At 57.4% G+C, this 57389-nt stretch carries 48 protein-coding genes, 1 other RNA gene and 2 pseudogenes (2 of these 51 only partly in view); 30 read left to right on the top strand and 21 right to left on the bottom strand.

Features of this window, described 5'->3' with window-relative positions; all coding sequences use genetic code 11:
* Nucleotides 1-102 (bottom strand): annotated as a pseudogene (locus AB4N43_RS12990) (methyl-accepting chemotaxis protein); its annotated part reaches 495 nt to the left of the window's first position; the annotation flags it as partial.
* A gap of 309 nt (nt 103-411) precedes the next feature.
* Nucleotides 412-1392: pseudogene (locus AB4N43_RS12985) on the bottom strand (methyl-accepting chemotaxis protein); the annotation flags it as partial.
* 292 nt (nt 1393-1684) lie between these two features.
* Here AB4N43_RS12985 and pmrG point away from each other — a divergent pair.
* On the top strand, nt 1685-2356 hold the full coding sequence (pmrG, locus tag AB4N43_RS12980; protein WP_027924414.1) for a lipopolysaccharide core heptose(II)-phosphate phosphatase PmrG: 672 nt from the start codon (nt 1685-1687) through the stop codon (nt 2354-2356).
* 25 nt (nt 2357-2381) lie between these two features.
* Entirely contained in the window at nt 2382-3245 is an 864-nt protein-coding gene (locus AB4N43_RS12975) for a phosphatase PAP2 family protein (protein WP_460154121.1), read from the top strand.
* On the opposite strand, the gene AB4N43_RS12970 is transcribed toward AB4N43_RS12975, so the two are convergent.
* Both AB4N43_RS12970 and AB4N43_RS12965 read right to left on the bottom strand, forming a co-directional pair.
* Entirely contained in the window at nt 3196-4635 is a 1440-nt protein-coding gene (locus AB4N43_RS12970) for an ArnT family glycosyltransferase (RefSeq protein WP_059181657.1), read from the bottom strand. The genes AB4N43_RS12975 and AB4N43_RS12970 overlap by 50 nt on opposite strands.
* A 341-nt stretch (nt 4636-4976) precedes the next feature.
* Nucleotides 4977-6383, bottom strand: coding sequence for a DUF2252 domain-containing protein (locus tag AB4N43_RS12965; RefSeq protein WP_027924417.1), 1407 nt, complete (start codon nt 6381-6383; stop codon nt 4977-4979).
* A gap of 144 nt (nt 6384-6527) precedes the next feature.
* On the opposite strand from AB4N43_RS12965, the gene AB4N43_RS12960 reads away from it, so the two are divergent.
* Entirely contained in the window at nt 6528-6833 is a 306-nt protein-coding gene (locus AB4N43_RS12960; protein ID WP_460154120.1) for a hypothetical protein, read from the top strand.
* Between the two features lie 548 nt (nt 6834-7381).
* Nucleotides 7382-8335, top strand: coding sequence for an antitoxin Xre/MbcA/ParS toxin-binding domain-containing protein (locus AB4N43_RS12955; protein ID WP_027924419.1), 954 nt, complete (start codon nt 7382-7384; stop codon nt 8333-8335).
* Nucleotides 8336-8404: 69 nt separating this feature from the next.
* Here AB4N43_RS12955 and AB4N43_RS12950 read toward each other — a convergent pair whose 3' ends face one another.
* Nucleotides 8405-9322: a hypothetical protein gene (locus AB4N43_RS12950; protein WP_027924420.1), complete on the bottom strand. Its 918-nt coding sequence runs from the start codon at nt 9320-9322 to the stop codon at nt 8405-8407.
* A gap of 438 nt (nt 9323-9760) precedes the next feature.
* Between AB4N43_RS12950 and AB4N43_RS12945 the strand changes: the two genes are divergently transcribed.
* The 9 genes from AB4N43_RS12945 to AB4N43_RS12905 all read left to right on the top strand — a co-directional run bounded on the left by AB4N43_RS12945 (nt 9761) and on the right by AB4N43_RS12905 (nt 23465).
* On the top strand, nt 9761-10693 hold the full coding sequence (locus AB4N43_RS12945) for an NAD-dependent epimerase/dehydratase family protein (protein ID WP_027924421.1): 933 nt from the start codon (nt 9761-9763) through the stop codon (nt 10691-10693).
* Nucleotides 10694-10756: 63 nt separating this feature from the next.
* The gene (locus AB4N43_RS12940) at nt 10757-13570 is read left to right on the top strand and encodes an endo alpha-1,4 polygalactosaminidase (protein ID WP_460154119.1); all 2814 of its coding nucleotides are present in this window, start codon (nt 10757-10759) and stop codon (nt 13568-13570) included.
* Nucleotides 13548-17138, top strand: coding sequence for a tetratricopeptide repeat protein (locus tag AB4N43_RS12935; protein ID WP_460154118.1), 3591 nt, complete (start codon nt 13548-13550; stop codon nt 17136-17138). The genes AB4N43_RS12940 and AB4N43_RS12935 overlap by 23 nt, the downstream gene beginning before the upstream one ends.
* 28 nt (nt 17139-17166) lie before the next feature.
* Nucleotides 17167-17685 (top strand): hypothetical protein, encoded by a 519-nt coding sequence (locus AB4N43_RS12930; protein ID WP_027924424.1) that lies wholly within the window; start codon nt 17167-17169, stop codon nt 17683-17685.
* A 5-nt stretch (nt 17686-17690) separates the two neighbouring features.
* Nucleotides 17691-19058: a PelD GGDEF domain-containing protein gene (locus AB4N43_RS12925; protein WP_228758944.1), complete on the top strand. Its 1368-nt coding sequence runs from the start codon at nt 17691-17693 to the stop codon at nt 19056-19058.
* Complete coding sequence (locus tag AB4N43_RS12920) at nt 19036-20025, top strand: tetratricopeptide repeat protein (protein WP_059181651.1); 990 nt, start codon at nt 19036-19038, stop codon at nt 20023-20025. The genes AB4N43_RS12925 and AB4N43_RS12920 overlap by 23 nt, the downstream gene beginning before the upstream one ends.
* Nucleotides 20022-21536, top strand: coding sequence for a GT4 family glycosyltransferase PelF (pelF, locus tag AB4N43_RS12915; RefSeq protein WP_027924427.1), 1515 nt, complete (start codon nt 20022-20024; stop codon nt 21534-21536). The genes AB4N43_RS12920 and pelF overlap by 4 nt, the downstream gene beginning before the upstream one ends.
* Nucleotides 21537-22907, top strand: a complete 1371-nt coding sequence (pelG, locus tag AB4N43_RS12910) for an exopolysaccharide Pel transporter PelG (RefSeq protein ID WP_027924428.1) — start codon at nt 21537-21539, stop codon at nt 22905-22907. It begins immediately after the preceding gene.
* A 135-nt stretch (nt 22908-23042) separates the two neighbouring features.
* Nucleotides 23043-23465: an organic hydroperoxide resistance protein gene (locus tag AB4N43_RS12905; protein ID WP_059181649.1), complete on the top strand. Its 423-nt coding sequence runs from the start codon at nt 23043-23045 to the stop codon at nt 23463-23465.
* Nucleotides 23466-23622: 157 nt separating this feature from the next.
* On the opposite strand, the gene AB4N43_RS12900 is transcribed toward AB4N43_RS12905, so the two are convergent.
* Nucleotides 23623-23826, bottom strand: coding sequence for a hypothetical protein (locus AB4N43_RS12900; RefSeq protein WP_032833564.1), 204 nt, complete (start codon nt 23824-23826; stop codon nt 23623-23625).
* Between the two features lie 599 nt (nt 23827-24425).
* On the opposite strand from AB4N43_RS12900, the gene AB4N43_RS12895 reads away from it, so the two are divergent.
* Nucleotides 24426-25010 carry a ComF family protein gene (locus AB4N43_RS12895; protein WP_460154117.1) on the top strand — a complete coding sequence of 195 codons (585 nt, stop codon included), beginning with the start codon at nt 24426-24428 and terminating at the stop codon, nt 25008-25010.
* On the top strand, nt 25011-25706 hold the full coding sequence (locus AB4N43_RS12890) for a hypothetical protein (RefSeq protein ID WP_460154116.1): 696 nt from the start codon (nt 25011-25013) through the stop codon (nt 25704-25706).
* A gap of 406 nt (nt 25707-26112) precedes the next feature.
* Here the strand turns inward: AB4N43_RS12890 and AB4N43_RS12885 are convergent, their stop codons facing one another.
* The 11 genes from AB4N43_RS12885 to AB4N43_RS12835 all read right to left on the bottom strand — a co-directional run bounded on the left by AB4N43_RS12885 (nt 26113) and on the right by AB4N43_RS12835 (nt 38474).
* A complete protein-coding gene (locus AB4N43_RS12885) occupies nt 26113-27237 on the bottom strand; it encodes a hypothetical protein (RefSeq protein ID WP_460154115.1) in 1125 nt (374 codons plus the stop codon).
* Nucleotides 27238-27239: 2 nt separating this feature from the next.
* Nucleotides 27240-28244 carry a nucleoid-associated protein gene (locus AB4N43_RS12880; protein ID WP_460154114.1) on the bottom strand — a complete coding sequence of 335 codons (1005 nt, stop codon included), beginning with the start codon at nt 28242-28244 and terminating at the stop codon, nt 27240-27242.
* Nucleotides 28245-28747: 503 nt separating this feature from the next.
* Nucleotides 28748-29197 carry a hypothetical protein gene (locus AB4N43_RS12875; RefSeq protein ID WP_050590209.1) on the bottom strand — a complete coding sequence of 150 codons (450 nt, stop codon included), beginning with the start codon at nt 29195-29197 and terminating at the stop codon, nt 28748-28750.
* A gap of 205 nt (nt 29198-29402) precedes the next feature.
* Nucleotides 29403-29800: a transfer-messenger RNA gene (gene ssrA, locus AB4N43_RS12870) on the bottom strand.
* 114 nt (nt 29801-29914) lie between these two features.
* Entirely contained in the window at nt 29915-30166 is a 252-nt protein-coding gene (locus tag AB4N43_RS12865) for a hypothetical protein (protein WP_027924436.1), read from the bottom strand.
* A gap of 234 nt (nt 30167-30400) precedes the next feature.
* Complete coding sequence (locus tag AB4N43_RS12860) at nt 30401-30676, bottom strand: hypothetical protein (protein WP_460154113.1); 276 nt, start codon at nt 30674-30676, stop codon at nt 30401-30403.
* Between the two features lie 197 nt (nt 30677-30873).
* Nucleotides 30874-33684, bottom strand: a complete 2811-nt coding sequence (locus AB4N43_RS12855) for an FAD-binding and (Fe-S)-binding domain-containing protein (protein WP_410922636.1) — start codon at nt 33682-33684, stop codon at nt 30874-30876.
* The gene (locus AB4N43_RS12850; protein ID WP_194940823.1) at nt 33681-34352 is read right to left on the bottom strand and encodes a LutC/YkgG family protein; all 672 of its coding nucleotides are present in this window, start codon (nt 34350-34352) and stop codon (nt 33681-33683) included. The genes AB4N43_RS12855 and AB4N43_RS12850 overlap by 4 nt, the downstream gene beginning before the upstream one ends.
* On the bottom strand, nt 34352-35806 hold the full coding sequence (locus tag AB4N43_RS12845) for a LutB/LldF family L-lactate oxidation iron-sulfur protein (protein WP_460154112.1): 1455 nt from the start codon (nt 35804-35806) through the stop codon (nt 34352-34354). The genes AB4N43_RS12850 and AB4N43_RS12845 overlap by 1 nt, the downstream gene beginning before the upstream one ends.
* Nucleotides 35803-36627 (bottom strand): (Fe-S)-binding protein, encoded by an 825-nt coding sequence (locus AB4N43_RS12840; RefSeq protein WP_460154111.1) that lies wholly within the window; start codon nt 36625-36627, stop codon nt 35803-35805. The genes AB4N43_RS12845 and AB4N43_RS12840 overlap by 4 nt, the downstream gene beginning before the upstream one ends.
* Nucleotides 36628-36779: 152 nt before the next feature.
* Entirely contained in the window at nt 36780-38474 is a 1695-nt protein-coding gene (locus AB4N43_RS12835) for a lactate permease LctP family transporter (protein ID WP_027924442.1), read from the bottom strand.
* Nucleotides 38475-38737: 263 nt separating this feature from the next.
* On the opposite strand from AB4N43_RS12835, the gene AB4N43_RS12830 reads away from it, so the two are divergent.
* On the top strand, nt 38738-39505 hold the full coding sequence (locus AB4N43_RS12830) for a GntR family transcriptional regulator (protein WP_027924443.1): 768 nt from the start codon (nt 38738-38740) through the stop codon (nt 39503-39505).
* A gap of 51 nt (nt 39506-39556) precedes the next feature.
* Here the strand turns inward: AB4N43_RS12830 and smpB are convergent, their stop codons facing one another.
* A complete protein-coding gene (gene smpB / locus AB4N43_RS12825; protein ID WP_027924444.1) occupies nt 39557-40039 on the bottom strand; it encodes an SsrA-binding protein SmpB in 483 nt (160 codons plus the stop codon).
* Between the two features lie 118 nt (nt 40040-40157).
* Between smpB and AB4N43_RS12820 the strand changes: the two genes are divergently transcribed.
* The 3 genes from AB4N43_RS12820 to AB4N43_RS12810 are packed head-to-tail and all read left to right on the top strand — an operon-like array spanning nt 40158 to nt 42310.
* Nucleotides 40158-41561 (top strand): sodium-dependent transporter, encoded by a 1404-nt coding sequence (locus tag AB4N43_RS12820; protein ID WP_027924445.1) that lies wholly within the window; start codon nt 40158-40160, stop codon nt 41559-41561.
* 7 nt (nt 41562-41568) lie between these two features.
* Complete coding sequence (locus tag AB4N43_RS12815; RefSeq protein ID WP_027924446.1) at nt 41569-42003, top strand: type II toxin-antitoxin system RatA family toxin; 435 nt, start codon at nt 41569-41571, stop codon at nt 42001-42003.
* Nucleotides 41996-42310, top strand: a complete 315-nt coding sequence (locus AB4N43_RS12810; RefSeq protein ID WP_027924447.1) for an RnfH family protein — start codon at nt 41996-41998, stop codon at nt 42308-42310. The genes AB4N43_RS12815 and AB4N43_RS12810 overlap by 8 nt, the downstream gene beginning before the upstream one ends.
* A 60-nt stretch (nt 42311-42370) precedes the next feature.
* Here the strand turns inward: AB4N43_RS12810 and AB4N43_RS12805 are convergent, their stop codons facing one another.
* A complete protein-coding gene (locus AB4N43_RS12805; protein WP_027924448.1) occupies nt 42371-42898 on the bottom strand; it encodes an outer membrane protein assembly factor BamE in 528 nt (175 codons plus the stop codon).
* 97 nt (nt 42899-42995) lie between these two features.
* Here AB4N43_RS12805 and fur point away from each other — a divergent pair, with 97 nt between their 5' ends.
* Nucleotides 42996-43400: a ferric iron uptake transcriptional regulator gene (gene fur / locus AB4N43_RS12800; protein ID WP_003197684.1), complete on the top strand. Its 405-nt coding sequence runs from the start codon at nt 42996-42998 to the stop codon at nt 43398-43400.
* Between the two features lie 75 nt (nt 43401-43475).
* On the opposite strand, the gene recN is transcribed toward fur, so the two are convergent.
* Nucleotides 43476-45149: a DNA repair protein RecN gene (gene recN, locus AB4N43_RS12795; protein ID WP_460154110.1), complete on the bottom strand. Its 1674-nt coding sequence runs from the start codon at nt 45147-45149 to the stop codon at nt 43476-43478.
* Between the two features lie 240 nt (nt 45150-45389).
* On the opposite strand from recN, the gene grpE reads away from it, so the two are divergent.
* The 8 genes from grpE (at nt 45390) to AB4N43_RS12755 (ending at nt 55855) form a co-directional block, all read left to right on the top strand.
* A complete protein-coding gene (gene grpE / locus AB4N43_RS12790) occupies nt 45390-45956 on the top strand; it encodes a nucleotide exchange factor GrpE (protein ID WP_194940821.1) in 567 nt (188 codons plus the stop codon).
* 102 nt (nt 45957-46058) lie between these two features.
* The gene (gene dnaK / locus AB4N43_RS12785; protein WP_027924451.1) at nt 46059-47975 is read left to right on the top strand and encodes a molecular chaperone DnaK; all 1917 of its coding nucleotides are present in this window, start codon (nt 46059-46061) and stop codon (nt 47973-47975) included.
* A gap of 297 nt (nt 47976-48272) precedes the next feature.
* Nucleotides 48273-49397 (top strand): molecular chaperone DnaJ, encoded by a 1125-nt coding sequence (gene dnaJ, locus AB4N43_RS12780; protein WP_027924452.1) that lies wholly within the window; start codon nt 48273-48275, stop codon nt 49395-49397.
* Nucleotides 49398-49406: 9 nt separating this feature from the next.
* Complete coding sequence (gene dapB, locus AB4N43_RS12775; protein ID WP_194940820.1) at nt 49407-50213, top strand: 4-hydroxy-tetrahydrodipicolinate reductase; 807 nt, start codon at nt 49407-49409, stop codon at nt 50211-50213.
* Nucleotides 50214-50472: 259 nt separating this feature from the next.
* Nucleotides 50473-51609 carry a glutamine-hydrolyzing carbamoyl-phosphate synthase small subunit gene (gene carA / locus AB4N43_RS12770; RefSeq protein ID WP_027924454.1) on the top strand — a complete coding sequence of 379 codons (1137 nt, stop codon included), beginning with the start codon at nt 50473-50475 and terminating at the stop codon, nt 51607-51609.
* A gap of 118 nt (nt 51610-51727) precedes the next feature.
* Nucleotides 51728-54949: a carbamoyl-phosphate synthase large subunit gene (gene carB / locus AB4N43_RS12765; protein ID WP_027924455.1), complete on the top strand. Its 3222-nt coding sequence runs from the start codon at nt 51728-51730 to the stop codon at nt 54947-54949.
* Nucleotides 54946-55422 carry a transcription elongation factor GreA gene (greA, locus tag AB4N43_RS12760; RefSeq protein ID WP_027924456.1) on the top strand — a complete coding sequence of 159 codons (477 nt, stop codon included), beginning with the start codon at nt 54946-54948 and terminating at the stop codon, nt 55420-55422. The genes carB and greA overlap by 4 nt, the downstream gene beginning before the upstream one ends.
* Nucleotides 55423-55450: 28 nt before the next feature.
* Entirely contained in the window at nt 55451-55855 is a 405-nt protein-coding gene (locus tag AB4N43_RS12755) for a hypothetical protein (RefSeq protein ID WP_027924457.1), read from the top strand.
* Nucleotides 55856-55864: 9 nt separating this feature from the next.
* On the opposite strand, the gene AB4N43_RS12750 is transcribed toward AB4N43_RS12755, so the two are convergent.
* Nucleotides 55865-56173 carry a YhbY family RNA-binding protein gene (locus AB4N43_RS12750; RefSeq protein ID WP_007942889.1) on the bottom strand — a complete coding sequence of 103 codons (309 nt, stop codon included), beginning with the start codon at nt 56171-56173 and terminating at the stop codon, nt 55865-55867.
* Between the two features lie 101 nt (nt 56174-56274).
* On the opposite strand from AB4N43_RS12750, the gene rlmE reads away from it, so the two are divergent.
* On the top strand, nt 56275-56904 hold the full coding sequence (gene rlmE, locus AB4N43_RS12745; protein ID WP_059181637.1) for a 23S rRNA (uridine(2552)-2'-O)-methyltransferase RlmE: 630 nt from the start codon (nt 56275-56277) through the stop codon (nt 56902-56904).
* A gap of 202 nt (nt 56905-57106) precedes the next feature.
* Nucleotides 57107-57389, top strand: partial view of an ATP-dependent zinc metalloprotease FtsH gene (gene ftsH, locus AB4N43_RS12740; protein WP_032833566.1) — the 5' portion only. 1628 nt of this gene lie beyond the right edge of the window; the window shows 283 of its 1911 coding nt (coding positions 1-283); the start codon lies at nt 57107-57109; its stop codon lies off the right edge, out of view.

Raw genomic sequence — 57389 nt, 5'->3', positions numbered from 1 at the left:
CACGTCCATCACGCTGCCAATCTTGTCGCTTTCCTGTTGCAACACACTCATGGCTTCGGTGGAACGCACCACTTCGCTGGCCAGACGCTCGATCTGGGCGATGGCTTCGTTGACCACTTTGTCGCCTTCGCGGGCTTCACCGTCTGCCGCGGCGGCGGCTTGCGACGCTTCTTCGGCATTGCGCGCGACTTCCTGCACCGTGGCGGTCATCTCGTGCATGGCGGTGGCGACCTGATCGGTCTCGATTTTCTGGCTGTTCACCCCGGCGCTGGTTTGTTCGGTCACGGCCGACAGTTCTTCGGCGGCGCTGGCAATTTGCGTGACGCCGTCGCGGATGCCGCTGATCAGGTCGCGCAGGGTCACGCCCATGCGCGCGATGCCTTGCTGCAACACGCCAAGTTCATCACGGCGCGTGACTTTGACGTCCTGAGACAGGTCGCCGCTGGCGATGCGTTCAACCACGGCCAGGGTGTCGCGGATCGGGCCGGTGATTTGACGGGTGATGATCACGGCGGCAATCACGCCGACCAGCAACGCGAGCAAGGTGCTGATCAATTGCAGGGTACGTGCCTGGGTGCTTTCGGCGTCGCGGCGGTCGAGCTGGATCTGATACAGCTGATCGCTCAGGGTCAGGATGGCGGCCCCCTGATCGGTCATTTCCTTGCGCGCCTGCACCGCATCGGCGTTGGCCGCTTTATACGACTGCAAGGCGCTGCGGTAGGCAACCAGCGCGGTTTCCAGCTGACGCAAGGCGTCTTGCTGAGTCTCGGCAAACTGCGCATTCAGTGGTTTGAGGCTGGCGATCGCGGCGTCCAGTTGGCCGACGGCTTTTTGCTCGGTCTCGGCATTGGTGGTGGCGGTGTAACCGCGCACTTCGTAGCGGGCCAGGATGAACGCTTCCTTGGCGGCGGTGATGGCCTGGAATTGCTCGAAGCGTTGATCGCTCAGCGGCATTTGCTGCACGCGACTGCTGATGGCTTCGATCAGTGTGCTGGCGGTTTCAGCATTGGCGCCCATGGTGTCGCGGGCACTGTTGCCAGTGCGGTAGGCGCTGCGCATTTTGTTCAGCGAGGTCTGGTACGCCGCAATGACGGTGCCTTGCTCTTTGAGCAACTTGAGGTTTTCCGGGCTCTTGAATTTCGACAGCAACGCTTGTTGCTGAGCCGAGAAGGCGTCGAGGGTGGTCTGGACGTTCTGCGCGGCGGTTTCGTCGCCGTTGGTCAGCATGTATTGCAGGCGAACGACGCGCAGCTTGGTCAGGCCGGCATTGAGCTGGGTGATGTCGCTCATCCAGTTGCTGCGGTCAATCAGGCTGCCCAGGCTTGTCCAGCCGGTCAGGGCCAGGACGCAGGTCAATGCCAGGACCAGGCCGAATCCCAGGCCCAGTTTCATGTTCACGCTGATATTGCCGAACCAGCTATTCATCAATTCCTCCAGGAACGTTGTGCTTCTTGATCGTCGGTTGGCTGGAAGATTGTTGTTTTTGGGAGCCAGCAAGGTAGGTAGCAGGTCTGTATCGGCCGCATCCACGAGAGCTGAAAGGATTTTTCAGGGCGCAACCTGTAACAAGACTTTGCGCAGCTTTTAAGCTTTTTTTCACATACGTTTCACCCGCTGCCGACGCTTGCCTCTCTAGTCTCAGCGGATTTAATGAGCGCGGTACGTGCCGGCGAGGCGGCTTGGTGTGGAATTGAGACTGAATCTACTCGGGATAAAACGCTCGATCGATTTGAGCCGCTATGCCCGCTATCGCAATGCGGCGGTGGTGCTGGCGTCGGCGCTGTTGGTGATTCCGTTGACGATCTGGCTGTTGCAGCCTGCCGCCGTGCCGGACCTGGCCCATGACAATGTTGCGGGTGCCAAGGCACTGATGGACGGTTGGGCCAAGGGTGACATGATCGTGCTGGTGCGCCATGTCGAACGCTGTGATCACTCCCCGGCCCCTTGCCTGGCAGGCGATGATGGCATCACCGAGCGTTCCCGTAGCGTTGCGGTCAGTGTCGGCGAGCAGTTCCAGCGCCTCGGAATGAGCAAGGCGGACGTTTACAACAGTCCGATCCTGCGCACTGCGCAGACCGCCAATTTCATGTTCAGCAAGGCAGGCGTCGGTGAAGACTGGCTAATCAGTTGCAAGGGCACTATGTTGCGTGATGCCCTGGCGCACAAAGTGGCGGGCCGCAATTTGGTGCTGGTGACCCACAGTGAATGCATGGCGCAACTTGAAAAAGACCTCAAGTTGCCGACGTCGACCCTGGGTTACGGCGCCTCATTGTTTATCTCCGCTTCAACACCGCAAACGACACACATGTTGGGTTTCATTGAAGCCTCCGATTGGCACACGGTAACCACCGAATGACTTTTTCTCTGGATCAGGACACACAATGCTGAATTTTTCCCGCCACCGCTTTTACTGGGTGAACTTTGGTATTGCGCTCGCCTGCGCGGCCGTGGTTTTCCTGATGTTCGACATGACAAAAATCGACATCTGGTTCAGCAACCTTCTTTTTGACCCGGCCACCCAGACCTTCCCGCTCGACAAGGTTCACTTCTTCGAGAAGCTCACGCACAAGTGGGCGCGGATCATTCCGAACTGGACCGGTGAAATCGCCTTGATCGGCATGTTGCTTTCGTTTGTCTGGCCACTGGTCAACCCGCAAAAACGTCCGCGTATCGGTCAATTCCTGGAGCGGATCAAAGCCGCCCCGGTGCTGCGGTTTACCGCCGACCATCGCCGTGACTTTATCTTTGTGGTGGTGGCATTTGCCGTGTGCACCGGCGTGATCCATTTCCTCAAGGCACACACCAGCGTGTACTGCCCGATTGAAACGACCCTCTACGGCGGCAAGATTGCCCACATGGAGTGGTACAACAACTTCCAGCTGTTCCGGGAAGCCGGTGACGGTCGCTGCTGGCCGGGTGGGCATGCGTCGGGCGGTTTCACCATGCTTGCGCTGTATTTCGTTGCGCGCCGCTACCAATGGCGTTTTTCCAAAGCGGTGTTGTGGTTTTCGTTGGTGCTGGGTTTCGTTTACGGCACTACGCGGGTTCTGCAAGGCTGGCACTACATGTCCCACACCTTCTGGGCCGGGATCTTTGTCTGGCTGGCGTGCTTGCTGACAGCCCTGGCGTTTTACGGTCGGGCCAGGCTGGATGTGCCGGTGCTGCAAAAGGCCGAGCGCTCCAATGTTTATGTGGCTAAAGGCTCACAAAGTAGTAAGCCTGTCGCCCCACCGTCATTGTCTTGAGCACTTTCAACGGCGCGGCCGGTTCGGTATCACCGGACATGACCGCGACGTTGGACGCTGATGCCGCCAGAAACTCATGCAGTTGCGCGTCAGTGTCCAGGCCTTTGAGCAGGCGCTGGCTGTAGAACACACTGGCGCCACCCACCCGCTCATTGGCCTGGAACAAGGCGACGAGTTGTCCATTGGCCTGCATCGTCTGAATCTGTGCGATCAGCGGCACAAAGGACAACGTGCGATCCGCCAGCGGCATCGCCCATTGTGCGGCGCCAAGGTAGCCGCCAATCACCACGGCGAACACGCCGATCACCCCGCCCCGTCGATACCGTGCGATGCAGCCCAACAGGGAGGCGGCGGTTTCACGCGTCTTCAGTTTTGCGTAGAGCACGCTCGCGTATTCCGCCGCAATCACCGCTGCCGCCGGTGTCATCGACATCAGGTACACGGTGCGTTTGCTTGAGGCCAGCGTCAGCATGGCGAACTGTGCCAGCAGCCACAGCGTGAAAAACAACAAGTAACGATTGGCCATCAGGCTTTTACGGAAATGCCACAGCCCCAGGTACACCAGAATGTTCCATGGCAAAAACGCTTGCGGCAGCTTGGCCAGGTAGTAGTAGAACGGTTCGTAATGGCCGGCCTCGACGAACGAGCCGCTGAAGCGTCCGACACTGTTGGTCAACAGCACATCCGTCACGGCCTGCGCACCACTTTGCCGGTAAAGCAGGGCGAGCCAGATCAGCAACGGCGCCAGTCCCAACAGCGTCAACAGTGCGGGGCGCAGCCAAGCCGACAGGTTCAGGCGCTTGTCGATCAACGTGTCGGCCAACAGGTACGCGAAGATCACCACACCCGGCATCGCCAGGCCCAACACGCCTTTGCTCAAGGTCGCGATGGCAATCCCTGCGCAAAACAGCATCGCGTTGCCGAGCGTCGACTGTCGATGCCCTTGAAAGAACGCGAGCAATGCCATGGTCACACCCAATGCCAGCAAGGCGTCTTCGCCGACGCCACGCACGTTGCTCCAGTAACTGGCCATGGTGGCGAGCAGGATACCCGCCGTCCACGCGATTTCTTTCGGGCGGCCAAACCGGCGCAGCATCGCGTAAAGCATCATCACGCAGAACAACCCGGCAAAAGCCGACGCCAGTCGTACGGCCCACGGTGTGCCGCCGAACACGCGAATTGCTGCGGCATCGAGCCACAAACTTAATGGCGGTTTTTCAAGAAACGGCTCGCCAAACAAGCGGGGTGTCACCCAGTCGTTATCCAGGTGCATTTCCATCGCGATCCCGGCGACCCGAGCCTCGGTGGAACCTTGCAGTTGGTAATTGCCCAGCGCGAAGAAGAACAACAAAGCGGCAAGCAGAAACAGTGAAGCGGCGGGGCGGGACATGGACGTCGATGACCGGACAGAGAGCTGAGAGGCCGATCATAGGAAATGAGAGCTGAACGAAATGTGAACGGCGCGTAGTAATCGAGTAATAGAAAACCCAACCCATTGGCAGTGCCGATCAGTTAAGCCTGATCGCAATCCTACAAAAATGACGTTGCGGCAGAAATTGCTTTACTGATCGGCATTAGCCTAATGGCGACCCTTTCTTTCAGGCAAAAAAAAGCCCGCGGGAGGGCGGGCAAACCGTAGTTTCTTGAATGAGCGAGGGCAATGTACCGATTGTTGAGGCGCGATGGGGTGAAGAAAAGTTCATGTAGATGAACGCCCGCGCGCCAGTGTGTCTACGGCAAGTGATCCGCCGCAAAGTCCGCCTCTGAACGCGCGCGCAACTGGCCTTTGCGGCAGGCTTGCTGGAATCGTTCATAGTCGCGGTCATTCTGGTCGGTGTACTTTTTTGCATACTTGACCAGGGCTTCCGCCAGCGCATCGCTCTTGCCGATGTAGCCGCTGATCTGCGAGGCGTGCCCGGATGATTTGGCATGCGCGCGGGCGAGGGCGCGACCACACAAACGTCCGTAGGCCGCAAAGGCTTCGGCATCGAAGTTTTCCAGTTCGGCTGAAATCTTCATGTCGCGCAACTGGCGCACATAAAAGTGTCGACCGCTGGGGCCGGTGGCCCAGCCGAGGAACAGGTCACTGGCCGACTGCATCAAGCGCTGACCATTGACCACGCGCTGCCCCTCATGGCGGACACGTGATTTGACCTTCACGTAATCAGCGAGCACCGAACGCCGCGCTTCCTTGAATTGAAGGAACAACGGGAACTCCTGTTCATCCGTCAGCAACGCCACCAGGCAACGGGTGCCGACACTGCCCACGCCCACCACTTTGAAGGCCATGTCGTGAACGTGAAACCGTGACAGCAACTCACGCCGGTCAGCTTGAAGTGTGGCTCGGTAATCGCTCATGAACGTTTTGTACAACGGGCGCCAGTCCGAGAGGCGCAGCCAGTCATCGTCGGCATCCAGCAGCGTGGTGTCTTTATGCAGGTGGAAAATTTCCGGCAGGTCATCGCGAATCACCAAATGACCTTTCGCGTCACGCTCGCTGATCTTTGGCAGCAGCTCGGCATGCGTCCGCCGCTCGGCTTTTGCGATGGCGCGCTCCACATGCTCCAGCGTGCTTTTGCTCGCCTGCTTGAGCAAATCATCGTAATTGATGGACTCGTACCAGTTTTCCAGAGAGCTTTGTTGGGCACACTCGAGCATGGTGTCCTGATAGGCGCGCACAACCTGGAGACAGACGTTTTCTTCCACCGTCTCACCATGGCGCAAATCACGGGCCGCCACCATGAAACTCGCCACCAGGCGCTTCACGTCCCACTCCCAAGGGCCGGGGTGGACCTCGTCGAAATCATTGACGCTGAACAACAAATTGCGCTCAGGTGTGGCGAAACCGCCGAAGTTCATCAGGTGGCAATCGCCGCAGATCGTCGACACCAGCCCCATGTTGGACGTGGTCGCCAGGTCGTGAGCTTGCAGCAAAGCGTTGCCACGATAGAAGGTGAACGGCGACACGAGCATGCGCCCATACCGCAACTCGACCAGCGACTTCACCCGGCCTTCGCTGGACCGCTTGATCAGCGGGATGGGGTCACGGGTCACTTTTCCCATGGACGCTTGAGCACTGCGCGAGCAGTTTTTGCGAGCATCCTTGCCTTGCTTCAAACGGTTTTCGAGGGTGGTCATGGGGGCTCTTTTTGGGTCGGTGTCATGAGGTGGGATCGAGCTGAGTGTAGAAGGGGTTCGCAGGCTCATCCAAAGTGATTGAGCAGCGACTAATCTGTCCTTCATGCCTTTGTTCCCACTCGCAACCCGGCAACAAGGAGGCTTGTGCTCTCACTGCTTATATCGCTGCTGCTGGCCTTCCTGATCGGCTGGGTGTCCCAGCGCATAGGCATGTGCCTGGTCAATGCCACGGGGTTGTTGCTCAGGCGTCGACCGACGTTGTTTGTGTCTTTGATCACATGCGGTTTGTTCGGTCTGTTACTGGCGCCGCTCTATGCAGTGTTTGGTGTCAGTCAGCCGCTATTCATTCCTGAAGTCGGCTATCTGTCACTGGTAGGCGGCGGGCTGTTGTTTGGTCTCGCCACGCCCCTGCTGTCAAACAGGGATGGGTGGCAGCCGTACGCGGGTTGACAGACCGGCAAACCAGAAACCGGTGCATCCGAAGATGCCCCACGCACAACCGCCATGAAAAAAATGCACACGCGTAAGCATGCCGTTTTATCAGGAAGAGTGAAAGTTACTGGTTTTCAGCCTGTCAAAGCCGATCGCTGTTTTGTAGCGACATCTGAAGGCTATCGACGCAGAACCGCTTCCGCCAGTTCATGGAAGTCGATACGAGTTGCGGGAAGTTTCCTAGGACTTGGACTACATATTTTTTCAGGGGAGCGAATGTTTCTTGGAATACGGTTTGGAAGTGTCAGAGGAATCAAACTACATTCACCAACCTATATTCCTACAGGGTGTGTCGGTTGACTGCTAGGAAGCGGATACCTCAATGTTTGTTCATTGCCTCGGCAGGTCGACAACTCTCAATGATCATCAAATGGGCATTGACGATTGCGGTTTAACTGCTTAAAGTCTGCGTCAACAACTAACCCATATCTCCGGCGTGGCGTGACCATCTGGAGAATGGGGAAAAAGCCGACGAAAGTCGGTTTTTTCGTATCTGGAGCATGGAAATGCAACAAAATCTGCAGATCGGACCTCTGCGAACGCGTATCTATATTGACGGCTATAACTTGTATTACGGTTGTCTGCGAAACACTCCTTATAAGTGGCTCGACATTGTGGCTCTTTTTGAACGCTGCATACTTCCATCGATTCTTTTGAGGTGCGAACTGGGGGATACACTTATATCGAGTCTTTCATCTGCTCCATCAATAAAATATTTCACAGCAAAAATCGTGGAGCGCGTGGCACGTGGTAGCGACTCTGTTTCATCTCAGGCGCGCTATCACACTGCATTAAGGAAGCTGTATACCGATGATGTTCAAATTATCGAGGGCTACTTTTCTGTGAGTAAAACCATCGTAAAAACGGTGGACGATAATTATCCGAATCGAGCTCCGCGCGAATGTCATGAAATGCTTGTCTGGAAAATAGAGGAGAAGCAAAGCGACGTAAATATTTCGCTGGAGGCCTATCACGACTCCCTTTCAGGCTCTATCGATCAAGTGGTTTTCGTGACTAATGACACGGACATAGCTCCAGCTTTAAAAATGATTCGCGAACATTCTCGTGTGAAAGTTGGACTGGTTATTCCAACAACGGATCATGAGCGTGTACCGAACACCGAGCTTGCCAATTTGGCTCACTGGGTCCGGACACACATCACCAAGGACGAGCTTGCATCTAGCCAATTACCCCGCGTGATCCTTGGGCGAAAACCGACGGTAAAGCCAGAGTCCTGGTATGCCCGACCAGATTTGCTGCACAAAATCCTGGCGTTGGCGATTCCAGTAAAAGGAGATAAGGGGCGAGCGTTCAAGTGGATGGGACAACCTAATCCTTATCTTGATAACAGGTGTCCAATTGACCTTGTTGAAACGGAAGAGGGTGCCCAACAAGTGATTGATTACATAACCCTCTGGCTAGGCACTCGGGCTTCGGAAATAGAGCTTCAACCGGACTGAGGGGATTACTCAACTATCCATGTGAAAAGATGCGTGCAAACATTTTGAATGCTATGCGTGCGTGGATTCTCAAAACTCAGTCCCCTCACCCCCCTTCAAAACCCACCCAGCCTCCCCAGCCACCAACCGATACTCAACCTGCCGCATCTTCCCCGTCCTCCCCGCCCCAGCCTCCGCACTGTCATAAACCGGAAACCGCCGCACCAGCGCATTCTCCACCACTGCAAACTCATCTTCCCCCTGATACCCCTCGGCCACTTTTGCGTTCTCACTAACCGGCGGAAGGTAAATCTCGCTCAGCGACTTCTTATGGTTAGCCGCATACGCCACCAACTCCCCCGGCATCCCGCGCCCCGGTGCTCTGGCGAACACGTAAATCTCCGGCGAACCATCGCGATCCAGGTCGGCGACTTCTGCGCGGGCAATGTTGCCTGTCAGTGGTCGAGTGATCGCCGAGTTGTCGATTTCCAGCCCTTGCGGCGAGATGCGTACCACAGGATTCCCGTCGACCCATTCGCCCTTCACCTGAAAGCGTATGCCTTGCAGCTCGAGTGTCTGATCAAACGGCTGGGCGCTGTCCGTCACCGGGCTGAGGTTCAATGAGAGGTTGTAATTAGCCACTTCGTTGCGCCGCGCCGCATTGCGCATCAGGTACACCTGGACCGTGTACACCCCATCAACAGGCAACGGGCCCATGAAGTGGTTACCCATGATCGAACCGTTGAACAGCGCGGTGTCCTGGCCTTTGGTGGCGATGTTGAAGTACGCCGATGCGTTGGAGGGTTTGAGGTCGACGGTCAGTATCTGGCCTGCTTTTGCGCTGACGCGGTATTGCGCGGTGAGTGGGCCTTTGATGGATTGGTCGAACCTGGCGCTGTCGCTGCCTTTATCAAAAGGAACCTGCTCGACACGTGGTTCGACCTCGGAGGCAGCCTGCGCAAAAGTAGCGATGATTGAAAACAGACCGACGGTAATCCAGCGATTCATGATTAGTTTCCGCGAAGTGCTGAAACGAAAGGATAGATCAGTGAATCAATTCGGCCGAAAACCGATTGGATCTGCCCAGAAAGCCCGGTCTGGATATCGCCGCGATCCGCCTCGATTCTGCGGTCATCGTCCAGTGGCTTGTGTCGATAAGTATTGAAGTACTGACGCAAGTTCAGCGTCGACGGGAGAAGGGTTTGTAACCGGACGTAGAAGCCCGGTTTAGACGAGTCTGTCGGGCAAGCGTGGCAATAACATGACACTTTGAATCTAATAAATGCCGTCAAATAAATGACTGTTTTCCAGTTCGGCGTTAGTTTAGACAAACTATTGACAGTCCCCCTCTGAACTCCCATTATCGGCCGCGTTTTGGTGGCCTTGCGCCATAAAAGCGGCGGAATTCAACCACTCGTATCCGCTCAACTGTTCAGGGAGAAAGTCATGTTTGTCGAGCGAATACTGGTTACCGGCGGGGCGGGTTTTATTGGGTCGCACCTTGTTGAAGCGTTGCTTGGCAAGGGCTACAAGGTTCGCGTGCTGGATAATTTGTCGACCGGCAAAGTGGCTAATCTGCCGATGGACAATGCCAATCTGAACCTGGTCATCGGTGATGCGGCGGATGGTGTTGTCGTTGAGCAGGCCATGCGCGATTGCAGCGCTGTCGTTCACCTGGCGGCGGTCGCCTCGGTGCAAGCCTCGGTGGATGATCCGGTCAGCACTCATCAAAGCAACTTTGTCAGCACCCTGAACGTCTGCGAGAGCATGTCGAAGGCCGGGATCAAGCGCGTGGTGTATGCGTCCAGCGCGGCCATTTACGGCAACAACGGTGAAGGCACGGCGATTCACGAAGACACGCCGAAATCCCCGCTCACGCCGTACGCCGCCGACAAACTGGCCGGTGAGTACTACCTGGATTTCTATCGCCGCGAACACGGCCTGGAACCGATGATCTTCCGCTTCTTCAACATCTTCGGGCCGCGCCAGGATCCGTCTTCGCCGTACTCCGGCGTGATCAGCATTTTCACCAAGCTGGCCATGGCCGAGCAGTCGGTGGCGATCTTTGGCGACGGTGGGCAGACCCGCGATTTCGTTTACGTCCAAGACCTGGTGAGCATTCTCGTCCAGGCCCTGGAAGTGAACGAACCGAGCCCCGGTGCGGTCAACGTTGGGCTCAGCCGTTCCACCAGCCTCAACGACCTGATCGCCGAATTGGGGACTGTCGTCGGCACCCCGTTGAAGGTGATTCATCACGCACCACGACAAGGCGACATTCGCCACTCGCGTGCCAACAACGCTCGCCTGCTCGAGCGTTTCAAACTCCCTGAGCCGACCACCATCGGCAAGGGTTTGGCGCAGCTAATCCGCAGTCTGTAACGCGGCCGGTCCCCCGGCACGACGTTCAATCAGCATCGACTCAGTCACACTCAAGAGTGCGTTATGGAAATCGTTTTTCGCAGGACGCGTGTCCGCTCGGCCGCCAAACGGCTGTTGGCTGCCATCGCGCTTATCGTGAGTGGCCCGGCTGCCCAGGCCGCCGCGTTGCCACAGCCCTCTAGTGTGACGTTCTGGTACGCCGATCAGCCGCCGATCCCGGAGCTCGCACAGTTCGACTGGTCGGTGGTCGAGCCCGGGCACATGAGGCAGGGCGACGTGAAAACCCTGCGTGATTTGGGCAGCCAACCATTCGCTTACCTGTCGATTGGCGAGTTCGCCGGCAACAAGGCTGACATCGACAAAGCCCACCTTGGCGGCGCAGTCAGCCCGGTGCGCAACGGCGCCTGGGACAGTCAGGTGATGAACCTGGCAGCGCCGGCGTGGCGTGAACATTTGTTCGGCCGCGCCAAGACGTTGCAGGCCGAAGGCTATGCCGGGTTGTTCCTCGACACCCTCGACAGTTTCCAGTTGCAGCCCGAAGCGGACCGAGAAACACAGCGCCTTGCACTCGCCAGTTTTCTGCGCGAATTGCACCAGCGTCAGCCGACGCTGAAGCTGTTTTTCAACCGTGGCTTTGAAGTCCTGCCCGAGCTTGACGGTGTGGCCGCCGCGGTGGCGGTCGAGTCGATCCATGCCGGTTGGGATGCGACCGCCAAGCGCTATCGCCCGGTGCCTGAGGCCGACCGTGCGTGGCTGGAAACCCAGATCCAGCCGTTGCGCGCCAAAGGCATCCCGCTGGTGGCCATCGACTATTTGCCGCCGGAACGTCGCGATGAAGCGCGCAAGCTGGCCAAACGTCTGCGCGAAGAAGGGTTCATTCCGTACATTGGTACACCTGAACTGGACTCGATGGGCATCAGCAACATCGAAGTCCAGCCGCGCCGGGTCGCGCTGCTGTTCGATCCGCGCGAAGGCGACCTGATCCGCAACGCCGGCCACACCCTGCTCGGCGGCTTGCTCGAATACCTCGGCTACCGGGTGGATTACCTGCCGGTGGACAACACCCTGCCGCAGTACCGCTTCAGCGGTTTGTACGCCGGCGTCATCACCTGGATGACCAGCGGCCCGCCGCAGGATGCCCCGGCGTTCAACACCTGGATCGGCAAGCGCCTGGACGAGCAAGTCCCGGTGGTGTTCTTTTCCGGGCTGCCGATTCTGGAACCGTTGCTGCTCAAGCGTCTGGGCCTGACACGCGAAGCGCCCATCGCCACCCAAGCGTTGAGCATCACCTATCAGGACAAGGCGCTGATCGGAGCGTTCGAAGCACCGGTGCAGCCCCGATCCCGTGACCTGACCGCGATTTCCCTGCTGCCCAAAGGCCCGAAAGCCGCGTTGCTGCTGACCGCCGCCGACGGCCAGACCTTTGCGCCGGTCGCCGTCGCCGACTGGGGCGGACTGGCGCTTGCGCCGTACATTCTCGAAGCGAACAACGAGCGCAGCCGCTGGATTCTCGACCCGTTCGCGTTCCTTCAAGCCAGCCTGCGCCTGCCGGTGCAACCGCGCCCGGACACCACCACTGAAAACGGTCGACGTATCGCCACCGTGCATATCGACGGCGATGGTTTCCCGTCGCGCGCCGAAGTACGTGGCACGCCGTACGCCGGCAAGCAGGTGCTCGACGATTTCATTCGTCCCAATCCGTTTCTGACCTCGGTGTCGGTGATCGAAGGTGAAATTTCGCCACGCGGGATGTTCCCGTTTCTCGCCCGCGAGCTGGAGCCGATTGCCCGTGAGTTGTTCGCCGACCCGAAAGTCGAAGTCGCCACGCACACCTTCAGCCATCCGTTTTTCCTGCAGCCTGAACTGGCCAAGCAGCGTGAAAATTTCCATCCGGAATACGGCTTGAAAATGGCCATTCCGGGCTACGACAAAATTGATTTCCGTCGCGAAATTTTTGGCTCGCGCGACTACATCAACCAGCACCTCACCACCCCGGAAAAACCGGTGAAGATGGTGTTCTGGCCGGGCGATGCGTTGCCGTCGGCCGCCACGATCAAACTGGCTTACGACGCCGGCCTGAAAAACGTCAATGGCGCCGAGACCATGATGACCAAGGCCAACCCGTCGCTGACCGGTTTGAACCCGTTGCTGCGTCCCACCGAAGGCGGTTTGCAGTACTACGCGCCGATCATCAACGAGAACCTCTACACCAACCTGTGGAAAGGCCCGTACTACGGCTTCCGCGATGTGATCGACACCTTCGAACTCACCGACAGCCCGCGACGTATGCGCGGCTTGCACCTGTATTACCACTTCTACTCGAGCACCAAGCAGGCCTCGATCAAGGCCATGGGCGAGATCTACGGCTACATGAAAACGCAGCAGCCGATGTCGCTGTGGATGAGCGATTACCTCGATCGTTTGCACGGTTTGTATCAAGTGAGCATGGCGCGCACCGCTGACGGCGCCTGGCAAATTCGTGGGCTCGACGCACTGCGTACCGTGCGGCTCGACCCGCAAATGGGCTGGCCGGACCTGATGCGCTCGCAAGGCGTTGCCGGTGTTCGCGACTTGCCGCAAGGCCGTTACGTGGCCTTGAGCCGCGACCATGCATTGCTCGTATTGCGTCCCGATCGGGATGAAAGACCGGCACTGGAGGACGCCAATCTGCCGCTGGTGGACTGGCGCTACGTGGATGAGCGCCAGGTGGACTTTTCGTTTGCCGGGCAGGTCGACCTGACCTTCTCCGTGCGCGCCTCGGGCACATGCCGGGTTGAAGTGGACGGACAACGTTTTGCAGGCAAGGCATCCGCCGGCCTGTGGACTTTTCAATTACCAATGAAGCAGGTGAGTCATGGTCAGCTCTTCTGCAACTAAGTCTTCAGCCACTAAAAGCAGCCGCCTGCTCAATCCGTGGACATTGGCGGTGGTGGCCGTGGCGGTCGGCGGCATCCTTTGGCTGACGTTCCAGCGCGAAGAAGTGTTCCAGCCCGATGGTCGTGAACCGGATGCGGTGTCGGCCAATTACGCCGAACTGCTGTTGTCGGCGCACCCGGACGACGATCACTTGCGACTGCAATTGGTCGACCTGTTGATTCGTCTCGGCGACTACACCAAGGCGCGTCAACACCTTGAGAGTTGGCCGAAGCCGGAGCTTGGGTTGCAGGCGTATTACCGGCTGGAACTGGATGCGCTGGAAGCGGCGAAGGCTGACGATCCGGTCGCTCAAAAAGCCTTGATCGAACGCCTGCAAGGCTTCGATCACAGCATGCTGCCGCTACCGCAATTGCAGAACCTGGCCAAGCTGGCGCTGACCCTTCAGGCACCGGCGTTCGCCGCCAGCGTCTACGAAGAAATTGCCGGGCGCGATCCGGCGCAGCGCATCGAGTCGCTCAAGTCCGCCGCGCAGTGGTATCTGGCCGGTGAGAAACCGGATCGCGCTGCCGAGATTTATCTGCAACTGAAAAAGGACAGTAAAGGCTCCGAGCGTCGTGAATACGCACAACTGGCCTTCAACAGCCTGTTGGCCGCCGGTCACGGGGACCAGGCCGTGCAGGTGCTCGCGGATGAATTGGATCAGCTCAAGGATCCGCAAAATGATGCGGCGTGGCTGGAGCAGGGCGTCGATGTCGCCGTCGGCAGCCAGCGCTTCGATCTGGCGCAGCGATTCGTTGATCAGTGGCGAGTCTTGCAACCCGACAACGCGCAAATCCTCAGGAAGGAATTCGGCATGCGCCTGGCGCTTGGCGATCTGGCCGGTGCCTGGGAAAGCGGTGAGCAGCTCGTGGCCGAACACCCGGATGACTTGGCCTTGCTCGAGCAAATGGCCCATCTGGGCGAATGGCGTGGCGACGGTCAGGCGGCCCTGGCCTATTGGATTCGCTTGCTGAAACTGCACGAAGACCCGCAAACCCGCGAACACGCGTGGCGTCTGGCGAGCCAGCAGTACGACTTCGATCAGGCGATTCCTTTGCTCGCCGACATCATGCAGCAGCGTGCGCTGACTGACGTCGAACTTGATGCGCTGATCTACGGCCACGAATCACGCGGCACGCCGACCGAAGCCGAAGCCTGGTTGCGCGCTTACCTGAACAAGTACCCGACCCATCGCCTGGCGTGGACGCGTCTGGTGCAGAACCTGGAAAACACCGGGCAGTACGCGCACAAGGCCGAGACTTACAAGAGCTACTCGAAACGTTTTGCACTGACCACCTCCGAACGCATCGATTGGGCCAACACCTACTTGAAGCTGTTTGATAATCAGTCGGCGTGGGGCGTGGTGCAGATCGATAACCGCAAGATCACCGACGAGGAATATTGGAGTCTGCGAGCCTCGCTGGCCTGGGCTCTGGAACTCGACGACGAGCTGCAAGCGTCTCTGGAAAAACTCCTCGCCCTGCGCGGTTCGCTCAACAGTGGCGACGAAAGTCAGCTGATCACGATGTACCGCACCAGCGATCCGAAACGCGCCCTGACCATGATGGTCGGCAGTTGGCAGCGCGTGCATGATCCGCTGCGTCTGGTCGAGGCCTTGCAGCAAGCTCAGGACTTGCAGGACTGGCCGCAAGTCGCCGCCCTGCTCAAGAGTGCCGAGCAATACCCGGACGCCAACGAGCAGGCGCAGGTATTGGCGATTCGCGGTGCTTTGGCGGTGCAGCAGGGACAAACCGAGGAAGCACAGCGCTTGTATCAGTTGGGACTGTCGCGTTTCCCGGATGACAACCTGTTCCGCGAACGCCTGATGTGGCTCTACATCGATCAGGGCAATACCACCGCGCTGAAACCGTTGCTGACTGAATGGCGCCCGCAAGCGCGGCAAGACCGGATTCTGTGGCTGCCGTTCGCCAGTGCCAGCCAGTTGCTCGGTCGTGAAAGCGAAGCGTTGGCCTGGTATCGCCTGTACCTCAAGACCAGTCCGCAGGATTGGCTGGTGCGTGCGGCGTATGCCGATGCCCTCGAAAGCGCCGGTTATCGCGATGCGGCCCAACGCCTGCGCCTGAAGTTGCTGCGCAGCCCTGAGGGTGAAGAGATCAAACCGTCTTCCCAGCGTTATGCGATCTGGTTGCGTCTCATGGCCAGCAGCTATTCGCCGGGCAAAGCAGCGAATGAAGTCGCGCAGTGGAAGGACGGTTCGCCGGCGATGCTGCAATTGTGGTTTGAACGGTTGCTGGCGCGTCTCGACGCGACGAACCAGGAATCGCAGAAAGACCAGTGGCTGGATTGGGCACGCAGCCAGGGCTTGAAGGTCGAGCGCTATGAAGAGATTCAGCAAGCCTTGCGCAGCCGCAACAAGCAGCAGGTCGAAACCCTGTTGGCCAGCAACGACTTGAACCCGGCGCAACGTGCGCAGGCCCTCAGTCGTCTTGGCCGATACGCCGAAGCCCTCGACCTTAACGAATCCGCATTGGGTGACGATCAACCGGCCGCGGTGCGTGAGCAACTGCGTCGCCAAGCCGTGGAACTTCAGGAATTGACGCCGCAAGGCGCGCAGTTGTCCTGGCATCAACAGGATTTCGGCGGCCTGGAATTCAACGGCCCGCGCCTGCAAGTGGCGCACAACCTGGGCGATCAGTGGTACGCCAACCTTGAGCTGGAACAGGGCACGTACAACAGCGATCAACTGATTGAATCGCGCATGGGCGACGAGAATAACGCCGGCCTGACCTTGCAGCGTTTCGTCGAGGACGGCAGTTACAAGTTGTTCGCCGACACCAGTCAGCGCAAGGACGATGACCGCAATGGCCTGGGCCTGTCGCGGATCTGGCAGCTGGACGTCAGTGACCAGATCGAAGCGGGCCTGGACTGGAATCGCAAGAGCGAAGACAGCGGCTTGATGCGCGCTTTCGGCCAACACGACAGCCTGTGGCTCGGCGGTCGTCACGGCTTGTCGGCGCGGGATCAGATCAGTTGGGAAGTGGCGCAGAAATCCTTCTCCACCCGCGCGGGCGATTCCCTGGGTAACGGCCAGGCGCTGAAGATGGAATACAACCACACGCTGGAGTTCGCCGGGCCTAACTGGACCGTGCGCAGCGGTGTCGATTATCAGCACAACAACGTCAAGGACCGCACCCTGGATTACCTGTCCAGCGCCAACGGCGGCCCGGTGAAAAGCGTTGATAACTCGGATGATCCAGCGGTCGTCACGGCCGAAGATCTGCTGCAAAGCCGTTACGGCCAACTCTATGTCGGCAGCTCCTGGCGTCGCGGTTTGCCGGGCGCGCTGGTGCGCACTCGTCCGCAATACACCTGGCTGGTGGACGTCACGGCGGGCTGGCAATGGCTGGATCAAACCTTCAACTACGGCATCAACACCGGGATCGGCGTCGAAGTGCTGGGCGATGACGAATTGGCCCTGACCTTCGGCTACCAATCCGCGCCACAAGGCGGGGATGGTCAGGCGGGCGGAACACTGGGTGTGAGCTACGGCGTGCGATTCGGACGCTGATCATGAAATGTTTACGGGAGAAAAACTGATGCAAGCAATTCGTAATCTGAGCCTGGCTCTGGCAGTCCTGTTCGTCGCCGGTTGCGCCAGCTTCACCGGCGACACCAGCCCCAATCTGCCGCGTACTGCGAAGTGGGGCGTGGTGCCGATGGTCAACTATTCGCAGACCCCGCAGGCCGGCGAGCGCAGTGAGCAAATTCTGCTCAGCGTGCTCAGCAGCCACGGTCTGCAACCACGGGTCTACCCGGCCAGCACCCAGGGCGAACAAGCGCTGATGGACGACAACGAACGCCTGGCCGGCGCCCTCGATTGGGCCCGTGATCAGAAGCTCGATTACGTGGTCTCCGGCAGCGTTGAAGAGTGGCAGTACAAGAACGGTCTGGACGGCGAACCGGCGGTGGGCATCAGCCTGCGCGTGCTCGAAGCCAGCAGCGGTCGTGTGCTCTGGAGCAAAAGCGGTGCGCGCGCCGGTTGGTCCCGTGAAAGCCTCGCCGGCACCGCGCAAACGGTGCTCGACACACTTGTTGGCGCCCTTCGGTTCGAGTGAATGCAATGAATTCTCCTCACATGGATTACAGCCTCGCGCCGCGTGCCAGCGGCCCGGTGTCCTGGCTGGAAACGCTGTTGGTGACCGGCGGGGCCGTCGGCCTCGGCTTGTGGCTGACCCCGCAGGACCCGCTGCAAATGCACGCCGGTTTCCCCTGGCCGGTGTTGGCGCCATTGCTGCTCGGTGTGCGCTACGGTTTTGTACGCGGCCTGGTCAGCGCCAGTCTGCTGGTGATGGCGATGTTCGCCCTGCGCTATGTCGGGCATGAAGGCTACGAGCAGCTCGATCCGTCGTTCATCGTCGGCGTGCTGGTCAGCGGCATGCTGGTGGGCGAGGTTCGCGATCTGTGGGAACGGCGCTTGCAGCGTCTGCAGATGGCCAACGATTACCGCCAGTACCGTCTCGACGAATTCACCCGCGCGCACCAGATTCTGCGGGTCTCCCACGACCTGCTGGAGCAGCGCGTGGCGGGCAGCGATCAGAGTTTGCGCAGCTCCTTGCTGGGCTTGCGCGACAAGCTGCGAGTAATGCCGGAAGAAGGTGATGCACTGGCCGCGCTGGCCGACCCGATCGTGACCATGCTCGGTCAGTACGGCGCGTTGCGCGTGGCCGGTTTGTACCGCGTCGACGAGCGTGAAGAAAACGTCTTGCCCGAAGCCTTGGCGACCATCGGCATCATGGGGCCGTTGGGCACCGAAGACGGTCTGGTCAAGCTGTGCCTTGAGCGTGGCGAGCTGGTCAGCGTGCGTCAGGAATTGATCGATGCCGGCAGCTCGGCGCAGTTCTCGTCGTTGCAGGCGTGCATTCCGCTGATCGATGCCGAAGGTCGCTTGCTGGCGATTCTGGCGGTGCGGCAGATGCCGTTCTTCGCCTTCCAGGATCGTACGTTGAGCCTGTTGGCCTTGCTCGCCGGACACATCGCCGACCTGCTGCGCCGCGACCCGCAAGTGCTGCAACTGGCCGACGCCGATGCGCAGCACTTCACGCTGCAACTCAAGCGCTCGCTGGTGGATGTTGAGCAGCACAAGCTGGCGGCCGGCCTGTTTGCCTTTGAAATGACCCGTCCCAACGATGAGCTGGCGCGTTTGTTTGAGCGCAGCCAGCGCGGTCTCGATCTGCAATTGTCGCTGCGTAACGACCGCGATCATTCGTTGTTGCTGGTGCTGCTGCCATTGACCAGTCCGCAAGGCAGCGAAGGGTATCTGGCCCGAATCAACCTGTTGCTGCACGAGCACTTTGGTATCGAAAGCAGCCTGGAAAGCCTTGGCGTGCGTGTGTTGCCGTTCAACCTGGAGCCTGGCTGTGAACGCAACGGGCTGCGTAATTTCCTGTTCAACGAGTGTGGCCTGAATGATCAGCAAGTGGCTGTTTAGCGGAGCCTTGTTGTTAGAGGCGGGCAGTTGGGCCAGCTTGTGGCTCCCGGCGCCCGAGTTACGACAATTGCTGGTGTTCACCTTGAGCCATGGCCTGGCCTGCGTGATGTTGTGCGCGGCGGTGTGGTTGCTGTTGCCGGCGCGTTACCGCTCGCCGCTGCCGTGGAGCCCACTGTTCATCTTCAGCCTGGCGTTCTTTGTGCCGGTACTCGGGGCGGTCGGTGTGGTCGCGGCGATTTTCCCGGCGCTGTACCTGCCGCGCAAACGCGACAAGCAGGCATGGCAAGCGGTAGGCATTCCGAAGCTGCCGTATCGGGCGCAACTGCAATTGCACAAACCGGTATTTGCCGATGGCGGTTTGCAGGACGTGTTGCGTCATGCGCCCGATCCGGACCAGCGTCTGGCCGCGTTGCTGGCCACCCGACGCATGCCCGGCAAAGAAGCCGTGCCGATCCTCAAACTGGCGCTGGCCGACCCGAGCGACGACGTGCGCTTGCTGGCGTACTCGATGCTCGACAAGCAGGAAAGCGACATCAACCTGCACATCCAGATCGCCCTCGGCGAACTGCCCGACGCCAACGCCAAAGCGGCGGGTGCGCTGCATGGCCGGTTGGCGCGCTGGTATTGGGAGCTGGCGTATCTGGGGCTGGCGCAAGGCAGTGTGCTGGATCACGTACTCAATCAAGCCAGCGAACATGCCGAACTGGGCCTGGAAGCAGGCGAGGGCGGTGAGTTGTTTCTGCTGGCCGGGCGCATCGCGCTGGAGCGTGGCGACATCGAGCGCGCTGAAGTGCTGCTCCGTCAGGCCCAGGAGAATGGCATGGGCGCAGCGCAGGTGCTGCCGTTCCATGCAGAACTGGCCTTCGAGGCCGGTCGTTATCACGAAATTCCCGGACTGCTCGCGCGGCTTCCCGAGGAAACCCGTCAGCGGCCACCGTTCGCTGCATTGGTCAGGAGCTGGACATGAGTCACAAGGAACAGGCACCTGTTGCCGACATCTGCCTGCTGCTCGAAGGCACCTGGCCTTACGTGCGTGGCGGAGTTTCCAGCTGGATTCACCAGATGATCCTCGGCCTGCCGGAATTGACCTTCTCGGTGATGTTCATCGGCGGGCAGCGTCAGGCGTATTCGGCGCGCCGCTATGACGTGCCGGCCAACGTGCTGCACATCGAAGAAGTGTTCCTCGAAGATGCCACGCATCCGACCAAGACGCTGGGCGATCCGCGCGAGGCTGACCAACAGCAACTTCAGGACTTGTATCGCTTCCTGCATCACCCGGACGCGCCTGACCTCGACATGGGCGAACGCTTGCTCGACTGCATCGCCCAGGGCCACATGACCCTCGACGATGTGCTGCGCAGCCGCGCCAGTTGGGAAACCCTGAGCGAAGGCTACCGCCAGCATTGCGCCGACCCGTCCTTCGTCAATTATTTCTGGACCCTGCGCTCGATGCAGTCGCCGTTGCTGATGCTCGCCGAAGCCGCACGACGGATGCCGAAAGCGCGGGTGCTGCATTCGATTTCCACCGGCTACGCGGGTTTTCTCGGGTGCATCCTCAAGCAACGCTGGAACTGCACCTATTTGCTCAGCGAGCACGGCATCTACACCAAGGAACGCAAGATCGACCTGGCCCAGGCCAGCTGGATCGCCGAGAGTTCCGGCCAGGCGCTGAACCGCAGCCTTGATGCCGGTTCGGGTTATATCCGCACCTTGTGGGTACGCTTCTTCGAGCGCATCGGCCAGCTGACGTACAACAGCGCCGACAACATCATCGCGCTGTACGACGGCAACCGTCAGCGGCAGATCAAGGACGGCGCCATGGCGTCCCGCACCCAGGTGATTCCGAACGGTATCGACCTGCCGGTGTGGACCGCCGCGCTGGAATCCCGCGCCCACGGCATTGCGCCGGTCGTCGGCCTGATCGGCCGTGTGGTGCCGATCAAGGACGTCAAAACCTTTCTGCGGGCCATGCGCGGCGTGATCAGCGCCATGCCGCACGCCGAGGGCTGGATCGTCGGCCCGGAAGAGGAAGACCCGGAATACGTCAGCGAATGCCGCAGCCTGATGGCCAGCCTGGGCCTGGAGGGCAAGGTGCATTTCCTCGGCTTCCAGCGCATTCAGGAGATCTTGCCGAAACTCGGCCTGATGGTGCTGACCTCGATCAGCGAGGCGCAACCGCTGGTGATCCTTGAAGCCTGGGCCGCCGGTACGCCGGTGGTCAGCAGTGACGTCGGCTCGTGCCGTGAGTTGATCGAAGGCGGCAGCGCCGAAGACCGTGACCTTGGGCACGCCGGCAAAGTGGTGGCGATTGCCGACCCGCAAGCCACCAGCGCGGCGATCCTCGAACTGCTGCGCAGCCCGCAACGCTGGCAGGCCGCTCAGGCCAGCGGCTTGTTGCGGGTCACTCGTTACTACACCGAAGCCTTGATGCTGCAGCGTTATCGCGACTTGTATCAAGCTGCCATGGAGAACAGTTAAATGGCCGGGATTGGCTTCGAACTGCGAAAAATCCTTTCGCGTGATTCCTACACCGCGACGTTGCACGCCTACGTCTACGCGGGGCTGATCAGCTCCGGGCCGTGGGTGTTGTCGATCATCAGCGTGATGCTGGTGGGGATCATCAGTATCGGTTTGCTGCTGCCGAACGCCTTGGTCGGGCAGTTTCTGGTGACGGTGACGTACCTGATGGCCACCTCGCTGATCCTCACGGGCGGCCTGCAGTTGTTCTTCACCCGCTTCGTGTCCGACCGGTTGTTCGAGCACAAGTACGATCAGATCCTGCCCAACCTGTTGGGCGTGTTGTTGCTGGTCACCTTGGGCGCGGGGCTGCTGGGCATCATCGTACTGGGTCTGTTGTTCGACCAGCCGCTGATCTACCGCGTGTTGGTGTTGGCCAACTTTGTGGTGCTGTGCAACTTGTGGCTGGTGATCATCTTCCTCTCGGGGATGAAGGCCTATAACCGCATCTTGCTGGTGATGTTGGTGGGTTACACGCTGATGGTCGCGAGTGCTTACCTGCTGAGCTTTCTGCAGATGCCGGGCTTGCTGCTGGCGCTGTTGATCGGGCACAGCACGCTGCTGTTCCTGTTCCTCTACGACATCCTGCGCGAGTACCGGGCCGAGAAACTCATCGCCTTCGATTTCCTCGCACGGCGCAACGTTTTCCTCAGCCTGCTGGCCACCGGTTTCTTCTACAACCTGGGCATCTGGATCGATAAATTCATGTTCTGGTTCAACCCCGGCACCTCCAACGCAATCGTTGGCCCGCTGCGCGCGTCGATCCTGTACGACTTGCCGATTTTCCTCGCGTACCTGGCGATCATCCCTGGCATGGCGGTGTTTCTGGTGCGCATCGAAACCGATTTTGCCGAGTGGTACGACCGTCTGTTCCGGGCAATCCGCGAAGGCGAAACCTTGCAGCACATCGGTCAGCTGAAAACCGAAATGACCTTGTCGATCCGCCAGGGCTTGCTGGAAATCTGCAAGGTCCAGGGCCTGACGGCGGTGCTGTTGTTCCTGTTCGCGCCGCGCTTGCTCGATTGGCTGGGCATCTCCAGTTACTACCTGCCGCTGTTCTACATCGACCTGATCGGCGTGAGCATTCAGGTGGTGTTCATGGCGTTGCTCAACGTGTTCTTCTATCTGGACAAACGCACCGTGGTGCTGGAATTGTGCGTGCTGTTCGCGGTGTTGAACGCGATGCTGACGCTGTTCAGCATGTACCTCGGCCCGAGCTTCTTCGGATACGGGTTTACGCTGTCGCTGCTGATCTGTGTATTGCTGGGCTTACACCGGCTGACCACGGCGCTGGAAGATCTGGAGTACGACACGTTCATGCTGTCGCGCTAACAGTTTTTCAGGCACAAAAAAGGCACTGGCGATCATCGCTCAGTGCCTTTTTTTCATCCGACCAACGTCACCGATGCGCGGACGCTGCGCTGCTAGGCTTGCCTACTCTGTCGCTTCCCTTCAGGAGTCACGGCCATGAGTACTGCACTGGAAACCGTTCTGTACACCGCAAAAACCCACACCGTCGGCGGTCGCACCGGCACCGGCAAGTCCAGCGATGGCGAACTCGACGTCACCTTCAGCTCCCCCGGCTCGGGCAAGCCCGGCACCAACCCGGAGCAACTGTTTGCGCTGGGCTATTCGGCGTGTTTTATCGGCGCGATCCAGGTGGCGGCGGGCAAGATGAAAATCAAATTGCCGGAAGACACGTCGGTGGATGCCGAGGTGGATCTGGGTAAAACCAGTGGTGGGGATTTTCAGTTGGCGGTCAGGTTGAACGTCAACATTCCCGGGCTGGAAGATGGGGTGAAGCGTGAGCTGGCCGACGCTGCGCATCAGATGTGCCCGTATTCACGGATGACGCGGGGGCATGTTTCGGTTGAGCTGAAAGTGGTGTAGATCCTGGCCTCACACCGGATTTGCTTTTTGTAGGAGTGAGCCTGCTCGCGATAGCCATCGTACATTCAAAAAGGAGGGTGACTGACACACGGCCGTCGCGAGCAGGCTCACGCCTACAAGGGGTCAGCGGTCTGGCGAACACCTCGGGGTTCAGAGCCTAGTTCGAAGCCCCAACCCCAAACTTCAACCCACCCCAATTCCAGTCCTTCGACTGCTTCGTGTAACACCCCGGCTGATTGGCTGGCTCGGCATCACAGGCAATCCGCCCGTTCTTGCTGGTGTCGGTGGTGCGGTCGTTGTAGTACGCACAGCCGGACGTCAGGGAGAGGGTTAACACGACAATCAGTGTTTTGAATTTCATGGCGCCATCCTTGGGAGTAGGACGACAGCATAGGCCTGATTGTGTTGAACCGCGCAACCCGAGGAATGGGAGCTGCAACATACCAACCCCCAGATGCAACAAAACCCGCACTTGGCGGGTTTTGTTTTGCTTCGGATTTGGTGGGCCGGGGTAATCTGGTTTGGTCTCCTATATTATTGAATTTTATAATAAATATTAGTTTTGTGTTTGGTTTGGAATACCAACTGGAATACCGCGCGAAACAGAACTCCATTTGATCGCCCGCTTGTATTCGATCTGGCAGCCGTGCACATCTGCGCTGCCTAGCGTGCTTCGTATCGATGATGAGCGGTGAACTTGTTCTAGCTTTCGGGACAGCAGGTAGCAATCCAGAACCCAAAGCGGCCTGTCGAAAACATGCAGGAAGTCAGGGGCCCTTTGCCTATCAAATATTGGCGTTACCTGAAGTGCTGATGAGTAGCAATTATAAAAAACTCGAAGCGTAAAGGTAGGCTCTGGTCGGCAGCTCAACTGGAGGATATGATGAAACAGCCTACCAATGCTTGCGTAGGCTTTCGATGATCGAGACATCGAAAACTCCATTAATACAAGGACGAAAAATGGTAATCATACAAATACCCAGCACAGGCGTATGGGGTTACGCGGTAAGTCTTGATAAGCATAAAATACGGAGTGTCCCTATCGGCGAGAATGAATATGGGCATATGCAATTCGATACCCTGAGAACGGATATAGGAGAAGCTGTTTATCAGCTTAAATATAAAGGTGACTTTGCCCAAGTCGATTTCTTAGCCGAGTCAATAATTGAAGCGTTGCAAGACAACAGATTCCCGAAGATACATATAGTAATCCCTATGCCCGCAAGCAAAATACGCGCTAACCAGCCTGTATATGCTGTTGCTAGCAAAGTGGCTGACATGTTGGGCGTTGTTTATAGCGACAGTACGCTAGTTAAGGTTAAGTCCACTGGTGCTATGAAAGATTTGAAATCGTATGATGATAAAGTGGCTGCACTGGAAGGGTGCTTTGAAGTTAAAGAGAATCTTAATGATTCAAATTGGAATGCGCTGATAATTGATGATCTTTATGACTCAGGTGCTTCTATAGAAGCAGCTTGTACGGCATTAAAGAAATACGCTAAAATATTCAGTATATCGGTTATTGTTTTGACGCGGACGGGCTGAATGAAGAATTTGTTTATATCCGGATCAATTAAAATTAAAAGGCTAGATGAGGTAGTTAGATCTAGGCTGGATAATGTTATTTCTTCGGGAATGACCGTTTTGATTGGTGATGCTGGAGGGGTTGATAAGTCTGTTCAGCAGTACCTTTTAATGAATGGTTTTTCTTCGGTGAAAGTTTATTGCACAGGAAAAACACCTAGAAATAATGAAGGAGGGTGGCCTGTCGTATGTGTAGACCCTCCTATTGAATCAAAAGGAAGGGACTACTATGTAGCGAAAGATTTGAAGATGGCTGATGATTCTGATATAGGGCTTATGATTTGGGATTGCAAAAGTCCAGGTACACTTAGTAATGTCATGCAGTTACTAAGACAGAAAAAGAAATCTGTGGTCTATGTTTCTTCAAAGAAAACATTCTTGACAGTAACATCAGAAACGGATTTCAAGACATTAGTCGATCAGATGGAGCTTGAAGATTATATTTCTGTAGACAAAAAAATATCCTTTAGCTCAATATTAAATTTTCAACCAGTAAACGGTCTGACAGACGAGCTATTTGATAAGGCTGAAGGCTTGCAACGATTGATCGCTAGTCACCAGGCTGAAATCGTTAGTCATGAAAAAACCATTGCGGAGTTAAAGCGGCAGTTAGAGCAATTACGTGAGCCGATGGATGATATGTTTTCAGCGCTGTAGTGTGGTCCTCGCAATGTGACTACTTGAATTGTCCCGGATTTCCTAGATGCATCCGAATAGCAGCTTCTGGCCGCTCTCTGCCGGTCACTACAGGCGGGAGTTGGCTAGTTACGTCAGTCGCCACTGGACGGCTCTCACACAAAAACAGACTCTGGACAGGGCCTAACAACTTCGTAATTTACAATGGCACCCGACACAAGCGGCGGTTAATGTTCAGAAATTTTTTCCGTCAGCTTATAGTTTGGTATCATTGTGATATATAGCAGCGCGGAAAGAGAAACAATCGGTTTATGTATATGCCTCGAAGCAATTGGAGATATTGTAAATCAAGCACTCCTGATGTTTCGCGAGGTGTCGAGTTTTCCCGGAGAAGCAGAAGTGCTCTTCCATTCGAATACGGGCCTTATCAAAATCCCCCAAGCGTCAAAATCATTGTAAAAGCAATAATTGTTGACACTGAAAACTCAATGATAAACATTTTTAGATTAAATTTTTTACTTCGATCAACTAGCGGGAGGAAAATTTCTTCAATTTGCGGTTTGATTTTTGCGCTAATTTTTATGTGTTTTAGTATCTCCGCATCAATCTCGTGCTGAATCGCGCTCATAGAATCTTTTTGGTTTCGCACCAAAATATCCATTAATACCCCGAATATTAGAACCCCAAATATCAAGCTTATCTTTGAGATGTCAAACCCGGCGCCGCTCTTAAACTGAGTGCCAACAAAAATAAATGCCGCAGGAATTGCTAGCAATTGATTCTGCATTTCAGAAATAAGTTTATTGATTCTTATATGAAAGTCTAACTTTGCCTTAGTTGCATCCTCGAGAATTTTCTCATAAGAAAACTCGCTTACATATAGCGCATAGCCATGTTCCACTGAGCGCGAAAATGCTGTAAATTTCTTGAGCAGCAAGGCAAAAATTTCATCGGCTGCACCTCCTCCGACAGCCTCCTGAAGGCTGGCTTTTATAATTGAGTGACGTTGATTCTTATGCTTATCAGCATCTTGGAGGAATAGCTCAACCCCTTTGATGTCCTCCTCTATCAGCGTAACGTTTAAGTCGGAATAAATGATAAACATTTCTAATTTTTTCTTGCCCAAGTATATTAACTTGCGGCTAGAGGCATCAGGATCAACGTAATCAGCCGCCAATTCAAGAGCGCGCGCAACTCTAACGATATTTGCGTAATTTTCCCGGTGAGCCTGAGAGCTACCTTTTAGTATGAAATACTCAGTAGGTGGATCCCAGGAAAAGCTTCCAGTCGTTAGTAAATCCGTCCAGTCTTCAGCATAAAATGCATTAGAAGTTCTAGGCACATCTACAGAAATATTAACCCTGTCACCGTCAGACCGCCCAAACACTTTTGTACGATCAAGAAAGTGATTCGAGGATTCCAGATTTTTAAGGATTGCACGTAATTCAGCTGTCAGCTGAAAATCGCCGTCAAGGCTCCCGTCGGTAAGGGAGGGAGTTCCCATTACCTCAGTAAGTCTGACGCATGCGGCAAGCCATTCATCTTGAGTCATTGTCAGTTACTATCGAGTTCGTCTTTAAGCTCTTGAGGTAGCTGTTTAATTAATAGCTCACCCTTGACTTTATCATAGACTACGCGCTTTCCCAACAAAGATCTATTGAAGTTAATCGTCAGATCTTTATCTTTGCCTCCAACACGCTTCAGATGTTTATATGCATCCTTAATTGGATCAAAAGAATCGGGCACAGCCAGTAGGTTGTCGTCTATATACTTGATAAATGCTGTTGGGTCTTTTTCATTTATTCTAGTTGCGAGTGCGGCCAAAGAAATAGGTTGCCCTTCTTTTTTCTTCTCTTCACAGTAGAAAAATACTTTTTCTTTTATTTCATTTGCTTGTTCAAGGGTTAGTTTTAGGCTGTCGCAATAACCTTCAACAGCCAGGACTAATTCGTTAGTCTGTGCTTTTGCATCTTCGAATTCATCGCAGCCTATAAAATCTCTAAAGTATTTAGTTGGTTGCGAGTTGCTTGCTTTTTTTACAAAGGATATATACTTTCCATCCGCCGCTCGCCAATTAGCGACGTTGATTCTAGCCGCCTCATGCAGGTGGTCGATGTCTAAGTTTATATTTTCCATTACATCTAAAGTTATCTCGTCAATGCCTGTTCCGGGCTTTATCTTAAGTTGCATTATAAGCAGAAAATCTGACTGGTTGAGCTTGTAATGGCAAAATAGAATGTATCCGCCAGTGGCAAGAGCTTCCTTGGTCATCTGCGCTTTCAAGATATCCATCGCAGATATAGAGAAAGTCATGAAGTCGCATGAGTTGGTTAGATATTTATCAAGTTGATCAGAAAAGGGGTACGCAATTACACTCTTCTGAAAAACTGCATAACCTTTCGAACTTGTTTTCCGAAATGCACTAACTGCGCCGCCAAGCAGATCAATGACAGCTTGATCTTTGGTGTCAAACAAAGTTTTTCGTGGTGTGATTGTGACGACTTTCGTTTGCTTGGAATCTTTGTGAATTTTGTGAAGAATGCTGGATAAAATATCCATTTGCTTTCCTTTGCCGTTAATTCAAAAGCAGCAATATGATGGCACCTCGATACCATGTCAATCAGACCTTGGCAATAGATGCTCAAAATTCTTAACGTTCACGCGCCACGCGCCGCTAAAACGGTGTATCCGCATTTTTCGCATCTGAGTCGCCCGGATTTTGTAGGCACAGCTTCGACTGAAAATCTTCTTATGGCAAATTTCTACCCGTCGCTACCCTCAGATGCGGAGGGTTGGGGCTGGCGGTACGTTAGACATTGAGCCTTGGGGTGGGGTGTTAGTGTTAAATGCAGCCAGCGATACAGTTGCCGTAACTGAGGTTTAAGATCTCAGCGATACGAGGCGGCCTGGAAAAGGGGACAGATTTATTTTGAAGGAATAAATCTGTCCCCATTTTTCGACCATCTCTAGCATCCGTTTTGGCGATTGTCAGTCAAGTTCGCGCCAGCGACACGCAAGAGGGTGCGTCCCGAACTTTGCTAACCTCGGGGGGGCGCTAGCTATTAACCCGGATCAACCAATGTCAGTTTAATCATCGCTTTATCAAGTCGCGCGGTCACCTCGCCTGTTTCAAAGCACCATTCACCGGGCATAGTCGTTTTTAAGCCAAGGTCGACGTCGAGCAACCTTGCTTCTTCTTTGGTGATATGGGCGATTTTTAGTGTTCGCTGAAGCATCAGAGCAACTGCTCCGACATCCTTGCCCTCCCAGAACATATTGAAAGCCTGGTCACGGATCAGTGCGCAAGGGACAAGGTGCTCTGTGTGCCCAGTCCCTTTTACAGAGGTCCCATAGATGAGGTGCCTTGAGTGGATAAGGGTATCGAATATCCTGGAGTGCACACGGGCCGCGCGAGGCAACAAATCCTTTTGCTCTTCCCAGTGATGTTGCAACACCCAAGCTGCTCGCTCGAATGCGCGTCGTTTCAGGTCTTCATGTGTATAGCTGGACACGTAGCGCTTCCATAGCTGGTGGGCGAAATGCTTTGCCGGGAAAGGTAACCGGTATTGCTCTGCGCGTGCAGTGGAGGCAAAACGACGAGGGCCGAACCCATCGACTTTGCGGACGCCAGAGTGCAGCCGCAGGGCAGATCAAAAAATCACCAACCCCCAGATGCAACAAAACCCGCACTTGGCGGGTTTTGTTTTGCTTCGGATTTGGTGGAGCCGGGGGGATTTGAACCCCCGTCCGCCAGTACTCCGCTGTCGGTACTACATGCGTAGCCGTTTCTATTAAGTTAACCCTCAGCGACCCGAAGGGCAGGGTGCTTTGGGCGAGTTGTGTAAGTTTTAGCCGCTTCGTCCACAACGTACTGCACGGCGATTCTGTTCTATATGACAATCACTTTGGGTTTACAGACATCCCCTGGTGATTGCTGGACCCGAAGGTACCAGAAGCTCAGGATCTAAAGCTGCTTACGCAGCGAGAGAGAATTCCTGGCCGTAGGTTTCGTCATTGGCAACTATAAGTAGTTGCAACAGTGGATTTACGAGTTCTGTTACCAACTCGGCATGCACCTAAAGTTTCGCAACCGGCGTCGAATCCTAAACGGCCCCGAGCCTGCTACTCGGTGAATCAAAGTGAGCAACAGGCCTGTGCAGTGTACGCCAACACGCTTCAGAAGGCCACCCGCAAGGTGGGCTTCGATTGATCATGGGTTGGTTCGTTGTTCAATTGGCCATCGCCAATGCCTGACTGGCCTCGGTGGCGCATTTTTTGTCATCTTTGGCGGCTTGTGACGCTTTGGCGCTGGCCAACAGTCTTTTGATCTCCGGCGCATTGGTGGCGGTCGCTGGCAGCGAATTCACTTTGGCTTCGAGCTCTTGCAGCTTGCTCGTACACAGGTTGTTGTCCGCAGCAAATACCGGAGAGGCCAACATTGCAGCGCAAATGAACAGACCAGCGAGTGCGGTACGTTTCATGGGTATCTCCTCGAGCGGATAGTCAGCCACGATTGCGGGGCTTATCTAAAAGACTACGGCGCGGCACAGTAATTCGGTTTGTGCAAAAAAAGCTATGGAAAAACTGACTGATGGAAGCAATGGCACTAAAAGGGATTATCAAACCCCAAATGCACCAAAACCCGCAATTGGCGGGTTTTGGATGTGTATCGGTTAGAGCCAGCGTGCCAACCCGAAGGTCGGCCCAGAGCCGGGTTACTTCCCGCCTTTGTTCGCGTCCTTGATCATCTTGATGGTGTCATTGGTCTCGGCGATGCAAGCGTCAGTACCTTCCTTGGTGCCTTTTGCATGGTCCGCTTTGGCTTGCTTGACGGAGTCCGCTACCTGGTCAGCCATCTCCGCAGGAATCTGTGCCTGTGCGTTTTCGATGGTTTGCAGATTGACCGCGCATAGATCTTTTTCGGCGGCAAACGAGGGGGAAGCCAGCAGTGAGGCAGTAACGAACAGACCAAACAGTACAGAACGTTTCATGTGTATCTCCTTGAACTGAGGCCAGTCATTCTGACCATCAGGACGGGCTGCCGAGTGTTGGGAAGGTCCCACTTTTGCGGGACTTGATCAGTGGACTGCGGCGGCACGTCAGGGTTCTAAATTTTTGCTGTACTGCTGTCGGTTCTGGCAAGAAACACTAAAAAAAGCGCTTGAATGCGCCTTCCTTGAGGTCTTGCTCAGGTCGCCCTAGCCTGGGTAACGCGGTCCACCAGATAGACTAGCCCGTGGTAATCAATGCCGCCATGTTGCGACAGCCCGATCTCACAGGTGCGGCTGGTGGAAATCCCCTCGCTGCACTGCTGCACCGCGTCCTTGAGCGTTCTTAGCGAATGAGCGTTCAGTTCCGGCGTGGTGAAACCCTTGTCACCGGCAAACCCGCAGCAGTGAATCCCTTCAGGAATGACCACGGTTTTGCTGCACTTGCGCGCCAGATCAATCAACGCCTGGCTCTCGCCAAGGTGCTGGGTACTGCACGTGACGTGTACGGCAATCGGCGCTTCCTGCGGTGTGAAATCCAGGCGATCCATCAAATGCGTACGGATGAATCGCACCGGGTCGTACAGGTCCAGTCGAACGTCGCCCAGGTCCTGAACCAGCCGCAGCGTGCAGGGGCTGGTGTCGCAGTAAATCGGGTCGAGCCCGCCGCGACTGGCGTGCAGCAAGGCGCCGATCAGTTCCTGGCGTTTGTGTTCGGCCTGTTCGGCGTAACCTTTTGAGGCGAATGGCTGGCCACAGCAGAGGTTGTCCTGATTGTCCGGGAAGACCACTTGGTAACCGGCTTTTTCCAGCAGTCCACGGGTTTTGTCGTACAGCGACATCTGCTCTTTATCACCCGCCGCCGGGCCCATGACTCGCGACACACACGCCGCCAGGTACACCACCCGGGGGCGTTCGTCCGACACAGTCGGGCTGAAGCGAATGGCTTTTTCCGGCTGCGGCATGGCGTTGGTCCACTGCGGGACCTGCCCTTTGGACAGCTTCGTCAGCGTCGCCGACAGCTTCGCCAGGCGTGGCGCTCCCAGCAGCATCCGTGCGCCATTGGCAACGTGCAGGGTGAAACGCGCACCTTGCAGTGCCGTGGCGAAATTACCTTCCAGCCAGTTGGCGGTTTTCGTACGCGTTGCGTTGCGGCTGCGGAGTTTTTTCACCAGCTCGCCGGTATTGATGCCGACAGGGCAGCGTTGCGCGCAGAGACCGGTGGCCGCGCAGGTGTCGATGCCTTGATATTCGTAAGCGGCTTCGAGTTCGGTGGTATCAACGCCTGCGCGTTTTTTCGCCTGAATATCCCGCCAGATCACGATGCGCTGACGCGGGCTCAGGGTCAGGCCTTTCGACGGGCACACCGGTTCGCAGAAACCGCACTCGATGCACTTATCCACAATCTCATCGGCGGCCGGCAACGGTTTCAGGTGCTTGAGGTGGATCTGTGGATCTTCGCTGAGCACCACGTCCGGATTGAGAATGCCATTGGGGTCGAGCAGGCGTTTGAGCTGCCACATCAACTGGTAGGCATCGCTGCCCCATTCCAGTTCGACGAAGGGCGCCATGTTGCGCCCGGTGCCGTGTTCGGCCTTCAGCGAGCCACCGAATTCCACCGCCACCAACTGCGCCACGTCGTCCATGAACGCCTGATAGCGTGCGACTTCTTCCGGGTTGTTGAAGCCTTGGGTGAAGACGAAGTGCAGATTGCCTTCCAGTGCGTGTCCGAAAAGGATCGCTTCGTCGTAGTGATGTTTGTCGAACAGCTCAATCAGGCGATTGACGCCGATGGCCAGTTGTTCCACCGGGAAGGTCACGTCTTCGATGATCACCGTGGTGCCGGTTTTGCGCACGGCGCCGACGGCGGGGAAGGTGTCTTTGCGGATCGCCCAGAGGCGGGCGTTTTCCACCGGGTCTTCGGTGAAGTCGACCTGTTTTTCCACCGGGAACGAGGTCAGCGACGCCATGATCTGCGCCAGTTGTTCCTGAAGCAAAGTGGACGATGCGGCGCGGGATTCGATCAGCAGCGCGCAAGCATTGTTCGACAGCTGTTGTACGAAAGCGGGCATGCCGGGTTTGTCCTGTACCGAGCGCAGGCTGCGACGGTCCAGCAGTTCCACGGCCGACACCGGTTGGCTTTTCAGTACGGTCACGGCGTTGCAGCAGGTTTCCACGTCCGGGAACACGATCAGCGCCGAGGCTTTGTTCGGGTGATCGATCACCGTGTCGTAAGTCACCGCGCTGATAAAGCCGAGGGTGCCTTCGGAGCCCACCAGCAAGTGGCTCAAGATATCCACAGGCTCGTCGAAATCCACCAAGGCATTGAGTGACAGGCCGGTGGTATTTTTCAGACGGTATTTGTGGCGAATTCTTGCCGCCAGTTCGGCGTTGGCGCGCGTCTCGCGGCCCAACGTGGCCAGACGTTCAAGCAACGGGGCGTGGCTTTGTCGAAACGCCGCCACACTGGCCGCGTCTTCGGTATCGAGGCGGCTGCCATCGGCCAGCACCAGCCGAATGCCGGCCAGCGTGTGATAAGTATTCTGCGCCGTGCCGCAACACATGCCGCTGGCGTTGTTGGCGACGATGCCGCCAATTTTACAGGCGTTGATCGAGGCCGGGTCCGGGCCGATCTTGCGTCCGAACGGGGCCAGCCAGGCGTTGGCTTGTGCGCCGATCACGCCCGGTTGCAGGCGGATTTGCGTACCTTGGCCACGAATCTCGCGACCGTTCCAGTTATCCCCCAACACGATCAGCACCGAATCGCTGATAGCCTGGCCAGACAGGCTGGTGCCGGCGGCGCGGAAGGTCACCGGGACCTGATCCCGTTGCGCCAGTTTGAGCAGCGCCACCACTTCGTCTTCGGACTCGACGCGAATTACCAGTTGCGGAATCAGCCGATAGAAACTGGCATCAGTGCCGAAGGCCAATGTCGACAGCGGGTCGTCGAAACGTCGCGCTTGGGGGATCAGTTGCTGTGCATCTCTAAGGAAAGCCGCCGGTAGACTCATTGGTCCTCCAGGATCAACACGACAAGGTCTTTCGGACCGTGCGCGCCGTAGGCGAGGATCTGTTCAATGTCGGCGGTTTTCGACGGGCCGGACACCAGCAAGGCGTTGGTCGGCATGCCGTGGGCCCAGTTGAATTCCTGCTGCACCTGATAGAAGTTGTCGCGAATTTCACTGGCCTTGAGCAGGGCGAAATGCACCGGTGGCACCAGGCTCATCAGGCGCGGCTCTTCCCGCGTCGGCCACAGGATCAGGCTACCGGTGGCCGCGATTGCGCCAAGGGTGCCGGTGAGGCTGGCCGGAGTCTCGTTGAACAACTCGGCTTTCCATTCTTCAATCGGGCGGTCGTAGGCTTTGAGCGCCGGCAGCCCCGGATTTTTCGCCCAATGCTGAGTGATGTGTTCCCCGTGAGGTGTAGTCGGCGCGATCAACAGGCTGGGCAACTGACGATCCTGTAACAACCGGGCCAGCAGCGAAGGCCAGCCTTCGCCCGATGTCAGGTGGATTTCGGTGTGCACCGCTTCCATCAATTTGCGCAGCTGCGGAATGCGTTGTTCAGCGGTGTAGGTGTAGGGCGCTGTCACCAGTTCGACGTCGAACTCGTCAGGCACCGGCGTAGTGCCGGTCAGACTTTTCCGTAACTTGGCGAGGATGTTTTGTCTGGCGCTCATCAACGGTCTCCCTGTTTGGCCAAATGCTCGCGGGCCATGTCGTGCAGTGAGCGGGCGGCGGGTTTGGGGGCGCTGTGGTTCTGCGTCCACGGGCCGATATTGTTCGGCGTGAGCGCGCGCAGCCGTGTGGCGAAGAAACCGAACAGCCGATACAACGTCGGCGAACTGTTGAGCTTCGCCCAGGCATTCCAGATGAACCGTTCTTTGCGCGAATACTTGCTGCCTTGGCCGCGCATGACTTGATGCGGGCTGTCCGGGGCTTTGACGTTCTCTTCCCGCAGGCGACGCAGCAATGCAGGGATCGGGATTTTTACCGGGCAGACCTCGCCACACGCACCACAAAGCGATGAGGCGCTGGGGTGGTCCGGGACTTTCGCCAGGCCGACCATGTGCGGCGTGATGATTTTTCCGATAGGCCCAGGGTAAACCTCCCCATAGGCGTGGCCGCCGATTCGGGTGTAGACCGGGCAATGATTCATACAGGCGCCGCAGCGGATGCAGTTCAGGGTCTGGCGCAGTTCGCTGTCGGCAAATGCCTGGCTGCGACCGTTGTCGAGCAAGACCAGGTGCACTTCCTGAGGACCGTCGAGTTCATGCGCCTTGCGCGGCCCGGAGATCATGTTGACGTAGGTGGTGATCGGAATGCCCAGCGCCGAACGGGTCAGCAGTGACAGCAGCGGCACCACGTCGCGCAGGTTTTCCACGACTTTTTCGATACCGGTGACGGCGATGTGCACCGGTGGCACCGACGTGGTCATGCGCCCGTTGCCTTCGTTTTCCACCAGCAACAGGGTGCCGGTTTCGGCCACGGCGAAGTTGACACCGGAGACGCCGATGTCCGCTTCGAAGAATTTCTGCCGCAAGACTCTGCGACCGATCTGAATGAGTTGGTCAACGTCCTTTGTGTATTCCACGCCAAGTTTGTCGTGGAACAAGGACGCGACCTGACCGGCATTCTTGTGGATCGCCGGCATAATAATGTGTGAAGGCTTCTCGTGGTCGAGCTGGACGATGTACTCGCCCATGTCCGATTCCAGGCATTCAATGCCCTGATCAGCGAGGAAATGATTCATCTCCATCTCTTCGCTGACCATCGATTTGCCCTTGATCACTTGCCGCCCCTCGTGAGCGCGGATGATCGAGAGGACGATGCCATTGGCTTCGTCCACCGTTTCCGCCCAGTGCACTGTCACACCGTTGCGGGTCAGGTTCTGTTCAAGCTGCTCGAGCAAGTCGGGCAACTTGGATAACGCACGGGCGCGGACAGCATTGCCCAGCGATCGCAAATGTTCTCTTTCGTGGGCATCGCTGAAGGACGCTGCCCGTTTTGTCATCAGTGAATCCATCGCAGTGCGAAAGTTGTTTCGCAGTTGCTTGTCGTCCAACGCCTTGTGAGCCCGGGCACGAAAATCTTCGTCGACGCTGACCGTCGGAATAATCGTGGAAGTGCTCATCGGGCACCTCCGGTTCGCTGCCAGAGGAAACTGGCCAGGTGCTGGCCGCGCAATGCTTCCTGCTGTTTCTCCAGTGAGCCGTTGATGTTCATCAGGCAACCGCAGTCGGCACTGAGTACCGTGTGCGCGCCAGATTCCTTCAACGACCGGGTCTTGTCCGCCACCATCGCGCCGGAAATGTCTGGCATACGGACGCTGAACGTCCCTCCGAAGCCACAACATTCGCTTTCGTGGTCGTGATTGACCCGCTCCACGTTGCTCAGTTGCGCCAATAACTCGCGACCGTGCAGGTGTGTGTTCATTTCCCGGCGTGCCGAGCACGACGTGTGCAACGCCACTTTGACCGGCTCACCGCTGTCCTTGAGCTGCACCTTGCAGACAAACAGCAGGAACTCGGCCAGTTCGTACGTCCGGGCGGCGAGCGCCTGGACTTGCTTCAACGTGTCCGGCTCGTCCTTGAACAAGTCGGCATAGTGTTCGCGCAACATCCCGGCACACGATCCCGACGGCACCACCACCGGAAAATCTCCGGCGAACAGCGCCAGTTGCGAACGCGCCACGGTCCTTGCCTGCTCGGTGTAACCCGAGGTGTAGGCGGGTTGTCCGCAGCAGCTTTGCCCTTGTGGGTACTCGACACGAATGCCTTCGCGTTCCAGCAAGTGGATCGCGTCCATCCCGGCTTCCGGGTAGAACAAGTCCACTACGCAAGTCCCGAACAGGTACACCCGTGACGGTTTCTCGCTGGGGTATTGCCGAGGCTCGGGCAGTGGCGGGGCGACGCGGGTCGCGTTCGGCACAGCGTTGTAAAAAAGCTCGCTCATCAGGCGTGTCTCCGGGTGAGTCCCGGTTATCCGTCCGCTGAGGCTGCTGAATATAGAGCGGGAAGCTTTCAGCAGCCTTGCAGACCGGGTTGTGAATTGCTGACGCCGGAATCGTGGTCCGGCGTCGGTTTTTGCGTTTTAACCTGTAGTACTTAGTGCACCAGCATGCCGGTGAACCAATAGGCCTGAGCCAGGGTGATCAAGCCGACTATCGTTGCAAAGAATAGGCTGTGCTTGAGGGTGAAGCGGAACAGATCCGATTCCTTGCCCACCAAGCCGGTTGCGGCGCAGGCCACGGCGATCGATTGTGGCGAGATCATCTTGCCGGTCACGCCGCCGCTGGTGTTTGCCGCCACCAGCAACACATCGCTGACACCGATCTGGTGTGCGGTGGTCGCTTGCAACGAACTGAACAGGGCGTTGGACGAGGTGTCGGAACCGGTCAGGAACACGCCCAGCCAGCCGAGGAACGGCGAGAAGAACGGGAACGCTGCGCCCGTCGCTGCCAACACCAGCGCCATGGTCGACGACATGCCGGAGTAGTTGGTGACGAAGGCGAACGCCAGCACCATGCCGATGGACAGGATCGGCCAGCGCAGTTCGTAGAAGGTCTCTTTAAAAGTGGTCAGACCAGTTTTGAAATTGATCTTCAGCACCAGCATCGAGATCAGCGCAGAGAAGAAAATCGCCGTGCCGGTCGCGGAAATCGGGTCGAGCTTGAACACTGCCGGGATGGCCGTCGGGGCCGCCACGATCGGTGCCACCTTGATCACCATTTGATCCAGGTGCGGGATGGCGAAGTTGAACACCCAGCTGTACATCGAACCGCCGGCCGCGAACATCGCCTTGAACGGCTTCAGGGTCCAGATGGTGACGAGTACGGTGAGGATCAGGAATGGCGACCAGGCTTTGAAGATTTCACCGAGGCTATACGGCGAGGCCACGGTGGTGCGCGGTTGACCGAAACCACCGACGCTGGCGGTCACCACGGACGCCGAGACGGCACCGGCAATATGTTGGCCGGCGGCGCGTTTCGGCTGCCAGACTTTCAGGAACAGGGTCAGGGAAATCAGGCTGACCAGGGCCGAGGTGATGTCCGGCAGTTCCGGGCCAATGAAGTTGGATGTGAAGTATTGGGTGATGGCGAAGCTCAAGCCGGCCACCAGCGCGGCAGGCCAGGTTTCCTTCACGCCGCGCATGCCGTCCATCATGAACACCAGCCAGAACGGCACGAACAGCGACAGCAGCGGCAGCTGGCGACCGGTCATGGCGCCGATCTTGAACGCGTCGATACCGGTCACTTGCCCGGCCACGATGATCGGGATCCCCAAGGCGCCGAATGCGACGGGCGCGGTGTTGGCGATCAGGCACAGGCCGGCCGCGTACAGCGGATTGAAGCCCAGGCCGACGAGCAGGGCAGCGGTAATCGCCACCGGCGCACCGAAACCGGCAGCGCCTTCGAGGAATGCACCGAAGCAGAACCCGATCAGCAACACCTGCAAGCGCTGGTCGTCGGTGATCGACAGTACCGAGCTGCGGATCACTTCGAACTGACCGCTCTTGACCGTCAGTTTGTACAGGAACACAGCCGCCACGATGATCCAGGCAATGGGCCACAGACCATAGGCGAAGCCATAACCGGCGGCGGCGAACGCCATGTCGACCGGCATCTGGAAGGCAAAGATCGCCACGGCAATCGACAACGCCAAGGTGATGCTGCCGGCCACATGGCCTTTGAGGCGGAACACCGCCAACGCCAGGAAGAAAAATACGATAGGGATGACGGCCGCGAGGGCTGAGATGCCGAGACTGCCGAGCGGGGTGTAGAGCTGTTGCCAGGTTTGCATATGGGGTGGCCCCTAATTGTTGTTGGTCAGGCACTGGGCAGCGTTCTTGGTTAATTGGTAATACCAATTTACAATCGCTGTTGGCTAGGGTAAAAGCCTTCTGTGCGGTGTGTCAATTTGCCGCCCTAAAACTTTTGTCGAATACGCCGTGTGTAATGCCGCTGACCGGCTTGATCGAGCGTCTTCCTGGCAGGTGCTGACGCCGCGCCAATAGGCCAGAATAGAGAGCCCGGCGAGCGGTCGGGATCGTGGAGAAGTGAGTTATGGGGTTTGATCAGATACGTCAGCGCCGTTTGTCTGACGATATTGTCGAGCGGCTCGAGGGGATGATCCTTGAAGGCACGCTGAAGTCCGGTGAGCGCTTGCCGGCCGAACGTGCACTGGCCGAGCAGTTCGGCGTGTCACGCCCTTCGTTGCGCGAGGCGATTCAGAAACTGGCAGCCAAGGGCTTGCTGGTCAGTCGTCAGGGCGGTGGCAATTATGTCGTCGATTCGCTGGGGTCGACCTTCAGCGATCCATTGCTGCATCTGCTGGAAAACAACCCCGAGGCGCAGCGCGATCTGCTGGAATTTCGTCATACCCTGGAAGCGTCATGCGCTTATTACGCGGCTTTGCGCGCCACCGATGTCGATCGCGAGCGGCTGACGGCAGCGTTTGAGGTGCTCCAGGACTGTTATTCGCGTCATGACGACGTGAGTCGGGCCGAAGAGGGCGCGGCGGACGCCAGTTTCCACCTGGCCATTGCGGAAGCCAGTCATAACGCGGTGCTGCTGCACACGATTCGCGGGTTGTTCGACCTGCTCAAGCGCAACGTGGTGACCAACATTGGCGGCATGTACAAGCAGCGCACGGAAACCCGCGACATGCTGATCACGCAGCATCGGGAGTTGTACATGGCGATTATCGAAGGGCGGGCGGAGCAGGCGCGGGAAGTTTCCAGTCGCCATATTTTGTATGTGCAGGAAGTGCTGGAAGAGGTGCGTCAGGAAGTGCAGCGCATGGCTCGGGCGGAGCGGCGCAAGGGGATGTAGTCAGCAAACGATCATTCCCACGCAGAGCGTGGGAATGATCAGGGTAGGAAGTTAATCTTCCTTGCCCTTGTTGCGCACCGCACGGGCCAGTTCACGACCGGCGTCGCGTTCGCGTTCGGTATCACGCTTGTCGTATTCCTTCTTGCCCTTGCCCAGTGCGATCTCGCACTTGACCATGTGCTTGCTCCAGTACCAGGACAGGCACACGCAGGCATAGCCTTTTTGCTGCACCGCGGCCGCCAGCTTTTCCAGCTCGCGGCGGTTGAGCAGCAATTTGCGGGTACGGGTCGGATCAGCGATGACGTGCGTGCTGGCCGTCATCAGCGGCGTGATGTGGCTGCCAAGCAGCCAGGCTTCGCCATCCTTGAGCAGCACGTAACTGTCGACCAGTTGCAGCTTGCTTGCCCGCAGACTTTTTACTTCCCAGCCGGCCAGGACCAGACCAGCCTCGAACTTATGCTCGATGAAGTAATCGTGTCGCGCCTTTTTGTTTTGCGCGATGGTCCCTGTTGGGTGTTTCTTCTGTTTAGCCATAGGGGCGGCATTATAGGGAGTTGCAAGCAAGTCGGCTACGGTATCGCTACGTGCTTGAGCAGGTTGATTGAATCCCGGACAATGCGGCCTCTTTTTTGAACGCTTGGGCGTGATAACGATGTCGACAGACAAGGTTTCTGTCCACGGCAGTTGGGCTAGCCGCTGGGTCTTCATACTCGCCGCGACCGGTTCGGCCGTGGGCCTGGGTAGTATCTGGAAATTCCCGTACATGGTTGGCGTCTACGGCGGCGGCGCTTTCGTGCTGATGTTCCTGGCCTGTATCGCGCTGATCGGCGTACCGGTCATGCTGGCCGAAACCCTGATCGGCCGTCGTGCCCGGCAAAGTCCGGCCAATGCCTTGAAGGTGCTGGCGCTGGAGGCGGGGCATTCGGGCAAGTGGTCCTGGGGCGCCTTCGCCGGGATGATCACGGCGTTGCTGATCCTGTCTTTCTATAGTGTGGTCGGCGGCTGGTCGCTGGATTACATCATCGACATGGGCCGTGGTGACTTCCAGGGTGTGACGCCTGACCAAGTCGGCGCGTACTTCGGCAATGTGATCGCCGACCCGTGGCGCCTGACACTTTGGCACACGATTTTCATGCTGCTGTCTGCCGTGGTGATCGCCAAAGGCGTGGTCGCCGGGCTTGAGCGCAGCTTGCGGATCATGATGCCGCTGCTGTTTGTGATGATCATCGTGCTGCTGGGTTACAGCATGACCACCGGGCATTTCATGGAGGGCGTGCATTTCATGTTCGACTTCCACCCGGAAAAAGTCCTCGACGGCTTGCTGCCCGCCATGGGCCATGCGTTCTTCTCGCTGAGCGTGGGCGTTGGTTCGATCATGATCTACGGCGCTTATATGCCGAAGAACTCGTCGATTTCCGGCACCGTGGTTGGCGTGGCACTGCTCGATACGTTCGTTTCGCTGGTGGCCGGTCTGGCATTGTTTCCGATTGTGTTCGCTGCGGGCCTGAACCCGAGCGAAGGCCCTGGTCTGATGTTCGTCAGCCTGCCTTTTGCCTTTGGTAACGTAGTGTTTGGCCAGTTGATGGGCGTAGTGTTCTTCGTGCTGGTCGCGGTTGCAGCCTGGAGTTCGGCGATTTCGCTGCTCGAGCCGATGGTCGCGTATCTGGTTGAACGCACCAAGGTCAGCCGCGCCTGGGTCACGTTCTGGCTGGCGTTTACCTGCTGGTTCGTTGGTCTGGGCACCGTGTTTTCCTTCAATATCTGGAAGCAAGCCAAGTTTTTCGTGAACGAAGGCGGGATGTTCCACCTCTACCAATGGGGCGCGGCCGGCGGCCTGGACTTCTTTGGTGTGATCGACTTTTTCACCTCGCGGATCATGTTGCCACTCGGCGGTTTGTGTTTCGTGGTGTTTGCAGGCTGGATCATGGGGCGTGAAGCGGTGCGCGACGAGTTGTCGATCCGCAGCCCGATACTGTTTGGCCTGTCCCTGTTCTTGATGCGCTATGTGGCGCCCATCGGCATTCTTGTAGTGTTTGCCGCCCAGCTGTGGAAGTGACGCTGACATGACGACGCATATTCAACGCTCGGCCCTGCTGCCGTACCCGGCGCAGGCGCTGTATGACCTGGTCAACGACGTAGCGCGTTATCCCGAGTTTTTGCCGTGGTGTTCGGCAGCCGAGGTCCTGGAAAGCTCGCCGGAGCACATGCGCGCCAGCGTCGGGGTGGCCAAAGGCGGTTTGAGCCAGCATTTCGTTACTCGGAACACGTTGGTGCCCGGGCAGTCGATCGAGATGAACCTTGAAGAGGGGCCTTTCACTCAGTTGCACGGTATCTGGGTGTTCAAGCCGCTGACGGATAAGGCCTGCAAAATCAGTCTGGATCTGTCGTTCGACTATGCCGGACCGATTGTTCGCGCGACGTTGGGGCCGTTGTTCAATCAGGCGGCCAACACGCTGGTGGACGCGTTCTGTCAGCGCGCCAAGCAGATTCATGGTTGAGTCGGTGATTGAGGTCGAAGTGGTGTATGCCGCGGCTGATCGTCAGGTATTGCTGACGGTCGCTGTGCCTGACGGCGCGTCGGTGCGCGAGGCGTTGCGCAAATCAGCGGTAGGTGCGCAGTTTCCGGAGCTGGATCTGGGCACTTGCCCGGTGGGTATATTCGGCAAGGTCATTGTCGACCCCGATGTGCATCCGGTTCATGCGGGTGATCGGATCGAGATTTACCGGCCATTGCTGGTGGATCCCAAGGAGGTTCGTCGCTTGCGTGCCGCCAAGGCAGCCGAGGCCAAAGCGCGGAATCAGTGATTCACTAAACGCCAGGCAATAAAAAACCCGGAGATTCCGGGTTTTTTATTGCGTCGCAAATTATTGCGGCGAAGTGTCCAGCGGTGTTGGCGTCGGGACTGGAACGGTTTCTACACCGTCGACGTCCTTCTGGATCTGGTCCAGCAACGAACCTGGCTTGACCGGTTTTTCCGGTTTTGGCTTCTCGGCGTTTTCTGCTGGTGCAGCGACTTGCGTGCCGCTGTCCTTGCCGAGAATGGCTTCGTCGCGGCTCACGCCTGGCATGAAATCACCAGAGAGGCTGACAAGCTGGTCATTTGGGTTGAAGATAACGCTGATGCGTTCCTGTTGGCGTTCACCGCCACCCGGTTGCAGGCTGTACAGATAATCCCAGCGATCGGCATGGAACGTGTCGGTCAGCAGAGGGTTACCCATGATAAACCGTACTTGCTTGCGGGTCATTCCCGGGCGTAACTGGTCTATCATGTCCTGCGTGACGACATTGCCCTGCTGGATGTCGATTTTGTAAACCCCGGGGAATGAACAACCGGCGAGTGCGAGCAGTCCCACAAAGGTGAAACTGGTTAGCAAGAGCTTGGTGTTTTGCATCGGTGGGCGACTTCCACTATCTTGGCTGGGACAACGTAAACGCCGATCATACCCGCATTAAGAGAAGCTGCGAAGCAGCATCGCGAGAAAGCTGACCATGGTTGAAAATAGCGAACTACGCAAAGCCGGCCTCAAAGTGACCCTTCCACGGGTCAAAATTCTGCAAATGCTCGATTCCGCCGAGCAGCGCCACATGAGTGCCGAAGATGTTTACAAGGCACTGATGGAGGCTGGTGAGGACGTCGGTCTGGCCACGGTTTACCGTGTACTGACTCAGTTCGAGGCGGCTGGCCTTGTGGTGCGGCACAACTTCGACGGAGGCCATGCGGTCTTCGAACTGGATGACGGCAAGCATCACGACCATATGGTCAACGTCGAGACCAGCGAAGTGATCGAATTCTTCGACGAAGAAATCGAGCGCCTTCAGAAAGCCATCGTCGACAAGTATGGTTTCGAGATGGTTGATCACAATCTGGTGCTGTACGTACGCAAGAAAAAGTAAGCATGTCGCGCGAATTTCACATTCGCGAAACGAACGAAGGCGACCCCAGGGTCGCCTTCGTGCTGTCTGCCGATCTTAAATCTTTGCGGTGACGACCATCTTTTTCGCGTGGGCCAGGGATTCCTTGGTCAGGTCGATGCCGCCCAGCATCCGCGCCACTTCTTCGACGCGATCATTTTTGCTCAGCTTGGAGACGGCGGTGTGGGTCGCCTCTTCGCCCCGTACCTTGTGCACGAATAAATGTTGGTGACCCTGAGCGGCTACTTGCGGCAAGTGAGTGACGGTCAGCACTTGCCCACGCTCTCCGAGGCGCCGTAACAACTGACCTACGATCTCGGCGGTCGGGCCGCCAATGCCCACGTCTACTTCGTCGAATACCAGTGTCGGGACACGAGAGGTCTGTGCGGTGATCACCTGAATCGCCAGGCTGATCCGCGACAGCTCACCGCCCGAAGCCACTTTGGCCAAGGCTTTTAATGGTTGGCCGGGGTTGGCGCTCACCAGCAGTTCGACCTGTTCGAGGCCATTGGGCAGCAGCTCATCACTGCTGTTGGGGCGCAACTCGATGGTGAAACGACCGCCGGGCATGCCCAGTCGCTGGATCTCCTGCTCAACGGCGCTGGCCAGGCTGCTCGACGCTTGATGGCGCAAGTCACTCAGCTCGCGCGCCTTCTCCTGATAATGACGGGCATAAGAGGCCAGTTCATCGCTCAGCCGTTCGATGGATTCATCGTTGGCATTCAGGGTTTCGATTTCATCCAGCAGTCGCTGCTGCATCTCCGCGACCTCGGTCGGCTGGATGCGGTGTTTGCGCGCCATGGTGTAGATCGCATCGAGGCGTTCTTCCAGGTATTGCAGGCGCGCCGGGTCGGCGTCGAAGTTGTCGAGGAAGCGGTTCAGTTCGCCTACCGCTTCTTCTACCTGAATCTGTGCGCTGGTCAGCAGGCTGCTGGCCTCGCCCAAGGCGCCGATCGAGTTGTTGACGCTTGAGAGGCGATTGAGGCTTGCGGTGAGGGCATTGAGGACATTGCCAGAATCACTTTCGCTGCACTGCTCGACCACTTGCCGGCAGATGCCCAGCAGGGTTTCGGCGTTGGTCAGGTTCTTGTGTTCCTGCTCAAGTTGTTCCAGCTCGTTTTCGCCGAGCCCAAGGTTCTCCAGCTCTTCAAGCTGATAGCTGAGCAATTGATGGCGGCCGCGTTGCTCGTCGCCGGAGTTGGAAAGGCGCTCCAGTTCCTGGCGGGTCTGGCGCCACCGTTGAGCGGCCAACTGCACTTGGCGTGCAAGGTCCGTGGCCCCGGCGTATTCATCGAGCAGTCGGCGATGGGTGTCGGTCTTGAGCAGCGATTGGTGCTCATGCTGGCTGTGGATATCGATCAGCAGCTCGCCCAGGGCCTTGAGGTCGCCGAGCGGGCAGGGCGTGCCGTTGATATAGCCACGGGAGCGGCCTTCGGCGGTGATCACCCGGCGCAGGATGCACGGGCCATCGCTTTCAAGGTCGCGCTCGGCGAGCCAGGCGCTGGCTTCCGGGATATCGACCAGGTCGAAGGTCGCCAGGATGTCGGCCTTGTCTGCGCCGGGGCGGACTACTCCACTGTCGGCGCGATCACCCAGGGTCAGGCCCAGGGCGTCGAGCATGATCGACTTGCCGGCACCGGTTTCCCCGGTGATCACGCTCATCCCGCGATCGAGTTCGAGATCGAGGTGTTCAACGATGGCGTAGTTATGTACGGACAGGTGCACCAGCATAAAGGCCGCTCCCAGGCTTTAGGTCTGGTTATTTATACAGTGTTTTATTTGCGCCTGACAATGCCCTCGCTTAGCTCGATTTGCTCGGTCTGACGAAATGCGTGGTGCGTCGGGTAATTGCAATGCAGCGCTTTTTGTAGGGTTAATCGCAACGAGCCCCTTGAAGCTGATTTTTGCGGCCCCATATACCGGGACAGAAGCGTGAGTTGAGCTCACGGACGATATTGAAAGGAGAAATCTATGGCTGACGAACAGACAGTGGATACGCAAAATCAAGACGCCAACCAGGGCTCCACGGCTTCGGGTGATGACCTGGCGGCTCGTGTACAAGTGCTCGAAGAGCAACTGGCAGGCGCGCAGGATCAGGCTTTGCGTGTTGCCGCCGATCTGCAGAACGTCCGCCGTCGCGCTGAGCAGGATGTAGAAAAAGCGCACAAATTCGCCCTCGAAAAGTTTGCAGGCGATTTGCTGCCGATCATCGACAGCCTGGAGCGTGGTCTGGAGTTGTCCAACCCGGACGACGAAAGCATCCGCCCAATGCGCGAAGGCATCGAGCTGACCCTGAAAATGTTCCAGGACACCCTGAAACGCTATCAGCTGGAAGCGATCGATCCGCATGGCGAACCGTTCAACGCTGTTCAGCATCAGGCCATGGCCATGCAGGAAAGCGCTGATGTCGAGCCAAATAGCGTGCTCAAGGTGTTCCAGAAGGGCTATCAGCTCAATGGTCGCCTGCTGCGCCCGGCCATGGTCGTGGTCAGCAAAGCCCCGGCACCAGTTTCGCCTTCGATTGACGAGCAGGCTTGAAATTGGCCGCAAGGCCCCCATTTATAAGTCAAGCGTTTAAGTGCTACCGCAGTTAGCCACCACTGCTGCGGCATCCAAATCCAAAGTTTCGGGAGAGTGAACATGGGCAAAATTATCGGTATCGACCTGGGGACTACCAACTCCTGCGTCTCCGTGCTGGAAAACGGCGTAGCCAAAGTTATTGAAAACGCTGAAGGCGCGCGTACTACGCCGTCGATCATCGCTTACGCCAACGATGGCGAAATTCTGGTTGGCCAATCGGCCAAGCGTCAGGCTGTGACCAATCCGCATAACACCCTGTATGCGGTGAAGCGTCTGATCGGTCGTAAGTTCGACGAAGAAGTCGTACAGAAAGACATCAAGATGGTCCCGTACAAAATCGCCAAGGCCGACAACGGCGACGCGTGGGTAGAAGTGAACGGCCAGAAAATGTCGCCGCCACAAATCTCGGCTGAAATTCTGAAGAAAATGAAGAAGACCGCCGAAGACTACCTCGGCGAGCCAGTGACTGAAGCGGTGATCACCGTTCCGGCCTACTTCAACGACAGCCAGCGTCAAGCCACCAAAGACGCCGGCCGCATCGCGGGCCTGGACGTAAAACGTATCATCAACGAACCCACCGCAGCCGCTCTGGCTTACGGTATGGACAAGGCGAAAGGCGATCACACCGTGATCGTTTACGACTTGGGCGGCGGTACTTTCGACGTTTCCGTGATCGAGATCGCTGAAGTTGATGGCGAGCACCAGTTCGAAGTATTGGCCACCAACGGCGACACGTTCCTGGGTGGTGAAGACTTTGACATTCGTCTGATCGACTACCTCGTCGACGAATTCAAGAAAGAAAGCGGCATGAACCTCAAAGGTGACCCGCTGGCGATGCAGCGCCTGAAAGAAGCCGCTGAAAAAGCCAAGATCGAGCTGTCCTCCGCGCTGTCGACCGACGTGAACCTGCCGTACATCACTGCAGACGCCACCGGTCCGAAGCACTTGAACGTGAAGATTTCTCGCGCCAAGTTGGAAGCACTGGTTGAAGACCTGGTTCAGCGCACCATCGAACCTTGCCGCATCGCGCTGAAAGACTCCGGTATTGACGTTGGCGCGATCAACGACGTGATCCTGGTCGGCGGTCAGACCCGTATGCCACTGGTTCAGAAGCTGGTAACCGAGTTCTTCGGTAAAGAAGCTCGTAAAGACGTGAACCCGGACGAAGCGGTGGCCATGGGTGCTGCTATCCAGGGCGCGGTATTGGCTGGCGACGTTAAAGACGTTCTGCTGCTGGACGTTAGCCCGCTGACCCTGGGTATCGAAACCATGGGTGGCGTGATGACCGCGCTGATCGAGAAAAACACCACGATTCCTACCAAGAAATCGCAAGTATTCTCGACTGCCGATGACAACCAGGGCGCTGTGACCATTCACGTGCTGCAAGGTGAGCGTAAGCAAGCGGCCCAGAACAAGTCCTTGGGCAAGTTCGACCTGGCCGAGATTCCGCCAGCACCACGTGGCGTGCCACAAATTGAAGTGACCTTCGACATCGACGCCAACGGCATTCTGCACGTAGGCGCCAAAGACAAGGCCACCGGCAAGACTCAGTCGATCGTGATCAAGGCCAACTCCGGTCTGTCCGAGGAAGAAATTCAGCAGATGATTCGCGATGCTGAAACCAACGCCGACGCAGACCGTCAGTTCGAAGAGCTGGCGACCGCTCGCAACCAGGGCGATGCACTGGTTCACTCGACGCGCAAAATGGTCGCTGACGCTGGCGATAAAGTGACTGCCGAAGAGAAGACTGCAATCGAAGCCGCTGTTGTTGCTCTGGAAGCCGCCGTCAAAGGCGACGACAAAGCTGCAATCGAAGCCAAAGTTGAAGAGCTGTCGAAAGTCTCTGCTCCAGTGGCGCAGAAGATGTACGCCGAACAGGCCCAGCCTGCTGAAGGCGCGGCACCGCAAGACGAAAAAGCTGAAAAGGCTGACGACGTTGTCGATGCCGAGTTCGAAGAAGTCAAAGACCACAAGTAAGTTGTTGGTCGCCCGGTTGACTGCCTTTAGGCGGTGACTGGTAGGATGTCGCCGCGCGGGAGCTTGCTCCCGCGTTGGCGTGTCTGGAATACGCGAATTTTTACAGCATGCGACAACGCTCGTGTGTTGTTGGTATGGCCGGGAATGCTCCTGCTTTTCGAGCCGAAAGTACCGCAATGAATCAAAGACCAGGATCGTTGAATTGACGTGAGTTGGGTCCGGGCCTGTATTGGGGCTCAACGAGTTTGGCAAGGCTCAGGAGAGGTTTGCCGAACGTCCTCAAGAGTGCAAAGACATATGGCAAAGCGTGACTATTACGAAGTATTGGGTGTTGAGCGTGGCTCAAGCGAAGCAGACCTGAAGAAGGCCTACCGCCGCCTGGCGATGAAGCATCACCCGGACCGTAATCCCGATGACAAAACGTCGGAAGAGATGTTCAAGGAGGCCAACGAGGCCTACGAAGTACTGTCCGACTCCAGCAAGCGCGCGGCCTACGACCAATATGGTCATGCCGGTGTCGACCCAAGCATGGGCGGCGGCGGTGCCGGTTTTGGCGGTCAGAACTTCTCCGACATCTTTGGCGATGTCTTCAGTGACTTCTTCGGTGGTGGTCGCGGCGGTTCCCGTGGCGGCGCCCAGCGCGGCAGCGACCTGCGTTACACCCTGGAACTGAACCTGGAAGAAGCGGTGCGCGGTACCACCGTGAATATCCGTGTTCCGACGCTGGTTAACTGCAAGCCGTGCGAGGGTTCGGGTGCCAAGAAAGGCTCCTCGCCAGTCACTTGCCCGACGTGCGGCGGTATCGGCCAGGTCCGTATGCAGCAAGGCTTCTTCTCGGTGCAGCAAACCTGCCCGCGTTGCCATGGCCAAGGCAAGATCATTTCCGACCCGTGCAACTCCTGCAACGGCGAAGGCCGCGTCGAAGAGTACAAAACCCTTTCCGTCAAAGTGCCGGCCGGTGTCGATACCGGTGACCGCATTCGCCTGTCTGGCGAAGGCGAGGCGGGCGCTCAGGGTGGCCCGACGGGCGACCTGTACGTGGTGATCAATGTGCGCGAGCACGCGATCTTCCAGCGTGACGGCAAGCACCTGTTCTGCGAAGTGCCGATCAGTTTTGTCGATGCGGCGTTGGGCGGAGAGCTGGAGATTCCGACCCTTGATGGTCGAGTCAAACTGAAAATCCCTGAGGGGACCCAGACCGGCAAGCAGTTCCGCGTTCGCGGCAAAGGCGTTGCGCCAGTGCGTGGCGGCGGTGCCGGTGACCTGATGTGCCGCGTGGCGGTTGAAACCCCGGTCAACCTGGGTCGTCGTCAGCGTGAACTGCTGGAAGAATTCCGCAGCTCTTTGGCGGACGACAACAGCCATTCGCCGAAAACCACCGGTTGGTTTGAAGGCGTGAAGCGCTTCTTCGGCGATTTGTAAGGAGTCGGCATGCGACGTATAGCTGTGATGGGCGCTGCCGGGCGCATGGGCAAGATTCTGGTCGAGGCCGTGCAACAGCGTGCGCCGCTGACCGGTCTGACGGCGGCCATCGTGCGCCCCGGCAGCACACTGATTGGTGTGGATGCTGGCGAGCTGGCCTCGCTGGGCCGCATCGGCGTGCCGTTGTCCGGCAATTTGGAGTCGGTCGCTGATGAGTTCGATGTGTTGATCGACTTTACGCTGCCGGAAGTCATGCTGAAAAACCTCGCGTTCTGTCGCAAGGCCGGCAAAGCCATGGTCATCGGCACGACGGGGCTGGAGGCTGCGCAGAAGCAGTTGCTGACCGAAGCGGGCAAAGACATTCCTATCGTGTTCGCGGCCAATTTCAGTGTCGGTGTCAACCTGTCGCTGAAGTTGCTCGACATGGCGGCGCGCGTGCTGGGTGATGACGCGGACATCGAAATCATCGAAGCGCATCACCGGCACAAGATTGATGCGCCTTCAGGCACCGCGTTGCGCATGGGTGAAGTGATTGCCAGTGCCCTGGATCGTGATCTGCAGAAGGTTGCGGTCTATGGTCGCGAAGGGCATACCGGCGCGCGTGAGCGTGAAACGATCGGCTTTGCCACGGTTCGTGGCGGTGATGTGGTCGGTGATCACACGGTGCTGTTCGCCTGCGAAGGTGAGCGTCTGGAAATCACCCATAAAGCGTCCAGCCGCATGACCTTCGCCAAGGGGGCGGTGCGGGCTGCGTTGTGGCTCGATGGTCGTGAGCCGGGTCTTTACGACATGCAAGACGTGCTTGATTTGCGTTAAGATGCACCCGAAATCGGGCTCAGACCCAGCGTTTGAGCCCGGTTTTACACTGCCAAGCGACGTCCTGTCGCATTCTCCAGCCTTTCGGGCTCATTGGCGGTAGACCAAAAAGGCCTTTTTCTGTAAGCTACAGCTTTAGTGTGTCCACTAAAAGCGCGCAGAATTATTCGGTGAAGAAGCGGGGTGACGTGTCCATACGTCACTCCGCTTTTTTACAACCTGCGATCGCCCTTTCAGGCTTTATTTACGGGAGGTCTTCTTGACTAAGCCAGCCATACTCGCCCTTGCTGATGGCAGCATTTTTCGCGGCGAAGCCATTGGAGCCGACGGTCAAACCGTTGGTGAGGTGGTGTTTAACACCGCAATGACCGGCTATCAGGAAATCCTTACCGATCCTTCCTACGCCCAACAGATCGTTACCCTGACCTACCCGCACATCGGCAACACCGGCACCACGCCGGAAGATGCCGAGTCTGACCGCGTCTGGTCTGCTGGCCTGGTCATTCGTGACCTGCCACTGGTTGCGAGCAACTGGCGTAACACGATGTCCCTGTCTGACTACCTGAAAGCCAACAACGTTGTGGCTATCGCCGGTATCGACACCCGCCGCCTGACGCGCATTCTGCGTGAGAAAGGCGCACAGAACGGCTGCATCATGGCCGGTGACAACATTTCTGAAGCCGCCGCCATCGCCGCCGCACAGGGTTTCCCTGGCCTGAAAGGCATGGACCTGGCAAAAGTCGTCAGCACTAAAGAACAGTACGAATGGCGCTCGACTGTCTGGGATCTGAAAACCGACAGCCACGCAACCATCGACGCTGCCGAGCTGCCGTACCACGTGGTCGCCTACGACTACGGCGTCAAGCTGAACATCCTGCGCATGCTGGTCGCGCGCGGTTGCCGCGTGACCGTGGTACCTGCACAAACGCCTGCTGCCGATGTGCTGGCAATGAAGCCGGACGGCGTGTTCCTGTCCAACGGCCCTGGTGATCCGGAGCCATGCGACTACGCGATCCAGGCGATCAAGGACGTGCTCGAAACCGAGATCCCGGTGTTCGGCATCTGCCTCGGTCACCAACTGCTGGCTCTGGCCTCCGGCGCCAAAACCCTGAAAATGGGCCATGGCCACCACGGTGCCAACCACCCGGTCCAGGATCTGGACAGCGGTGTGGTGATGATCACCAGCCAGAACCACGGTTTTGCCGTAGACGAAGCGACCCTGCCGGCCAACGTTCGCGCGACCCACAAATCGCTGTTCGACGGCACCCTGCAAGGCATCGAGCGTACTGACAAGAGCGCCTTCAGCTTCCAGGGTCACCCGGAAGCCAGCCCTGGCCCGAACGACGTAGCGCCATTGTTCGATCGCTTCATCAACGAGATGGCCAAGCGACGCTGATCGCTCGCCTTGATGGTGCAAGGTTTGAGGGCGGTCCCGACACCGGCGGCCCCCTCAAGGCTTCAAAGATTGAACAAGACGGCTTGCCGACTGACCTGCGGATTTGAGTGACAAACCCATGCCAAAACGTACAGACATTAAAAGCATCCTGATTCTCGGCGCTGGCCCGATCGTTATCGGCCAGGCCTGCGAATTCGACTACTCCGGCGCCCAGGCCTGTAAAGCCCTGCGCGAAGAGGGTTACCGCGTCATCCTGGTGAACTCCAACCCGGCGACCATCATGACCGACCCGGACATGGCCGACGCCACCTACATCGAGCCGATCAAATGGCAGACCGTTGCCAAGATCATCGAGAAAGAGCGTCCGGACGCGCTGCTGCCAACCATGGGTGGCCAGACCGCTCTGAACTGTGCACTGGACCTGGAGCGCGAAGGCGTTCTGGAGAAGTTCGGCGTAGAGATGATCGGCGCCAACGCGGACACCATCGACAAGGCTGAAGACCGTTCGCGCTTCGATAAGGCGATGAAATCCATCGGCCTGGACTGCCCGCGTTCGGGTATCGCCCACAGCATGGAAGAAGCCAACGCCGTTCTCGAACGCCTGGGCTTCCCGTGCATCATCCGTCCGTCCTTCACCATGGGTGGCACCGGTGGCGGTATTGCTTACAACCGTGAAGAATTCGAAGAAATCTGCGCCCGTGGTCTGGACCTGTCGCCAACCAAAGAGCTGCTGATCGACGAATCCCTGATCGGCTGGAAAGAGTACGAGATGGAGGTTGTCCGCGATAAGAAGGACAACTGCATCATCGTCTGCTCCATCGAAAACTTTGACCCGATGGGCGTGCACACTGGTGACTCGATCACTGTTGCGCCAGCACAGACCTTGACGGACAAGGAATACCAGATCATGCGTAACGCCTCGTTGGCGGTACTGCGTGAGATCGGCGTGGAAACCGGCGGCTCTAACGTTCAGTTCGGCATCTGCCCGGACACTGGCCGTATGGTCGTGATCGAGATGAACCCGCGTGTTTCCCGCTCTTCAGCGCTGGCCTCGAAAGCCACTGGTTTCCCGATTGCGCGTATCGCTGCCAAGCTGGCGATCGGCTACACCCTCGACGAACTGTCGAACGAAATCACCGGCGGCGCTACGCCTGCGTCCTTCGAGCCGTCCATCGACTACGTTGTGACCAAGCTGCCACGTTTCGCCTTCGAGAAATTCCCGAAAGCCGACGCACGCCTGACCACTCAAATGAAGTCGGTCGGTGAAGTCATGGCCATCGGCCGGACCTTCCAGGAATCCCTGCAGAAAGCCCTTCGCGGTCTGGAAGTGGGCGTTTGCGGCCTGGACGAGAAGCTCGACCTGAGCAACCCGGAAAGCATGAGCGTGCTCAAGCGCGAACTGACCGTGCCGGGCGCCGAGCGTATCTGGTACGTGGCTGATGCCTTCCGCGCCGGTCTGTCGGTCGAAGACATCTTCGGCATGAACATGATCGACCCGTGGTTCCTGGTGCAGATCGAAGATCTGATCAAGGAAGAAGAGAAGGTCAAGACCCTGGGTCTGGCCAGCATCGACCGCGACGTGATGTTCCGCCTCAAGCGCAAAGGCTTCTCCGACATGCGTCTGGCCAAGCTGCTGGGCGTGACCGAGAAGGCGTTGCGTCGCCACCGTCACAAGCTCGAGGTTTACCCGGTCTACAAGCGCGTTGACACCTGCGCGGCCGAGTTCGCCACCGACACCGCCTACATGTACTCGACTTACGAGGAAGAGTGCGAAGCCGCGCCATCGGGCCGCGACAAGATCATGATCCTCGGCGGCGGTCCAAACCGTATCGGCCAGGGTATCGAGTTCGACTACTGCTGCGTACACGCGGCATTGGCTCTGCGCGAAGACGGTTACGAGACCATCATGGTCAACTGCAACCCGGAAACCGTATCCACTGATTACGACACCTCCGATCGCCTGTACTTCGAGCCAGTGACCCTGGAAGACGTGCTGGAAATCTGCCGAGTCGAGAAGCCCAAAGGCGTGATCGTCCAATACGGCGGCCAGACTCCGTTGAAACTGGCTCGCGCTCTGGAAGAAGCCGGCGTGCCAATCATCGGCACCAGCCCTGACGCCATCGACCGCGCCGAAGATCGTGAGCGTTTCCAGCAAATGGTCGAGCGCCTGAACCTGCGTCAGCCGCCAAACGCCACCGTGCGCAGCGAAGACGAAGCGATTCGTGCTGCTGCCAAGATCGGCTACCCGCTGGTGGTTCGTCCGTCCTATGTACTGGGCGGTCGTGCGATGGAAATCGTTTACGAAGAAGAAGAGCTGAAGCGTTACCTGCGTGACGCGGTGAAAGTGTCGAACGACAGCCCTGTGCTGCTCGACCACTTCCTCAACTGCGCCATCGAAATGGACGTGGATGCGGTCTGCGACGGCACTGACGTGGTGATCGGCGCGATCATGCAACACATCGAGCAGGCAGGCGTTCACTCCGGTGACTCCGCGTGCTCCCTGCCGCCGTACTCGCTGCCTGGCCACATCCAGGACGAGATGCGCGAACAGGTCAAGAAAATGGCCCTGGAGCTGGGCGTGGTCGGCCTGATGAACGTTCAGTTGGCGCTGCAAGGCGAAGACATCTACGTCATCGAAGTCAACCCGCGTGCTTCCCGTACCGTACCGTTCGTATCGAAGTGCATTGGTGTTTCCCTGGCAATGATCGCGGCTCGCGTCATGGCCGGTAAAACCCTGAAGGAAATCGGTTTCACCAAAGAAATCATCCCGAACTTCTACAGCGTGAAAGAGGCGGTATTCCCATTCGCCAAATTCCCTGGTGTGGACCCGATCCTGGGCCCAGAGATGAAGTCCACCGGTGAAGTGATGGGCGTGGGCGACACCTTTGGTGAAGCATTCGCCAAGGCCCAGATGGGCGCCAGCGAAGTGCTGCCGACTGGCGGTACCGCGTTCATCAGCGTTCGCGACGACGACAAGCCACTGGTTGCAGGCGTCGCTCGTGATCTGATCAACTTGGGTTTCGAAGTGGTCGCCACTGCCGGTACTGCCAAGCTGATCGAAGCCGCAGGCCTGAAAGTGCGCCGTGTGAACAAGGTGACCGAAGGTCGTCCGCACGTGGTCGACATGATCAAGAATGACGAAGTCACCCTGATCATCAACACCACCGAGGGTCGCCAGTCGATTGCCGACTCGTACTCCATTCGTCGTAATGCCCTGCAGCACAAGATCTACTGCACCACGACTATTGCTGCTGGCGAAGCCATTTGCGAAGCGCTGAAGTTCGGTCCCGAGAAGACCGTGCGCCGCTTGCAGGATCTACACGCAGGATTGAAGGCATGATCAAATACCCAATGACCGTCCAGGGCGCGAAAGCCCTGGAAGAAGAACACGCTCACCTGACCAAGGTCGTTCGTCCGAAGCTCAGCCAGGACATCGGCACGGCCCGCGAGTTGGGTGACTTGAAGGAAAACGCCGAATACCACGCTGCTCGTGAGCAGCAAGGGATGGTTGAGGCGCGGATTCGTGACATCGAAGGCCGGATTCAGAATCAGGTCATCATTGACGTCACGACCATTCCTCACACTGGCAAAGTGATTTTCGGCACGACCGTTGAAATCGCCAACGTCGAGACTGATGAAAGCGTCACCTACCACATCGTGGGTGAGGACGAGGCTGATTTCAAACTCGGCAAGATTTCCGTCGGTTCACCGCTGGCCCGCGCCTTGATTGCCAAGGAAGAGGGTGATGTGGTTGCCGTGAAAACGCCGAGTGGCGTGATCGAGTACGAGATTGTCGAAGTCCGCCACATCTAAAAGCCTGCGTCCGCTGCGTGCGGGCGCCATGGTTTGGCAGCTGACTCAGATGTTGTGGGTTGGCGGCTTGTGGCTGTTACACATCGGTCTGGTGCCGGCGCTGGGCCAAATAGGTCTGGCGCCGCTGCTGATCGACGAAATTGCAGGCATGCTGAATGCGCTGGTGGTGGGATTTGCCGCAGCGTGTGTGATTTTTCAGGCTTTGGTGCTGGTACAGGCCGATGGCCTTGCCAGTCTGTGGCGCGATATTCGTGGGCAACTGCTGCTGATGGCGCTGTATGCGTGCGCGATGTTTTTCGTGGTGCGCTTTGGTTGGCCGGAGGCGGTGCGTTGGCAGGTGTTCAGCTATCTGGTTCTGGGGTTTTCAGGGCTGGTGCTGGTGTTGCAGCCGGTGCCGGGATGGAGTGGCAGGGTGCGCGAAGCACACCCTTGACCCTTGTCATCACTTGAAGCGATGGACGTTCGACAGCTGCTTGTTGACGCTGAAGTTCTTGCGGTAAATCAGTGCCATCTTGCCGATGACCTGAACCAGATCCGCTTTGCCGACCTTGCAGAGTTCTGCAATGGACGCCAGGCGCGATTCGCGATCGAGGATGTTGAGCTTGATTTTAATCAGCTCGTGATCCGCCAAAGCGCGTTCAAGTTCGGCTAACACACCTTCAGTCAAACCGTTGTCAGCCACAATCAAAACTGGTTTCAGATGGTGGCCAATGGATTTGTACTGTTTCTTCTGCTCTTGAGTGAGCGGCATAATCTGACCCTTTCGTCTGGATTCTGTAAAATGGCGGCCATTTTACCCGAGGGCTCGTGGATCCGCCCAACTAATCACGACCCTTATCATCGAGGTGCCCAATGGCGCGTTCCAAGACAAGCCTTGGTTGGCTGAAAAGACATGTCAACGATCCCTATGTGAAGCAGGCGCAGAAGGATGGCTACCGCTCGCGTGCGAGTTACAAACTTCTGGAGGTCCAGGAGAAATACAAGCTGATCCGTCCCGGCATGAGCGTGGTCGACCTGGGTGCAGCGCCCGGGGGGTGGTCGCAGGTGGCTAGCCGTCTGATCGGTGGTGAGGGGCGTCTGATCGCCTCGGACATTCTGGAGATGGACAGCATTCCGGACGTGACTTTCATCCAGGGTGACTTCACCGAGGACGAAGTGCTCGCGCGGATCCTTGAAGCCGTGGGTAATTCGCAGGTGGACCTTGTGATTTCCGATATGGCCCCCAATATGAGTGGTACGCCTGAAGTGGACATGCCAAAAGCCATGTTCCTTTGCGAGCTGGCGCTTGATTTGGCGGAACGGATACTCAAGCCGGGTGGTAATTTCGTGATCAAGATTTTTCAAGGCGAAGGGTTTGATGTTTACCTGAAGGATACTCGTCGGAAATTCGACAAGATCCAGATGATCAAGCCAGACTCGTCTCGAGGCAGTTCCCGCGAGCAATACATGCTGGCTTGGGGTTACCGCGGGCGGAGTGAGTAAAACGAGGTTTTTTGGCGGGGCGATAGGTTTTTCGTATTTCGCCCCGTGAGCATTAGCGAATATTGTGTAGAAAGTGTTTCACAAAGGGTTACAGACGGCGCCTGCCAGAGCCGTAGGTAATGTAGTAAGTTAGGCCGGTGAATATCATGCGAAGCGCGCGCCATTAGCGGAGCTTGCTTCAGAGGGTAGTTAATTGAACGATATGGCAAAGAATCTGATCCTGTGGTTGATCATCGCGGCTGTCCTGGTGACGGTGATGAACAACTTCTCCAGCCCTAACGAGCCGCAGACCCTCAACTATTCCGACTTCATCCAGCAGGTCAAGGATGGCAAGGTCGAGCGCGTAGCGGTTGACGGCTACGTGATTACCGGTAAGCGCAACGATGGCGACAGCTTCAAGACCATTCGTCCGGCTATCCAGGACAACGGTCTGATCGGCGACCTCGTGGACAACCACGTCGTGGTCGAAGGCAAGCAGCCTGAGC

Source organism: Pseudomonas sp. S2_B07 (assembly GCF_054668435.1).
Note: the sequence above shows the minus strand (reverse complement) of the source record. Positions and strands in the feature narration are given on the sequence as shown.

Excerpts from the sequence above, each read along its gene's own strand:
- AB4N43_RS12975 (WP_460154121.1), top strand. The coding sequence starts at position 2,382 with ATGCTGAATTTTTCCCGCCACCGCTTTTACTGGGTGAACTTTGGTATT.
- AB4N43_RS12970 (WP_059181657.1), bottom strand. The coding sequence starts at position 4,635 with ATGTCCCGCCCCGCCGCTTCACTGTTTCTGCTTGCCGCTTTGTTGTTC.
- AB4N43_RS12965 (WP_027924417.1), bottom strand. The coding sequence starts at position 6,383 with ATGACCACCCTCGAAAACCGTTTGAAGCAAGGCAAGGATGCTCGCAAA.
- AB4N43_RS12955 (WP_027924419.1), top strand. The coding sequence starts at position 7,382 with ATGCAACAAAATCTGCAGATCGGACCTCTGCGAACGCGTATCTATATT.
- AB4N43_RS12950 (WP_027924420.1), bottom strand. The coding sequence starts at position 9,322 with ATGAATCGCTGGATTACCGTCGGTCTGTTTTCAATCATCGCTACTTTT.
- AB4N43_RS12945 (WP_027924421.1), top strand. The coding sequence starts at position 9,761 with ATGTTTGTCGAGCGAATACTGGTTACCGGCGGGGCGGGTTTTATTGGG.
- AB4N43_RS12940 (WP_460154119.1), top strand. The coding sequence starts at position 10,757 with ATGGAAATCGTTTTTCGCAGGACGCGTGTCCGCTCGGCCGCCAAACGG.
- AB4N43_RS12935 (WP_460154118.1), top strand. The coding sequence starts at position 13,548 with ATGGTCAGCTCTTCTGCAACTAAGTCTTCAGCCACTAAAAGCAGCCGC.
- AB4N43_RS12930 (WP_027924424.1), top strand. The coding sequence starts at position 17,167 with ATGCAAGCAATTCGTAATCTGAGCCTGGCTCTGGCAGTCCTGTTCGTC.
- AB4N43_RS12925 (WP_228758944.1), top strand. The coding sequence starts at position 17,691 with ATGAATTCTCCTCACATGGATTACAGCCTCGCGCCGCGTGCCAGCGGC.
- AB4N43_RS12920 (WP_059181651.1), top strand. The coding sequence starts at position 19,036 with ATGATCAGCAAGTGGCTGTTTAGCGGAGCCTTGTTGTTAGAGGCGGGC.
- pelF (WP_027924427.1), top strand. The coding sequence starts at position 20,022 with ATGAGTCACAAGGAACAGGCACCTGTTGCCGACATCTGCCTGCTGCTC.
- pelG (WP_027924428.1), top strand. The coding sequence starts at position 21,537 with ATGGCCGGGATTGGCTTCGAACTGCGAAAAATCCTTTCGCGTGATTCC.
- AB4N43_RS12905 (WP_059181649.1), top strand. The coding sequence starts at position 23,043 with ATGAGTACTGCACTGGAAACCGTTCTGTACACCGCAAAAACCCACACC.
- AB4N43_RS12900 (WP_032833564.1), bottom strand. The coding sequence starts at position 23,826 with ATGAAATTCAAAACACTGATTGTCGTGTTAACCCTCTCCCTGACGTCC.
- AB4N43_RS12895 (WP_460154117.1), top strand. The coding sequence starts at position 24,426 with ATGGTAATCATACAAATACCCAGCACAGGCGTATGGGGTTACGCGGTA.
- AB4N43_RS12890 (WP_460154116.1), top strand. The coding sequence starts at position 25,011 with ATGAAGAATTTGTTTATATCCGGATCAATTAAAATTAAAAGGCTAGAT.
- AB4N43_RS12885 (WP_460154115.1), bottom strand. The coding sequence starts at position 27,237 with ATGACTCAAGATGAATGGCTTGCCGCATGCGTCAGACTTACTGAGGTA.
- AB4N43_RS12880 (WP_460154114.1), bottom strand. The coding sequence starts at position 28,244 with ATGGATATTTTATCCAGCATTCTTCACAAAATTCACAAAGATTCCAAG.
- AB4N43_RS12865 (WP_027924436.1), bottom strand. The coding sequence starts at position 30,166 with ATGAAACGTACCGCACTCGCTGGTCTGTTCATTTGCGCTGCAATGTTG.
- AB4N43_RS12860 (WP_460154113.1), bottom strand. The coding sequence starts at position 30,676 with ATGAAACGTTCTGTACTGTTTGGTCTGTTCGTTACTGCCTCACTGCTG.
- AB4N43_RS12855 (WP_410922636.1), bottom strand. The coding sequence starts at position 33,684 with ATGAGTCTACCGGCGGCTTTCCTTAGAGATGCACAGCAACTGATCCCC.
- AB4N43_RS12850 (WP_194940823.1), bottom strand. The coding sequence starts at position 34,352 with ATGAGCGCCAGACAAAACATCCTCGCCAAGTTACGGAAAAGTCTGACC.
- AB4N43_RS12845 (WP_460154112.1), bottom strand. The coding sequence starts at position 35,806 with ATGAGCACTTCCACGATTATTCCGACGGTCAGCGTCGACGAAGATTTT.
- AB4N43_RS12840 (WP_460154111.1), bottom strand. The coding sequence starts at position 36,627 with ATGAGCGAGCTTTTTTACAACGCTGTGCCGAACGCGACCCGCGTCGCC.
- AB4N43_RS12835 (WP_027924442.1), bottom strand. The coding sequence starts at position 38,474 with ATGCAAACCTGGCAACAGCTCTACACCCCGCTCGGCAGTCTCGGCATC.
- AB4N43_RS12830 (WP_027924443.1), top strand. The coding sequence starts at position 38,738 with ATGGGGTTTGATCAGATACGTCAGCGCCGTTTGTCTGACGATATTGTC.
- smpB (WP_027924444.1), bottom strand. The coding sequence starts at position 40,039 with ATGGCTAAACAGAAGAAACACCCAACAGGGACCATCGCGCAAAACAAA.
- AB4N43_RS12820 (WP_027924445.1), top strand. The coding sequence starts at position 40,158 with ATGTCGACAGACAAGGTTTCTGTCCACGGCAGTTGGGCTAGCCGCTGG.
- AB4N43_RS12815 (WP_027924446.1), top strand. The coding sequence starts at position 41,569 with ATGACGACGCATATTCAACGCTCGGCCCTGCTGCCGTACCCGGCGCAG.
- AB4N43_RS12810 (WP_027924447.1), top strand. The coding sequence starts at position 41,996 with ATGGTTGAGTCGGTGATTGAGGTCGAAGTGGTGTATGCCGCGGCTGAT.
- AB4N43_RS12805 (WP_027924448.1), bottom strand. The coding sequence starts at position 42,898 with ATGCAAAACACCAAGCTCTTGCTAACCAGTTTCACCTTTGTGGGACTG.
- fur (WP_003197684.1), top strand. The coding sequence starts at position 42,996 with ATGGTTGAAAATAGCGAACTACGCAAAGCCGGCCTCAAAGTGACCCTT.
- recN (WP_460154110.1), bottom strand. The coding sequence starts at position 45,149 with ATGCTGGTGCACCTGTCCGTACATAACTACGCCATCGTTGAACACCTC.
- grpE (WP_194940821.1), top strand. The coding sequence starts at position 45,390 with ATGGCTGACGAACAGACAGTGGATACGCAAAATCAAGACGCCAACCAG.
- dnaK (WP_027924451.1), top strand. The coding sequence starts at position 46,059 with ATGGGCAAAATTATCGGTATCGACCTGGGGACTACCAACTCCTGCGTC.
- dnaJ (WP_027924452.1), top strand. The coding sequence starts at position 48,273 with ATGGCAAAGCGTGACTATTACGAAGTATTGGGTGTTGAGCGTGGCTCA.
- dapB (WP_194940820.1), top strand. The coding sequence starts at position 49,407 with ATGCGACGTATAGCTGTGATGGGCGCTGCCGGGCGCATGGGCAAGATT.
- carB (WP_027924455.1), top strand. The coding sequence starts at position 51,728 with ATGCCAAAACGTACAGACATTAAAAGCATCCTGATTCTCGGCGCTGGC.
- greA (WP_027924456.1), top strand. The coding sequence starts at position 54,946 with ATGATCAAATACCCAATGACCGTCCAGGGCGCGAAAGCCCTGGAAGAA.
- AB4N43_RS12755 (WP_027924457.1), top strand. The coding sequence starts at position 55,451 with ATGGTTTGGCAGCTGACTCAGATGTTGTGGGTTGGCGGCTTGTGGCTG.
- AB4N43_RS12750 (WP_007942889.1), bottom strand. The coding sequence starts at position 56,173 with ATGCCGCTCACTCAAGAGCAGAAGAAACAGTACAAATCCATTGGCCAC.
- rlmE (WP_059181637.1), top strand. The coding sequence starts at position 56,275 with ATGGCGCGTTCCAAGACAAGCCTTGGTTGGCTGAAAAGACATGTCAAC.